The organism is Micromonospora sp. NPDC005220 (assembly GCF_040607895.1).
Taxonomy (GTDB): domain Bacteria; phylum Actinomycetota; class Actinomycetes; order Mycobacteriales; family Micromonosporaceae; genus Micromonospora.
Genome location: NZ_JBEXHP010000029.1, coordinates 1 through 54,920 on the forward strand (window position 1 = coordinate 1; position 54,920 = coordinate 54,920).

Sequence of the window (54,920 nt, forward strand, 5' to 3'; positions counted from 1 at the left end):
CCTGTTGATCAAGAGGTTTGCGTCACGACACGCCGTGCGACATGACGCAAACCTCTTGATCGACGCCAGGAAGCGGGAGCGCGAGGGGGCGCGGTGGGGTGGGGGTGGGTTTTTTGCGGTTCGGCGCATGTTCTGCGGGTGGCGGGATAGAAGGGCACATGACCACCAAAGCCTCCGACGCGCCGGTGCTGAACCGTCAGCAGATCCGGCTGCTCATGTTCGGCCTGATGACCGGCATGCTGCTGGCCGCACTCGACCAGACCATCGTCGGTACGGCGCTGCCGACCATCGTGGGCGAGCTGGGCGGAATCAACCACTACTCCTGGGTGGTCACCGCGTACCTGCTCGCCTCCACCGCGTCGACGCCGCTCTACGGCAAGATGGCCGACCTGTACGGACGTAGACCGGTCTTCCTCTTCTCGATCGGCACGTTCCTGGTCGGGTCGTTGCTGGCCGGGCTCTCGCAGAACATGACCCAGTTGATCGTCACCCGGGGTATCCAGGGTCTCGGCGCCGGTGGTCTGTTGACGCTCGCCTTCACCATCATCTCGGACGTGGTGTCACCCCGGGAGCGTGGTCGCTACCAGGGCCTGTTCGGTGCGGTCTTCGGGATCTCGTCGGTCGCCGGGCCGCTGGTGGGCGGTTACTTCGCGGAGACCGACTGGCGGTGGATCTTCTACATCAACGTGCCGCTGGCGATCCTTGCCATCGTCGTCTGCTACCACGTGATGCGGCTGATCCCGTTCGAACGCCGGGACCACGCGATCGACTGGCTCGGCGCCGGCCTGCTGGTCGCCGGGGTGAGCTCCCTGCTGCTCGCGCTGAGCTGGGGTGGCAACGAGTACGCCTGGAGCTCCGGCGTGATCATCACGCTCTTCGTGGTCGGTGCGGTGCTGGGGGTGCTCTTCGTCCTTCAGGAGGCCCGGGTGGCCGAGCCGATCCTGCCGCTGCGGTTGTTCCGGAGCGCCACCTTCGCGCTGGCCAACTCGGCCCTGCTCGTCATCGGTCTGGTGATGTTCGGTTCGATCATCTTCATCCCGCTGTACCTGCAGATCGTGAAGGGCGCCTCGCCGACCCGGAGCGGTCTGCTGATGTTGCCGATGATGGCCGGAATCATCATCACCTCGATCCTGACCGGCCGCGCGATGACCCGGATCGGTCGTTACAAGTGGTTCCCGGTGGCCGGTTCGGTGACTCTTCTGGTGGGCATGTTCCTGTTCACCCAGTTGAAGGTGAGCACCTCGCTCTGGGTCGCGTTCGGGTTCATGGTGGTGATCGGCGTCGGGTTGGGCCTGTGCATGCAGTCGCTGATCCTGGCGGTGCAGAACGCGGTCTCCGTACGCGACCTGGGTGCTGGCACCTCCTCGGCGACCTTCTTCCGGTCGCTGGGCGGTTCGTTCGGGGTGGCGATCCTCGGCACGGTGCTCTCGTCCCGGTTGACCAGCGGGCTCGCCGACCGGCTGCCCGGCGCGATCGCGCAGCTTCCGCCGCAGGAGCAGGCGGCCGTGGCGGCGAGCGGTGGCACCAGCATCTCGATCAACGATCCGGCCACCATCCTGGCCCTGCCGGGGCCGGTCCGCGCGGCCATCCAGGGCGCCTTCGTCGACGCGCTCGACATGGTCTTCCTGACCGCCGGCCTGATCGCGATCGTGGCGGTGGTGGTCACCCTGACACTGCCCAACACGCAGCTGCGCGGTGCCGGACCGCAGGGCGCCACCGGTGGCGCCGACCCGCTCGGCGGCGAGGCCCCGGCGCCGGGAGGCAAGCCGCTGACCCGCGAATCCAAGGAGGAGGCCGCCACCGACATGCAGGCCAAGTCCCAGACGATGATCTGACCGAGTCGACCGGCCGCCCCGCCCCTCGCGGGCGGCCGGGGTCATCCGGCCACGAGGCGAAGCGGCTGTGTGGGTTGGCTGTGGAGACGGTCGAGCGCGGCGGAGGTCGCCGCGTCGGCGGGCAGGTACACGATCAGACGCTGGTCGTCGTCCACCGGAAGTTCGAGGGTCTCGTACGCGAGCCGGAGCATCCCCGCCTCCGGATGGGCCAGCCGGAGGACGCCGCTGGCCTTCGGCAGGCTGGGAACCGTGTCGACGCGCCGGGTGAAGGCGTCGCCCGCCGTGACGGTCAGCTCGTCCGCCAGGGCGGCCATCGGCGGGTAGGCCCGAAACGGGCCCTGCTTGAGGGCGGCGACCTGCTCGTCGGCCAGGTGGTCCCAGTCCGGGTACGCGCTGCGGGCCCGGCTGTCGCCGAGGAGGAACCGGGCGAGTTGGGCAGCGTCGCGTCCAGCACACCGATCGGCCCGACCAGTCGAACGTAGCCGGCGGTGTGGGCGAGGACGTCGCTGAGCCGGTTGAGCAGCACCGCCGGCGTGGGTTCGAGACGGTCGAGCAGCGCCCGCACGGTGGGACGTACCTCGTTGGTCGGGGCGAGGAGGCCCCGGCAGTTGTAGCTGGGATCGGCCGACTTGGTGAGACGGTGCAGGTGGGCGCGTTCGTTCCAGTTCAGCCGGAGCGCGTTGGCGAGCGCGGCGAGCACCTGCGGGGACGGTCGGCGGTCGCGGCCCTGTTCGAGTCTCGTGACGTACTCGACGCTCACGTCGGCGAGGGCCGCCACCTCGGATCGGCGTAGCCCCGGGGCGCGGCGGCGCGGCCCGGCGGGCAGCCCCACCTCGGCCGGCGTCACCGCTTCCCGGTGGACGCGCAGGAACAACCCCAGTTCGTTGTCGCTCACCATCCGAACGTAACAACGCCGGCCGACCAGATGGTGTCCCTGCCACTACCAGCCTCAGTCCGGTCTCCCTGGTCTCCGGCCAGCTGACGAGCGTGGGGGAAGGCGCTCGACAGCGGTCGAGCGGCAATCCCTGGTCGTTTGGAGCTGAGTCATGAGTCGTACGGTTGCGGTCATCGGTGGCGGTTACGGGGGTACGGCGGTCGCCAAGGCGCTGGAGTCAGTGGCCGACGTCGTCCTCATCGATCCTCGGGACGCGTTCGTCAACGTCGCGGCGTCGCTGCGGGCACTGGTCCGGCCCGACTGGGCCGGCAACATGTTCTTCCCCTTCGACACGGTGCTCACGCGGGGCACGGTGATCCGAGACCGAGCTGTCTCGGTGGATCCCGACGGAGTCACGCTCGCCTCGGGTCAGCGCGTCGCGGCGGACTATCTGGTGCTGGCCACCGGCTCCAGTTACGCCTACCCGGCCAGGCTGAACGCCGACTCCGTGGCGGAGGCGATCGACGACCTGCGCCAGACCAACAAGGAGTTGGCCAGCGCCGAGCGGGTCCTGATCCTCGGCGCCGGGCCGGTCGGGTTGGAGCTGGCCGGTGAGATCAAGGACGTCTGGCCGGACAAGCACGTGACCGTCGTCGATCCGGCCGAGCAGTTGCTGCCGGGCTTTCGGCCGGAGCTGCGCCACGACCTGCATCGGCAGCTCGACGAGCTGGGCATCCAGGTGCGGCTGGGCACCGGCCTGACAGCGCCGTTGACGACCGGGGCCAATCGGGCCGCGACCTTCACGGCCGGCACCACCGACGGCGACGAGATCACCGCCGACATCTGGTTCCGTGCCTATGGTCTGCGGACCAACAGCGACTACCTCGCCGACGGGCGACTGACGACGCCAACCGCGCAGGGGCAGGTGTCCGTGACCGAGACGCTCAACGTGCGCGGGCCCGACGAGATCCTCAGCCATGTCTACGCGATCGGTGACCTCACCGATGTCGCCGAGGACAAGCTGGCGGCGTACGCGTTGCGGCACGCCGAGATCGTGGCGCAGAACATCACCGCGCAGCTGCGCGGCGAGCCGGCCACAGCCACCTACCAGCCCATGCCCGACCCCATCATCCTGCTTCCGCTCGGGCCGCGGCACGGTGTCGGCCAGATGCCCACGCCCGACGGCCCGGCCGTCGTCCCCGCCGCGACGGTCGCCGAGTACAAGGGCGCCGACCTGTTCACCGGCCGCTTCCTGGAACAGTTCGGCCCCACCGCTGCCTGAGCTGACCTGCCGGACGGCCGACCTACTTGAGGATGAGCCGGTTGGTCTGCTCGAAGACGTCCAGGTCGGCCAGGGTCTCGATGACCGAGGGGGAGAGCGGGGCGGGGAACCGGTCGCGGGCGAAGAAGCCGGCGTCGGTGGTCTCGTCGGTGACCCGGGTCAGTTGCCCGTCCCACTCCTCCACCTTGAACGCCGTCGTGAACACCTGGTACGTGTGGCCGTACATGTTGGTGCTCGTCCGGTCCGGACCGGTGTAGAGGGCGAACGCGCAGACCCGCAGCGCGCGCAGCCCGGTCTCCTCGCGGACCTCGCGTACGGCGCAGTCGGCGATCGACTCGCCCAGTTCCATCGCGCCGGCCGGCATGGCCCACTGGCCGTTGTCCGAGCGTTTGATCAGCAGGATGCGTCCGGCGTCGTCGTTGACCACGGCACGGGCGCCGACGAACATCAGCGTCCGGTCCCCGGCGAGCGCGCGCAACTGCCCTACATATGAGTCGGCCCAGGAGATGCTCACCTGCGACAACTTACGGGGGTTCCCAACGTGTGACAGCCGACACTAGCTTGTTACCCATGCGTAGCACGATGATGGACGCCCCCCTGCAGATCTCCCGGATCCTCGACCACGGCGCAGGGGTGCACGGTACGGCCGAGGTGGTCACCTGGACGGGCGCCGAACCCCGCCGGATGACGTACGCCGAGGTGGGCCGGGCCGCCGCCCGGCTGGCCCACGCGCTGCGCGACGAGTGTGGGGTGACCGGCGACGAGCGGGTCGCCACCTTCATGTGGAACAACAACGAGCACCTGGTCGCCTACTTCGCGGTGCCGAGCATGGGTGCGGTGCTGCACACCCTCAACATCCGGCTCTTCCCCGACCAGGTCGTCTACATCGCCAACCACGCCGAGGACCGGGTGGTGCTGGTCGACAGCACGCTGCTCCCGTTGCTGGCCCGGGTGATCGGTGAGCTGACCACGGTGCGGCACGTCGTGGTGGTCGGCGGCGGCGACCCGGCCCCGCTGGTGGCGGCCGCCGGCGACCGGATCACTGTGCACCACTGGGACGCGTTGCTCGCCGACCGGCCGGACACCTACGACTGGCCCGAGGTCGACGAGCGGGACGCCGCCGCGCTCTGCTACACCTCGGGCACCACCGGCAACCCGAAGGGCGTGGCCTACTCGCACCGGTCGATCTACCTGCACTCGCTGCAGGTCTGCATGCCGGAGGGTTTCGGTCTCGGGCCGACCGACCGCGAGTTGGCCATCGTGCCGATGTTCCACGCCATGTCCTGGGGTCTGCCGTACGCGGCCTTCCTCTCCGGCGCGTCGCTGATCATGCCGGACCGGTTCCTCCAGGCCGCGCCGATCGCCGAGATGATCGCCGCCGAGCGGCCCACCCTGGCCGGCGCGGTGCCGACCATCTGGACCGATCTGCTGGCCTACCTGGACACCCACGACGTGGACACGTCCTCGCTCAGTGAGGTGATCGTCGGCGGCTCGGCGTGTCCGCCGGCGCTGATGCACGCGTTCGACGAGCGGCACGGGATCGACGTCATCCACGCCTGGGGGATGACCGAGATGTCTCCGCTGGGGTCGGTCTCGCGTCCGCCCGCCGGGGCGACCGGTGAGCAGGCGTGGCGCTACCGCTACACCCAGGGGCGGGTGCCGGCGGGCGTGCAGGCGCGGATCGTCGGCCCGGCGGGCGAGCCGATGCCCGCCGATGGCACGGCCGTCGGCGAGTTGGAGGTCCGTGGGCCGTGGGTGACCGCCCGGTACGTCGGTGACGACGCCCCGGACGAGGAGAAGTTCCGCGACGGCTGGTTGCGTACCGGAGACGTGGGCACCCTCTCGCCGGACGGGTACATCACGCTGACCGACCGCGCCAAGGACGTGATCAAGTCCGGGGGTGAGTGGATTTCGTCGGTGGAGCTGGAGAACGCGCTGATGGCCCACCCGGCGGTGCTGGAGGCGTGCGTGGTGGGTGTCCCGGACGAGCGCTGGGACGAACGGCCGCTGGCCACCGTGGTGGTCCGGGAGGGCGCTTCGGTGACCGCCGAGGAGTTGCGGGACTTCCTGGCCGGGTCGGTGGCGCGTTGGCAGTTGCCGGAGCGCTGGGCGTTCATCGACACGGTGCCGAAGACGAGCGTGGGCAAGTTCGACAAGAAGGTCGTCCGTTCGCGGTACGCCGGGGGCGAGCTGACTGTCCGCGAGCTGACAGCACCGTAACGTTTTCCCGGGCACTGTCGCCTGTTAGGGCGGGAGTACTCCTGAAACAACCCTCCCCAGGGGCGGCCCCGGCGTTCGCACCGCGCCGGGGCCGCCCGCTCCACGCGGGGTGACCCGCACCGTCATTGTTGCGAAAGTTATTCGCTTCTGTCCTGCTGACGGGGAAATCGGGTGGTCCGCGACCTGATCAGGCGTCGCTGGTGGTGATGAGCACCTTGCCCACCGTCGAGTCCTCCACCGCCTGGTGTGCCGCCGCCGCCTCGGCCAGGGGGTAGTAGTGCAGCGGCAGGCCGGCGTCCGCGCCCACCCGGATGCCACCCTGACTGGCCGCCGCCGCCACGTCCTTCACCCCCTGCGCCTTGGCCGCCTTCGGCTCCGTGTAGACCAGCACGAACTGCCAGCGGGCGTTCGGCGCCATCATCGCCCGGATCGGGATGCTCACCTCGGCACCACCGTTGTCGGCGTACATGCAGACCGCGCCACCGTGCCGCAGCACCTGCACGTCGGTCGAGGCGTTACGGGCGGGGGAGACCTCGACGATCGTGTGCACCCCGTCGGGGGCGATCTTGCGGACCTCCTCGACCACGTCCTGCTCCCGGTAGTTGATCACAAAGGACGCACCGGCCGACGCCGCGAGCTGCGCCTTCTCCGCGCTGCTCACCGTGGCGATCACCGTGGCGTCGGCCCACCGGGCGAGCTGGATCGCGGCGTTGCCGACCGCGCCCGCGCCGCCCTGCACCAGCACCGTGTGATCCGCCAACGCGCCGGCCCGCAGCGTTTCCGGCATGAACTCGCCAGCGGTCAGACAGCGGTGCGCGGTGAGGAACGGGATGCCCAGGGCGGCGCCCAGCTCGAACGCGGCAGCGCCGAGGCGTACCGTCTGCCGGACCGGCACCAGCGTGTACTCCGCCGTCGTGCCCCACGGCCGCTGCCAGGCGGCCTCCCAGACCCACACCCGCTCACCGATCAGGTCGGGGTCGACCCCCGCGCCGACCGCCTCGATCACCCCCGCGCCGTCCTGCCCGGGAATCTGCCACCCGTCCGGCGGTGAGCTGCGACGGGACTTCCAGTCGGTCGGGTTCACCCCGGAGACCGCCATCCGCACCAGGACCTCGCCCGCACCCGGCTCCGGCACCGGCCGGTCGACCAGAGAAAGCACCGACGGGTCGCCGTTGCGCTCGTACACGATGGCCTTCATCCGTGGTCTCTACCCCGCTCGGCACGGGTCAACCCAGCTCGTCCACCAGCTCCGGGGTCAGCTCACCGATCGCGTTCAACGTCACCACCGCCAGCCCCGCGGCGTCCGGATCGAGCGGGTACGAGCCGTGCGGCACCGCCACCACCCGCATCCCCGCCGCCGCGGCGGAGCGCACCCCGTTGGACGAGTCCTCCACTGCCACACAGCGGGTCGGGTCGACGCCGAGGCGCTGCGCCACGCTCAGGTACACGTCCGGCGCGGGCTTGCCCCGCTCGGTCTGCTCGGTGGAGAGAGTCGCGCCGAACGCGTCGGTCAGGCCGGTCGCCGCCAGCGCCGCCTCGATCAGCCGGGTCGGCGACGAACTGGCCAACCCGAGCGGCCACCGCGCGGCCAGCCGGCGGACGACCTGGTCGGCGCTGTCGATGAGGGGTACGTGGTCCCGGTAGCGTCGGGTCATCTCCTCGACCACCTCGACGGCGACCTGTTCGGCGGTGCGGCCGACGCCCAGCTCCCCGCTGAGGTAGTGGGCCCACTCGCCGGTGCTCATCCCCATCAGGCGGCGCTGGGTGTCCGGCTGCCACGTCCCGCCGTGCGCCGCCACGTACGCCCGGCGGACCTCCTCCCACACCGGCTCGGAATCCACGATCACGCCGTCCAGGTCGAAGACCACCGCATCCGTCACGGGCCCATCCTGCCCGACCGTTGGGCGCCCGGTCAGCCGGGCAGGGCGGGCAGGCCGAGCGGGCTGCCCTCGGGGAGCAGGGTGTGCCCGGACCGGGCGATCGGCTCCAGCAGCTCCCGCAGCCGGTCCGTGTCCTTCGGGCCGAGCGCCTGCCACGGGTGCGCGGCGGCCCGGTCGGTGGCGTCCTCGATGGCCTGGAACTCGGCTCGGGCGTGCTCGGTGACCGCGCCGTCCCCGGTCAGCCAGCCCCGCCGGGCGAGCCGCTCGCGGGCGGCCTGCCACTGTTCCTCGGACCAGCCCCGGCCCAGCAGGTACTGCGGCGGCGAGCCGTCCAGCGCGACCCGCCCGGTCAGCGTCTCCACCGGGTCCAGCCCGGCGGCCACCAGCGCCGCCACGTGTCCGTCCCCCCGGTGCTCGCGCAGCGTGGTGGCGGCCTGCCAGAGCCGCGCCAGCGGGTACTCGCCGGCCGGCAGCGCCGCGTTGGCCGCGCCGAGCACCCGGCCGGCGGTCTGCACTGCCGAGGCGGCCCGCTCCAGCAGGTCGGCGGCCTCCACCAGGTGCGACTCCGGTAGCTCGTAGGTCAGCTCGGCGAGCGCCTGCACGGCGCCGGTCAGTCGGGCGCGCAGCGCCTCCTGCGGGGTGGCCAACCGCCACACCGCCGGCAGCGCGCGGGCCACCATCGGCGGCGCGAAGGTGAAGAAGGCGGCGATCACCGGGGCCGCCTCGGTGGCTCCCAGCGGCGCGGCCCGGCCGGCGAAGTAACCGCGCCAGTAGCCACGCAGCCCCACCGCCTCGAACGCGGCGCGGGCCCGGGGGTGGAGGTAGGTGACAGTGTGTACCGGCTCGTAGTACGCCCACATCGACCGGGCGGTCCGCCCGAGCTCGTCCAGCGCCGTCACATGCACCTCCGCGTCCCGGTTCCGGATGCTCACCCCGGACGGCGAACCGCCCGGGGTGACGCCGAACCTACTGCCGCAGGGTGACGGGCCGGAAGCCCCATGTGTACAACTCCATCGCGCCCCGGCGACAACCGGGACGACCCGGACAGGTCACTGGGCGGCGAGCACGTCCACCACGAAGCGCAGCGGGCCGGTGGGGCGTCCACCGGCGTTGGCCGCGTCGTTGCCGTACGCCAGCTCGCCCGGGATGTCGAGCTGCACCCGGCTGCCCACTGTCACGCCGACCAGGCCCTGGTCCCAGCCGGGGATGACCTGACCGACGCCGATCGGGAAGGTGGCCGGCTGCCCGCTGCTCCAGGACGAGTCGAACTCCTTGCCGTCCTTGTAGAACACCCCCACGTAGTTGGTGGTGATGTTCTGGCCCTTCTGCACGGCCGGGCCGGTGCCCTTGATCAGCGGGGTGACCGCGAGCTTCTTCAGCTCACCCGTGCCCGGCTTCACCGTCGGCTTGCTGCCCAGCGCCGGATCGGCGCCCTCGGGCAGCTGCGGAGCGGGGGGTGCGCCGGCCTCGTCGGGGGCCGGGGCGGAGGCGGACGGGGTCGCGTCGGCCGACGTCTTGGGCTTGTCGTCGCCACCGCCGATCGTCACGAAGACGGCGATCAGTACCCCGACCACGGCGACGGCGGCGAGGCCGCCGGCCCACGCGTTGCGCTTCCGCCTCGCGTCGGCGGCCTTCTTCTCCGCCAACTGGGCGGCCAGGCGGCGTCCCGACTTGGTCGCCGGGCTCTGATCCTGGCCTGCCGACCGGTTCTGCTGCGTCCGCTCGCTCACGTCGTCGACTCCCTGCTGCGAAGTGTGGCCGGCACCCGGTGCCGGGGGGAAAGCCGACGCACACGGTACCCGCACGAGGGCCGACCGTGCCCGCCGCGGACGCCCCGGATCGCCCAGCGCGACAGTTCCGGGGCTTTGCCGGGCGTTATTCCGGGACGACCATGAAGTCGGTCACGAACGAGGTGACCCGGCCGTCGGCGGCCCGACCGATCCAGGTGCCGTAGCAGCCGTCGCCCCAACCCGTGGACACGGTGACCACGTTGGCGCCGCTGACCTCGTCCAACACGGCGCTGATCAGCCCCGGAACCGGAGACGAGGGCAGCTCGGTCGGGATGAAGACCTCCTCGACCCGGTCGGAGTCCCAGCCCTCCAGCACGGCGAGCGCGGTCGGGTCGGCGAGGGTGCCGACGCCGGCGTCCACCCCGTACCCGAAGTAGTCGTCCGCGCCGAGCGTGGCGACGTTCTGGTCACCCGCGACGGCCGGCTCCCAGCGGATGGTCGGCTCGGCGGAGACGACCAGCTCCAGCGCGGCGACCCGGCGGTCCACCTCGGCGTCCTCCCGGAGCACCACCGCCACCCAGGCGCGGGCGGGATGCCGCCCCGGCGGCACGGTCACAGTGAACGGCTCGGCCTCCGGGCAGACCAACGGGTCACACCCGACCACCCGGCCGGTCGGCAACACGATGTCGCCCACCGGGTGAACCTCGATCAGGTACCCGCCGTGCTCGTCGGTGAAGTGCTCCCCGGGCGTCAACAACCGGTCCAGATCAGGGGTGTACGGCATGAGGGCTCCTCCGGTCGCCAACGGCCGGCGGAGCGTACCCGGCCCGGCGGACACCGCCGCCGCTGCCGTACGGTCAGGCGCTCTTGCGGGGTGCGGTCTTGCGTGCGGCGGTCTTCTTCGCCGGCTCGGCCTTCTTCGCGCCGGTCTTCTTGGCGGCGGTCTTCTTCGCCGGCTCGGCCGCCTCCTTCTCGGCCGTCTTCTTCGCCGCGGTCTTCTTCGCGGGAGCCTTGGCGGCCTTCTTCTCGGCCGCCTTCTGCGCGGACCGGGCCGACGAGATGGGCGTCGGCTCGCCACCACCACCGCCACGGGCGGGCTGCTCACCGCGAGCGGCCTTGGCGCGTTCCACCGACGCCTTCAACGCGGCCATCAGATCCACCGCCGCCGCCGGGGCCTCCTCGACCTCCTCCGGCTGGACGACCTCCCGACCCTCCACCTTGGCGTCGATGACCTCCTGCAACGCGGCCCGGTAGTCGTCGGTGAAGACGTCCGGCTCGAACTCGCCGGTCATCGAGTCGATCAGTGAGCTGGCCATGGCCAGCTCCGGCGGGCGCACCTTGAGGTCCTCGTCGAGGAAACCGAAGTCCGGGGTACGGATCTCGTCCGGCCAGAGCATGGTGTTGAGCAGCAGCACACCCTCGCGGACCCGCAGCGTGGCCAGCTGCTCCCGCTGGCGTAGCGCCACCTTGACGATGGCCACCCGCTCCGAGTCGATCAGCGCGTCGCGCAGCAGCACGTACGGCTTGGTCGCCGTGCCCTCGGGCTCGAGAAAGTACGCCTTGTTGTAGAGGATCGGGTCGACCTGCTCGGCCGGCACGAACTCCAGCACGTCGATGGCGCGGGAGCTGGTCAGCGGCAGGTCGGCGAAGTCCTCGTCGGTGAGGATCACCATCTCGCCGCCGCCGATGTCGTAGCCCTTGGCGATGTCGTCGTAGGTGACCTCCTCGCCGCAGACCGAGCAGGTGCGCTTGTAGCGGATCCGGCCGCCGTCCTCGCGGTGCACCTGGTGGAACCGAATGTCCTTCTCCTCGGTCGCGGAGTAGAGCTTCACCCCGATCGAGACGAGCCCGAACGACACGGCTCCCTTCCAGATGGCACGCATTCTGCGCTCCCTTCCCCGGTATCGACCATGCTCGCATCCGAAAGAACCGGACGCGAGGTGTTCGGCCTGCTACTACAGTCGGGTCGTGCCCGGCGCGCCGCTCAAGCCGATGCTCGCGATGACCGGGCCGCTCCCGGCGGGTGACGGCTGGGCGTACGAGTTCAAGTGGGACGGCGTCCGCGCCCTGGCCGACATCTCCGGCGGCGGTCAGCACCTGTACGCCCGCTCCGGCGTGGAGATCACCGCCGCGTACCCGGAGTTGGCCACCCTGCCCGAGCAGGTCGACGACGCGCTGCTCGACGGCGAGGTGGTGCTGCTCGGCCAGGGTGGGCAGCCGTCGTTCACCGCGCTGGCCGAGCGGATGCACGTACGGGACCGGAACAAGGCGGCCCGGTTGGCAGCGGTCATGCCGGTGACGTACATGATCTTCGACCTGCTGCGGCTGAACGGTGACGACCTGACCGGCTGGTCGTACGAGCGCCGCCGCGCGGAGCTGGACGCCCTCGCGCTCGGTGGCCCCCGGTGGGCGGTGCCGCCGATATTCGCCGACGGTCCGGCCACCTACGAGGCGGCCGGAGAGCACGGCCTGGAGGGGGTGATGGCCAAGCGCGTCGGGGCCGTCTACCGCCCGGGGGTGCGCTCGCCGGACTGGGTGAAGGTCAAGCTCGAGGTGACCGGCGACTTCGTCATCGGCGGTTGGCGACCGGGCGCGCGCCGGATCGGCGGGCTGCTGGTCGGGGTGCCCGGCCCGGACGGCCGGCTGATCTACCGGGGTCGGGTCGGTGGCGGGATCGGCGCGGCCATCGAGCGGCAACTCCTCGCCGAGCTGGAGCCGCTGCGCTCCGGCGTGTCACCGTTCGCGCCCGGGGTGCCGCGCGAGGATGCCCGGGGCGCCATCTGGGTAGAACCCCGGGTGGTGGTGGAGGTGAAGTACGGCCAGCGCACCCCCGACGGCCGGCTGCGCTTCCCCCGAGTGCTGCGGTTGCGCCCGGACAAGCCCCCGGAGGAGGTCGACGATGCCGGCTGATCGGCTACGGGTGGACGTCGAGGGCCGCTCGCTGGAGTTGTCCAACCTGGACAAGGTGCTCTACCCGGCGGCCGGGTTCACCAAGGGCGAGGTGATCGACTACTACACCCGGATCTCCCCGGTGCTGCTGCCGCACCTGCGGGACCGGCCGCTCACCCGGATCCGCTTCCCCAACGGGGTGGACGACAAGTCCTTCTTCGAGAAGAACGCACCGGCCGCGACCCCGGACTGGGTGCGGGTGGAGAACCTGCCGGCGCCCGGGTCGACGAAGGGTCGGGAGACCATCGACTACGTGGTCGCCGACGACCTGCCCACCCTGGTCTGGCTGGCCAACCTGGCCGCGTTGGAACTGCACACACCGCAGTGGAAGGTGGGCGAACACCCGGACATGATGGTCGTCGACCTGGATCCGGGGCCGCCGGCCGGGCTCGCCGAGTGCTGCCCGGTGGCGGTGCTGATGCGCGACCGCCTCGCCGACGACGGCATCGAGTCGTACCCGAAGACCTCCGGCAAGAAGGGCATGCAGCTCTGCTGCCCGATCGCCGGCACCCAGTCGTCCGACCTCGTCTCGGACTACGCCCGCCGGATCGCCCAGGAGTTGGAGCAGGCCCACCCGAAGCTGATCGTGTCGAAGATGGCGAAGAACCTCCGACCGGGCAAGGTCTTCATCGACTGGAGCCAGAACAACGCGGCGAAGACCACTGTGGCGCCGTACTCGCTGCGGGCCCAGTCGGTGCCGTCGGTGTCGACGCCGCTGACCTGGGACGAGGTGGAAGCCGGCGCGCGCGGCCGGAAGCCGGCCGTCCGCCAGTTCAGCGCCGACGAGGTCCTGGCCCGGGTCGAGGAGTACGACGACCTGCTCGCCCCCCTGCTCGACGGCGGCCCGGAACTGCCCTCCGAGCTGAGGTAGGGCGGAATCGGCTCACCGTGAGTTCCTATGGCGCGAGACGGGGTCTCCGTTACCAAGCGCGAGAGTGTCCGTGCCTTCGGCTGGACAAACTAACCCTTTGCTCTGCTTACCTATAGGCAACACCGACATTGAGCTGCGGCTTCATGTTGGCCGCTGAGGGCCCCGGCCGCAGCTGTGCTCGCGCAGCGTGAGTGTCGCGTATAGGTAAGCAGAGCAAAGGGTCTGGGGTGGGGATGGCGGACCGCTCTCGGCGTGACTTTGTGTGACGGGCCTGGCGTCCATCGCGCAATGGGCGCCAGGCCCGGAGGTGTGGCCGCGCACCCGGCCCGCTACGCCAGCCCGCCGGTGGCGGCTCAGCGGCGGGTCAGTTACCGCCGAAGACCTTGCGGCTGAAGCCGAGGCGCAGCAGCACCGTCTCGCCGCGTCGTTGGGTCGTACCCGGACGGAGGCTGACACCCGTTGGGGAGCATCAGCTTGCGGCGGCGTGGACAGCGCGCGAAGCGCGTAGCCGCCACCAGGCGCCGCCGGCCAGGGCGATGGTGATGACGGTGACCGCGATGTCGCCGGCCAGGGCCGCCGCCGGGCTCGCCGGGGAGTAAGGCGGCACCAGGTACGCGAACGCGGCGGCGGTGACCAGGCTCGCCGTACCGGCGACGAGCACGTGCCGCTGCCCCCAACCGTCCCGCGACGACCAGTACGCGATCAGCCCCCCGGCGGCGGCGGCGAGTCCCAGCGCGATGGCCACCCCCGCCCAGCCGGGCGTCAGGTCGGCGCCGATCCGGACGAGGACGACCAGCAGGCCCACCCAGAGCGGATGCGGTACCCGACGGGCCGGGCGCGGGTGGGGGCGGCGCCAGCGGGGCAACAGGGCGACCACCACGAGGGCGACAACCACCGTGGCGGCGAAGGCCAGCTGGAGCGGGCTGGCCAGGAAACCCTTCCGGCCGCTGCTGTCGGAGAAGATCAGCAGACTGCCGAGCAGGTAGAGCACGCCGACCACGACGAGACCGGGCCGGCCCAGCCACGGCCGGAGACGCCGCTCCGGCCCGAGGAACGACTCGATCAGCACGATCGGCGCGCAGATGGTCAGCACGATGTGGCCGCCCACGTAGTCGTAGGCCTGCCGGAGGCTGAAGTCGAGCCCCGGCACCAGCGTCGCCTCGGCGGCGGCACGGGTGTCGGCGTACTGCGTGTCGTTCAGGAAGTCGGGGTTGAACAGCGACTGGTCGACCAGCCCGGCCTGGAGTACGCCGAACGCGGCGGCGAGCAGCACGATCGTCGGCCAGCCCGCGCCGAGGTGCCGGGCGGTCTCCCGGATCAGGATCGCCGCGCCGCCGTACATCGGGCCCAGGAAGATCAGCACCGGGAGGAAGCCGTCGATGGCGAATCCACCCCACGAGCACTCGGCCGCCCACGGCGCGAGCAGCAGCAACGCGATCACCGGCACGAGCCGGCGGCGCAGAGGGAGACGGCCGTCGGTGGCGGCACGTTGGGTAGCGGCACGGTCGGTGGTGGCACGGTGGGTGGCGGAGTGCGGCGGGGCGGTGCTGTCGGCGGAGTCGGGCTCGGTCGGCATCTGCGCTCCTCGGCGGCGCGTCGGGGGTCGCCTGTCACCATGGGCGGGCCACCCGGCCAGCCGCTACGGCCATCGGGCGACGAGGATCGCAACCAAAGTCGTTGAGTAGGGTGGTGCCGACATCGACCCCCCGGGGAGCGTGGAGATGCAGCCGACCGTCACCACCGACCTGGCGGCCCGACCCGTCGGGGCCGAGTATCCGCTGCTCAGCTACCGCGACGAGGCGACCGGGGAGCGGGTCGACCTGACCGCACAGCAGGTCGGTGTCTGGGCGGCACGCAGCGCCAGCCTGCTGCGGGACGGCTGCCGGCTCGGCCCCGGCAGCCGCGTAGCGGTCCTGCTGCCGCCGCACTGGCGTACCGCCGCGGTGTTGTTGGGCGCCTGGGCCTCCGGCCTGGCGGTGTCGTTCCGACCGCGCGCCACCGCGGGCCTGGCGGTGCTCGAACCGGGTGGTGACCGGCCGTTCGACGCGGTCTTCGTGACGCCGGAGCGGCAGGACGACTGGCTGGAGGACGTGCCGGACGCGACGCACCGCTACCTGGTCGGCACCGGGCCGGGGCGACTGGACGACGTGCCGTTGGGCTGGTTGGACTGGTCCGCCGAGGTGCTTCGGCACGGCGACGTCACGCCCGACCACACCGCCATCCACCCGTCGGATCCGGCCACCGCGGACGGCACCACCTACGGCCAGTGGAGTGCCCTCGCCCGGGAGTTCGCCACGATTCTGGACCTGCGCGCCGGTGATCGACTGCTGGTCGACGCCGCCGAGACCGAGCAGCCGCTGAAGTGGTTGCTCGCGCCGCTCTCGGTAGGCGCGTCCGTGGTCATCAGCGCCAACCTCGACCCGGCCCGGCGGGACGCGGTCGTCGCCGCCGAACAGGTGACCCGGGTGCTCTGACCGCACGCCGGGCCGGCCAAACAGCGCTCCGCGATCCTGTTCCGCGCCTCAAGGGGGCGCCCCGCCATGACGCACGAGACACCCGCGTCACCCTTCCGATGGAGCCGATGCGATCCGCCATTCCGTCGCTTGGCCTGCTCATACGCTTCGCCGAAGGCAGGCGCGCGGTGGAGCGCCCGCCCCGGTTGACGCATGGGCGGAGGGGTCGATGGCTTCGAGGCGTACACATCGGATGCTGGTGTCGGCCGTCGCCGGAGGTCTGTTCGCGCTCGGCGTGGTCGCGCCCGGCCCGGCCGCCGCGCCGCTGCCCCGCGCAGCCCGGGCGGACGGCGACGTGGCCCCCGTGCCGCGGGAGCCGCGCCCGCCGTTGCTTCCCGCAGACTTCCGGGGCACTGGCCGTTACATCGTGCGGGACCTCGGCATCGACGTGCCGTTCATCTGGCAGGGCAGGGACGGCAACAGCCAGATGATCGCCGGCGGCCCGGAAGACCCGATCTGGTTCACGAACCTGATCTACGAGAACACGCTTTACACGCTCACCTACAAGTGGCCGAACATCCCGCTGTTCCCGCCGCGCGCGTGCAGCAAGATCCCGGGGTTCTTCAACCGGCAGATCTTCAACGACAAGCTGAAGACGTCGCGTTTCGTGGGGCCGGAGATCCTGCAGGGGGAGAAGGACCGGCACGTCGACCACTGGCGGGTCGGGGTCGTCGGCGGGTCCACAGTGCCGGGGGAGTTTTTCCGGTTCCCGATCGCGCTCGGTGACATCTACGTCGACCAGCACGACCCGAGCCGCTGGTGGCAGGTGTTGCAGTTCGGCCTGCAGAACCTCTTCGACCCGGAGTTGGACGAGTGGTTCACCATGGACACCTTCGACCACCGCCCAGGAGTGGTCACCCTCCCCGACCGCTGCCCACCCCCCACGTCCTGACCCGACGACCGTGTTGATCAAGAGGTTTGCGTCATCGACAGGCCGATCGATGACGCAAACCTCTTGATCACCACGTGCGGTGGAAGGCGTTACAGGGCGAACAGGAGGGCGGCGTTCAGGAGGGCCACCACTGCTGTGGCGAAGTGAATGCCGAAGGCTACGGCCTTCGTCCCGCCGTTGCGCAGCACGATGACGGTGTCGCCCAGTGGGACGAGCGCGACGATCAGCATGAACCACGCGACGGCGTCGGCGGTCGTGAAGGCGATCAGGGCGAGGCCGAGCAGGCCGTAGCTGAGATCGCGGACGCCCTTGATCGTCAGGTAGGCGGGGTCGCCGTCCGGTCGGGCCGGCACGCCGTATCCGGCGGCGGCGGCCTGCGGTACCAGCAGGAACCGCGCACCGATCAAGGCGACGAAGAGGCTGAGTACGACGGCGAGGCCGTAGGCGAGGGGTGCCAGCATGAGTCCGCTCCAATTCCTAGCGCTGCTAGATGCAAGAGCGACGCTAGCAGAGCATTGAACGGAACGCTAGCGCTGCTAGGATTGCTGTCATGTCGACTCAGGGGCGCCGAGAGCGCGAGCGGGCGGAACGGGAACGGGACATCGTCACGGCGGCACGCGACCTGGCCCTGGCCGAAGGCTGGGAGGCGGTGACCACCCGGCGGCTCGCCGCCGAGATCGAGTACAGCCAGCCCGTCCTCTACAGCCACTTCAAGGGCAAGGACGCCATCATGGCGGCCGTCGCCGTCGAGGGCTTCGCCGAATTGGCCAATGCCCTGGCCGCGGCTCGGGCCTCGGCCGCCAGTCCCCGGCAGGCGGTCGCCGACGTCGCGGCGGCATACGTCGCGTTCGCCGAGCAGCGTCCCGCAATCTATGACGCGATGTTCACCCTTGCCGTGGACCTGCCGTTCGCCACCCAGGAGGTCCCGCCGGACCTGGCCCGAGGCTTCGCCGAACTGGCCGAGACGGTGCGCCCGGTTGCCGGAAACGACGACCTGGAGACGTTCACCGAGACGTTCTGGAGCGGCCTGCACGGGCTGGTCACGCTGATGCGCAGCGGCCGGCTCCGCCGCCCCGGCCACGACCACCGGCTGGCGGTGCTGGTGGACCGCTTCTCCCGGTGAGCGTTGTCGTCACGGCCGCGCGCGCCGGGCGCAGGGCGCGAGGTGGTCGACTGGCAGGGCGCACCGCGCGCCACCGGGCAGTGGCCGGTCGCAGAAGACCCAATGTCGTACGCCCTGCTGGTCCTCCGCCGAAACGGTCACCCCGCCCGGCTCGACCCGCGCGCTGAGCCGGACCAGTACCCGAGCGGCGGTACGGGCGAAGATGCGGGCGCGCAGCAGGTCCGGCGCGGTGATCGGCAGGTGGATCACCCAACGCTCGGTCATCGGTAGCGGCGATTGGCCGACTGGGCGCTCTGCCAGGCGCGGAGCGCGTTCTTGATGCGTACGTTCTCCTCCTGCACCGCGACCAGGGCGGTCTGCGCGACGGTGCGCTCGTCGACAACGCGGTGCAGAAAGGTGCGGATCTCGACGGGGTCGAGGCCGCCGCCGGCGCACGTTGAAGCACCGCTCGCGGATCTGCCAGGGGCGGAGCGGCCTTTTCTGGCTGGCTGCTGCCATCGGTGGTCTTTCCTCGCGTCGGCTCACCAGCCGGCGGATCAGGTCGCGCACGGGGACCGCCCTTCGTCGGGTCGCGTCGAAGTGGAGGGGGCGGCCTCCGCCGGTTGCGGTCGGCGGAGACCGCCCCGCCCTGCGACCGCAGCCTCGATCGGCGGTACGGCAGCAGGGCCGCGCCGGGGGAGCGCGGAGGGTGGGGTCTCGGCGGCGATGCGAGACCGGTACGAGAGGCGCCAACCGACCGCAGCAGCACCGCATCACCGAGGGCGACGCTACCGATGCAGCATCACCTACGTCAAGTACTGCGCCAACCTCTTCTACCGCACCATCATCATTATCAGCTATGTCACCACCATCACCTCTTTCAGTACATGCATTGCCTACGTCGAGGGGGTGGATCAATACTGGGTGGGCCAACCGACTGCAAGGGGCCGCATCGTGCCTATTCCGCCCACCATGGACGAGCTGCTAGACGATCTGCGAAGCAAGATCAAGGACGGGACCTACCCGCCGGGCAGCCAGTTGCCCTCAGGTCGCGCGCTTGCCGACTCCTACGACGTCTCGCACTCGACGATTCAGCGGGCGATCGCGACGTTGCGGGAGCAGGGTGTGCTGGTCGGCCGTCCGGGCCGCGGCGTCTTCGTCGCGGAATCCACCCGACGCTGACTCTCGCCGGTGGGGCGAGCAGGCCAGTTTTAGAGTATCCCGCGGCGCGGCCGACACCAGGCCACACGCTCAGCGCCGACCTAGACATCGGCACATCGCTGCCTCAGCCACGAGCGATCCAGTTCCTGATTCTCTGGTCAAGGTGAGAACGCAAGCGCTGTGCGGCCGGCCCGTTGGGGACGAGTTCGTCGAAGCATTCGCTGGGGCGCGCAGCGAGGAGCGCAGCGACGCTTGATGAGCGGCGAGCAGGGAACGCAAGCGTGCATTTGGCCTGTCCCAATTCTGCGGACAGGCCAATAAAGGCGCGTCCGATTCCTATGCCGGGGGACGCGGCGTAATGTTTTGCCTCAATGGATGCGACCAGCTTGGGACGCCGCGGATGTACGAGGCCTTGGCGGCTGCGCTCAGCTTCCTCCTGGTCTATGACTGCGACGTCACACTCATGGGGCACCTTGGAGCCACCGACGACATAGACACCCAAATGAATCTCAAGGCGTCGCGGGGTGTCGGGAAAGTTCACCACGACGTGTGTGAAGTCGCCCAGCCACAGGTTGCCCGGTGATCGACGGAAGGTAAGCAGCGACGATTGGGTGCGCCCGTCGTTGGTGATGAGGCACGTGCCGCCAGCGGCTTCGGAGGCTTGGACCGCGATCGTCAGAAGGGCGGCCTCGTAGAGGTCAGACTCGGCGGCCGCACCGCGGTATACCGGCGCGAGTGCGCCGATTGCCCTCTCGACTGCATCGGTGAGCTCGCGTCGCGTCAGGGCCATCTGCCGACCTCTTCCTGAATTGGCTGCAAGAGGTTGCTGACTTGCCCCAACGCTTGCTCGGCCTTCGCTAGTTCGACGGCGAGGTCGAACTCTACGGCTTCTGTCTCGTCCGGCTCGGTGAACCGTATCTGCGTATGGGGCAATTCGTAGTCCGTCGCTAGTTCCAGCACTGCCCGCCGGGACTCTGTCATGGTTTGCGCCAGCGTCAGAAGCGTCTGGCAGAGCAGTGCTAGACGCTCGTCGCCGGTATAGGGGAGTACTGCCATTTCGTCTTTGCCGATGCGGCCAAGTTTGGCCTCCGTGAGCCGGAACTGCCGTTCCTGTCGTTCACCCTCGGGCAGCTTTGATCCCTGCACCAAACGGCCGCGGGCAACTTCCTCGCGGATCTGAGTCGCCACCGGGGCGGCGCGCTCCTCGACCTGCCTAATGAGCTCCTCGTAGATCTCAGCACTTTCCTGCATTTACCAGCCCCTACAGCTTGATTAGCCCGGCGGTTGCCACAAGCTTGCGTAGTCGAGCCTATCGATTAATCGTCCATGTCGCTGCCCGAGGGGTGTCCTGGGAGTCGCACGGGACGTCGGATGTCACGCAGCGCTTGGCATCGCTGCAGGTGGGGCCGGTATTTCATAACTGAACTCTTTGCCGCCGCGGTCGGCAACGCCTCGATGGCGGATGAGTGCTCGGGCTGCGACCAGCCGCTTGAGGCGGTTGTTGGCGTTGGGCGCTGATATCCCTAGCCGGTCTGCCAGGCGAGCCGCGGTGAACCTACCTAGATCGCCGGCGGCATGATAGGTCTCGTTCAGCACGGCTGGGGCGCCGACGAGGCTGACGCCCTCGGCGTTCGCCATGGCGGCGACCAGTTCGCGTCGCTGCAAGCAGACGGTCATGGATTCGAAGTTGTCGTCGTTGAGCCCGGTCAGTAGGACGACTGCGGGTGGTGCGTCGAGCGACGTGCTCAGCATCCCGTAGTACCGACCCAGGAATTCGTCGGCGAAGCTGATGCTCATCGCTACGACACCGGTGAAGTCGATGGCCACAGTGCCGTCGGCAGTGGCAGTAGGGAGGGTGTCTTCGAGTTCGTGCAGTGCAGTCTTTGCAAGCGCCCTGGTTGCGAGGAAGGTGCCGTGCCGGCGAACGGCGTAGATGGTCGGCAGCGCGGGATCCGGTTTCACCTGCGTCATTGAAACACGTTGCGGAACGTTACGGAACCCGAACGCGCAGCCACGCCCATGCGCCCCTGATCGGAGTGGCGACGTTGCGGCAGGTGATGATCCGCTTTTGACGCACGACGACGCTGGCGATCGCGCTGCCGCTACGAAGCACGAGTCTGCCGACGCCACCTCGCCTGGTGGCGTCGAGAAGGTCGCTCAAGCCGTAGCCCCGCATCTGCTGGGTCCCGGTCACGCCCGCGACCAACGCGCGACGGAGCGCGGTCTCGTCATCAGCAATGTTGGCGTTAGCGGTGTTCTGCCGAAGGTGCGGCAGCACGCCGATGCCGGTATCGCAGACGGCGAACTCCAGCCCTGGTCGCTTGCTGGTTAGGCCGCTGTACGCCTGCGCCGCGACAAAAGCGCCGCCGGATCCCGTCCGCCCGTGGGTGACGGCGTTGTCGATCAGTTCCGCGATGCCGTGGAACGCAGCCATGGCGGTTCGGTTGTTGAGCTGCGACTCGCCCATGCGTCCAAGGCTCTCGGCGATGCTGTCGGCGTTCGCGGGAGACAGCGGCGTCACCTCCAGCAGCTTTGTGGAGCAGTCGACGCGGCGCTGTGAGGTAAGAGTGCCGTCGATCGTCGCGATGGGCGCGAGCAGGTCGACCACGTTCATCCGCTGCAGGTATGACGCGACGTCCTCATCGTCAGGCATCCGGAGGACGACGTCACGACCATCGGTGGAGGCACTGGACGCGAGCGTGACTATCGCGGCGAGCTCCTGCGGGCCGGCGAATCGAAGGCGTCGGGCGTCGAGCACTAGTTGATCAATGTCGACCAAGCTTGCCGAGATCTCTGATCGCAGGAGGGGATGTCGGCCCGAGAGATCGATCAGCACGATGACAGCATCCCAGCCCACCGCTGAGCGGGCGATCAGGCTCGCCGTCCAGTCCCAGACCGCGTCGCGGGTGGCGCATCACCTCCTCATCTGTTTAAATGATCCCGATGAAACCGGCGGCCGTGTCCGCTACCACGTGAGGAGTGCCCGTATGACCACCGAACAGCTGGCCGTCCCGGCGCCTCGCGACAAGGACAAGGGCAAGGACTATGCGATTGTTGTGAACGCGCAGCCGTTCACCGTCCCCACCCGCGAGGTGACCTTCGCGCAGATCGTCAAGCTGGCGTTCGGCGTGGAGGGCAACGACCCGGACAAGACCTTCACCATCACGTACCGCAAGTCGGACAACGCCCGCCACGACGGCACCCTGGTCGAGGGCGGCACGGTCAAGGTCAAGAACGGTACCGTCTTCAATGTCACTTCGACGACTCGCTCGTAGCGCCGACCTGGTCCGCCTGCGTAACGAGGGGTACGAGGTGGCCGTCGACAACGGCCACCTCGTCATCTCCCACGTCCCGTACGTGACGCCGGACCGAACGGTCGCCTACGGCAAACTCATCTCCGTGCTCAACCTGGCCGGCGACGTGACGGTCAGACCCGAGGACCACGTCGTCTATTTCGACGGCGCGACGCCGTGTGACCAGCACGGGCAACCCCTGCGCAAGGTCATCAACAACAGTCAGATGTTCACCCTTGCACCCGGCATCACCGCGCAGCACCTATTCTCCAGCAAGCCCGCCGCCGGATACATCGACTACCACCACAAGATGACCAGCTATATCCGAATGCTCGCCGGGCACGCCCAGGCCGTCGAACCGCACGCCACGGCCACCACCTTTCCCGTCATCGACACCGCCGAAGACCAGTCGGTCTTCCACTACGAAGACACAGCCTCGAGCCGAGCCGGCATTAGCGCCATCTCCGCGACCCTGCAAGTCGGCAAGATTGCCATCGTTGGTCTGGGAGGCACCGGTGCCTACGTGCTTGACCTGCTAGCCAAGACTCCGGTCGGCGAGATCCACCTCTTCGACGGCGACGCTTTCCTGCAGCACAACGCCTTCCGCGCGCCGGGTGCGGCATCGATCGAGGAACTGCGCAGCAAGCCGAGCAAGGTCGCCTACCACCACGAACGGTACGCCCGGATGCGCGCCGGCATCGTGCCGCATGAATACCACGTCACTCTCGAAACGGTCGCGGAGTTGCAGGACATGGACTTCGTGTTCCTGACCATGGAGGGCGGAGCCACTAAGGGGCACATCCTCAACAAGCTCAAGGACTATGGGCTTCCTTTCATCGACGTTGGCCTAGGTGTCTATCAGGCCGCCGGCGGCACGCTGGGCGGCATCGTGCGAGTCACCACCAGCACCCCAAAAAATCCCGCCGACCAGCGACGCATCCCGTGCTCTGACGATGACGACAACGACTACAACCGCAACATCCAGATCGCCGACCTCAACATGCTCAACGCCGCGATGGCCGTCATCAAGTGGAAGAAGCTTGTGGGCTTCTATGCAGATCTGGAAGAGGAATTTTTCAGTACCTACACCATCGACGGCAACCACATCACCAACGAGGACAACCGGTGACGCGGCGTGACAGCGTACGGCACGAGTTCGTCGGCTACGTCCCGTCTGAACTAGCCGACGGAACGATATACATCAGCGTCGAGTACGCGACGGCGGTGCATGCCTGCTGCTGCGGGTGCGGCCACAAAGTCGTTACGCCTCTCCACCCGGCACAGTGGAAGTTGACGTTCGACGGCGAATCGGTCTCACTTGACCCATCAGTGGGCAACTGGAGCTTGCCGTGCTCATCCCACTACTGGATCAAGCGCAATCGCGTCCGCTGGGCCGACGCATGGAGTGAGGACAAGATTGCGGTTGGCCGGCGCAGGGACCGGCTCGCCCTACAAGGCGCTGTAAACGACATGCTTCCGCCGGTTATCGAGGACCGCGTAGAGTCGGTACGCCAGCCGCTTGGACGGCTGAAGCGCCTACTGCGTCGGATCCGCCGGGCGTAATGGCGAAGCCAGCTCCCAGGTTTAGTGACCTGCCAGGCAGGCTCGACGTTGGCGGGCAACGGGGTGCCGGATGGGGGCCTTGGCGGGGTCGCGCGGACGTCTCGGCAAGAGGTCAACGATGCCCCCGTTTACCTCTTGGAAACTCCTGTCAAGTGTTGACTGTCACGGTTAAGCACCGACAATTCGGCGATCGGATCTAAGCAGGTAAGCGACGGGTTAACGATCAACGACAAGCTCGTGACGTGACGTTCGGTGCGCGTAGGTCGACGCTTCGATTGGCTTTACGTGCCATTTCTTCGACCTGGTCGAGACGAAGGGCCTGAGAGAACACGCCCTTGATCTCCGGCACGGTAATCGCCCACCAGGCACCCGGGCGTGCGCATCTGACGGTGTACTTCATCGGCGAGCGCCCCCTTTTAGCTCAAGCCCAAGCCGCGCAGGATACCCAGCGTGCTGAGTTAGTTGATCTCCTTGTGTCGTGGTATGGCGACGTTCTGCGGGCCGTATCGATAGAAGAAGCGTGCGCGATGCTGCAGAAGACGTGGTTGCGTACGCTCGGCCGCCGCTGAGTCGGGAGCGGGCGCGCGGCCGGCTGATTCGTCTACGACATCAGCTCCAAAGCGCGTCAGACAGACACCTGCACCCGGGCCACGCGTCAGTCGACCGAAGGGAGCTTCGGGCCGAGGACGTCGTCAGCGTCCACGATGGTGTACGCGTACCCCTCCTCGGCGAGGAAGCGCTGTCGGTGTGCCGCGTACTCGGTGTCGATGGTGTCCCGGGAGACCACGGTGTAGAAGTGTGCCTGCCGTCCGTCGGCCTTCGGCCGCAGCACCCGCCTGAGCCGCTGCGCCTCCTCCTGCCGCGACCCGAACGTCCCCGACACCTGGATCGCCACCGCCGCCTCGGGCAGATCAACGCAGAAGTTCCCGACCTTCGAAATCACCAACGTCCGCAGCGAGCCCGAGCGGAACGCGTCGAAGAGTCGTTCCCGCTCCTTGTTCGTGGTCGAGCCCTGGATGATCGGCGCGTCGAGGTACTCGCCGAGCTGGTGCAGTTGGCCGATGTACGCGCCGATCACCAGCACCTGGTCGTCCGGGTGCCCTCGACCAGTGCCCTCACCACCGGCAGCTTCGTCCGCGCGGTGGCCGCAATCCCGTAGCGCTCCTCGACCTCCGCCGTCGCGTAGGACATCCGCTCGGCGTCGGTGAGCGTCACCCGGACCTCGATGCATTCGGCCGGGACGATCCAGCCCTGCGACTCGATGTCCTGCCACGGGGTCGTCAGCGGGCTGTCCTATGCTCGTCGGATGAGTACGGTGGCGAAGCAGACGCGGCAGCTCACGCTGGGCGAGATGCAGTCGCCGCTCGCGGCGATTCCGGAAAAATCGGTCGAGCATGGCGAGGTCTTCACCCGTCGATGGGTCGTCGATCTGATTCTGGACCTGGCCGGCTATACCCCTGACCGTGACCTCGCCGAGCTACTAGCGGTCGAGCCGGCCTGCGGCACCGGCGCCTTCCTGGCCTCGATGGCGGCCCGGCTCAGCGCCTCATGCCGCAAGCACGACCGCCCGCTCCTGGACGCCAAGCGTGCGGTGCGCGCCTTCGACCTGCTCACACCCAATGCGTTAGCCAGCAGGCGGTTGGCCCAGGACGTGTTCGTCGACGACGGCTGGCCACCTGCTGAAGCCCGCGAGGTGGCGACGTCGTGGGTGCGACAAGGTGACTACCTACTCGATGCCCACGTTGACGACGGCGTTGACCTTGTCGTTGGTAATCCTCCCTACGTGCGGTTGGAGGACGTACCAGCGGACCGGATGGCGGCGTACCGCGCGGCGTGTCCCACTATGACCGGCCGGTCCGACCTGTATGTCGGCTTCTTCGAGCGCGGGTTGCGTTCGCTGAGACAGGGCGGGGTGCTGGCGTTCATCTGCGCCGACCGGTGGATGCGTAACCAGTACGGCCGGCAGTTGCGGGAGCTCATCTCCGCCAGGTACAGCCTCGACGTGACGGTCACGATGCACGACGTCGACGCGTTCGAGGAGCAGGTTTCCGCCTACCCCGCGATCACGGTGATTCGCCGCGCTCCCCAGAGCGCTGCGGTAGTGGCAGACACCCGGAGGGCCTTCGGCTCCCAGGACGCTCCGGAACTACTGGAGTGGATCGCCAACCCGGAGTCGGTGCCGTGGGCCGATGACCGGTACGAGATCGCACGACTCCCGCACTGGTTCAGCGGGGGACACTCCTGGCCGACGGGCTCGCCCTCGCGGCTCGCCCTGATCGAGGACCTGAACGAATGCTTTCCCCCGTTGGAAGACGCGGAGACCGGCACTCGGGTCGGTATTGGCGTCGCCACCGGCGCCGACAGCGTCTTCATCACCACCGGCGCAGATGTCGAGCCGAGACGGCTGCTGCCGCTGTCGATGGTGCGGGACACGACCTCGGGCACCCTGGAATGGTCCGGTCATTACCTGGTCAACCCCTGGGGCGCGGACGGGCAACTCGTTGACCTGGATGCCCTTCCGCGTCTGCGGGCCTACTACGAACGGCACGCTGCGGCCCTCAAGCGCCGACACGTCGCCGGCAAGCGACCCGCTCACTGGTATCGAACCATCGACAAGGTTGACCATTCCCTGGTCGCGCGACCGAAGCTGTTGTTCCCCGACATGAAGAGCGAGATCCATCCCGTCCTGGACGAGGGGAACTTCTACCCGCATCACAACCTGTACTACATCGTTTCCGACGCCTGGGACCTGCGTGTCCTAGGTGGACTGCTGCTGTCCCGTGTCGCGCAGGCGTTCGTCGAGGCATACGCCGTTAGGATGCGGGGCGGCACCCTTCGATTCCAAGCCCAGTACCTACGTCGAATCCGCGTTCCCCGGCCCGAGACGATCTCACCCGCGGCTCAAGCCGCGCTCGCCGCCGCGTTCGACCAGCGGGACACCCGGGCGGCAACGGAGGTTGCGCTGCGGGTGTACGGGATCGAGGAGTCGGGAGACCTGATCGATGGACGAGCGGGCGTTCGAGGAGGCAGTTCGTAGCTCCTGGATGGTTCGAGAGTCGCAAGCCGCTAAGAAGTTGCTGTCGGGCCGGGCAGACACCGGAGGGCGCGGCGCGGTGACCGGCGGGGCGCATCTCGACGCCCTGACCGAACTGCTGGCGAACGTCTTTCGAGATGCCGGTTTTCCGGCCGACGCCGTGCGTTGCAGGTCCGGAGTCGAGCTGCCTGGCTACTTCCGACCGACAAAGAAGTGGGACCTCGTCGTCCTTCATGAGGATGAACTGGTCGCGGCCATCGAACTCAAGTCACACGTCGGCCCGTCCTTTGGCAACAACTTCAACAACCGCACCGAGGAGGCGATCGGTAGCGCAGTCGACCTGTGGCACGCATACGAGCACGGGCTGCTCGGCCAGCTGCGGCCATGGCTCGGTTACGTTCTGTTGGTCGAAGAGGCGGCGACGTCCACCCGGAAGGGAATGCCACGAAGCGGCACCTTGCCAATCGATCCTGCCTTCGCCGACACCTCCTACCTGGATCGCTACTGGGTTTTTTGCCAGCGCCTCATGACCGCAGGATTGTATGACGCCACCTGCCTTGTCACCTCTTCCCGGGAAGCGGATGCACCTATCCGCCAGCCCGATCCAGAGATTGGCTTCGCTGCCTTCGTCGGCGATATCATGGCTCGAATCGAGCAGGTTGGCGTCCTACGTCCTGGTAGGCGCAATTAACCAGACGTCTCCTCAATCCACGCTCGGCAGCGCGCGTCGCCTCTTCCGGTCGGGCTGTACGTCAACATCGAAGCTGTTCGGGTCGACGTCGCGGATGAGGGCGATGGCCTCACGTGCCATCCGTTCGACCTAGTCGAGACGACGAGCCTGGGAAAACACGCCCTTGATCTCCGGCACGCTGATCGCCCACCAAGCGCCCGAGCGTACGCATCTGGCGGTGTACTTCATCAGTCGACCGTAGGGAGCTTCGGGCCGAGGACGTCGTCGGCGTCGACGATGGTGTACGCGTAGCCCTGCTCGGCGAGGAAGCGCTGCCGGTGCGCCGCGTACTCCGTGTCGATCGTGTCCCGGGACACCACCGTGTAGAAGTGCGCCTGCCGCCCGTCGGCCTTTGGCCGCAACACCCGACCCAGCCGCTGCGCCTCCTCCTGGCGTGACCCGAACGTCCCGGACACCTGGATCGCCACCGCGGCCTCGGGCAGGTCGATGGAGAAGTTCCCGACCTTCGAGATGACCAAGGTGCGCAGCGAGCCGGAGCGGAACGCGTCGAACAGCCGCTCCCGTTCCTTGTTGGTGGTCGAGCCCTGGATGATCGGCGCGTCCAGGTATTCGCCAAGCTGGTGCAGCTGGTCGATGTACGCGCCGATCACCAGCACCTGGTCGTCGGGGTGCCGGTCGACCAGCGCCTTGACCACCGGCAGCTTGGTGCGGGCGGTCGCCGCCATCCGGTAGCGCTCCTCGGCCTCCGCTGTCGCGTACGACATCCGCTCCGCGTCGGTCAGGGTCACCCGGACCTCGGTGCACTCGGCCGGGGCGATCCAGCCCTGCGACTCGATGTCCTTCCACGGCGCGTCGTACCGCTTCGGGCCGATCAGGCTGAACACGTCACCCTCGCGGCCGTCCTCGCGTACCAGAGTCGCGGTGAGGCCCAGCCGACGGCGGGCCTGGAGGTCCGCGGTGAACCGGAAGATCGGCGCGGGCAGCAGGTGCACCTCGTCGTAGACGACCAGGCCCCAGTCGCGGGCCCCGAACAGGTCCAGGTGGGTGAACGCGCCGCCGCGCCGCGAGGTGAGCACCTGGTACGTGGCGATGGTGACCGGGCGGATCTCCTTGCGCTCGCCCGAGTACTCGCCGATCTCCTCCTCGGTCAGCGACGTGCGGGCGATCAGCTCCCGCTTCCACTGCCGGCCGGCGACCGTGTTGGTGACCAGGATCAGCGTGGTTGCCTTCGCCTCGGCCATCGCCGCCGCGCCGACCAGGGTCTTTCCGGCGCCGCAGGGCAGCACCACCACGCCCGACCCGCCGGCCCAGAACGCCTCGACGGCCTCCCGCTGGTACGACCGCAGCGTCCACGGCTTGCGCCCGTTCTTGCCGGCCTCGGCCAGCTCGATCGGGTGCGCCTCACCGTCGACGTAGCCGGCCAGGTCCTCCGCCGGCCAGCCCAGCTTGAGCAGCGCCTGCTTGAGCCGGCCACGCTCGGACGGGTGCACCCGGATGGTGTCGTCGTCGATCTTGTCGCCGAGCATCCCGGCGAGCTTCTTGCTCTTGGCCACCTCGATCAGCACCAACCGGTCCAGTGCGCGCAGCACCAGCCCGTACGCCGGGTCGTTGGCGAGCTGAAGCCGGCCGTACCGGTCCATCGTCTCGGCCACGTCCACCAGCAGCGCGTGCGGCACCGGATAGCGGGAGTACTTGATCAGCGAGTCGACGACACCCTCGGCGTCGTGCCCCGCGGCGCGGGCGTTCCACAGACCCAGCGGGGTCAGACGGTAGGTGTGCACGTGCTCCGGCGAGCGTTCCAGCTCCGCGAACGGCGCGATCGCCATTCGACAGGCCTGCGCGTCGGGGTGGTCGATCTCCAGCAGCAGGGTCTTGTCCGACTGCACGATCAGTGGTCCACCACTCACGCCAGCGTCCTCTCCTCGGTTGGCCGTCCGGCCGGAACGGGTCGCGTACCCGCCGCTGGCCGACCATCCAGTGTTGCACGGTGCGGGACGGCGGAAGAAAGTTGCTCACCGGCCGCAACCGTGACGGCACCCACGAACGTCTAGTAAAGGGACGACTGTCTGGGGAGGGCCCGTGAAGCACGTTCGGATCACTTCCCGGCTGGTCGCCCTTGTGGTGGTCGTGCTGGTCGGCGCGGGTGCGTGTGCGTTCGATCCGCAGTCCGGCGGGAGTGGTGGCGGGGGAGCCGCCCCAGCCGGTGCGGCGGAACAGGCAACGGGGGTGAGCGACACGCCCGGGCCGGACCAGCACGGCCGGCCCGCGCCGGCCGCGCCCACAGCGACCCGGAAACCCACGCCGAAGCCGACCCGCACGACGACGACCAAACCGACCCCCAGCACCGGTACGCCGGCCGTCGCCGGCTGCCCCCAGGGCCAGCACCAGCGTGCGGTGGAGGCCTACCTGGCCCGGTTGGGCGGGTTCGGGGCGGTGACCGTGGACGGGCGGCAGTCCGCCGCCGACTGCGCCGCGATCAAGAAGTTCCAGAAGAGGTACGGCATTCGCCCCGTCGAGGGTCGCGCCGGACCGACCACCTTCGACGTGGCCCAGCGCCTCGCCACCACCGACCCGGCCCGCTGCAAGGCCGGCACGGGCACCACGTTCTGCGTTGACCTGACCCGGCAGACCGTCTGGGCACTCCGCGGCGGCAAGGTGATCATGGCGCCGACGGTGACCCGCACCGGCATGTCCGGCTACCGCACCCCGGCCGGCACGTACGCCGTCAACTACCGCAACCCCAAGGAGTGGTCCGACCCGTACGAGGTGTGGCTGCCGTACTGGCAGCACTTCACCCAGGGGATGGGCTTCCACGAGACCACCACCTACCTGCACGACAAGTCGATCGGCTCGCACGGCTGCGTCAACCTCCTGCACGCCGACGCCGTCCGAATGTGGGAGCTGGGCACTGTCGGCACCCGGGTGGTGCTGATCGGTCGCCGCCCCGGCACCTGAGCGACACGGAGCGAATCGGGGGGATAACCCCCTGTCCGACCGGACTTTCGAGTGTCACCCTGGGAGTCCAGGGTCCGGACCGGGCGGGGAGGCTGGGTATGACGGTCGACCGTGACGTGATCGCGAAGCACGAGCAAGCGCCACCCGACGAGGTGTCCCGAGCGACCGTGATCGCGTACGCCGTCGCGGCGACGCTCCTCCTGGGGTGGTTCCTCTTCGGCTGGCTGGTGCTCCAGCAGGGCTTCGTCGACTCGGTCGGGGAGTCCGCCGGCGCCGGGTTCGCGCTGCTGCTGATCATCTCGGTGGTCGGCACCGTACGCCGCAGCCGCCGCTGACCGACAGCGCCCGCGCGGTGGCGCCGTCGGTCAGTCCGCCACCACCGCCGCGGTGATCCGGTGCAGCGCGAACGTGTGCAGCATCTCCGTCCGTTCGTCCTCGGCCCGCAGGTAGCCGGCACCGATCGAAACCGGCTTGAGCAGGCGCGACGCCGTCGCCCCGTGCGCGTCGACGTAACCGACCCAGACCAGCGCCTTGTCCCGGACCGCCTGCTGAAGCACCGCCAGGGCCTCGCTGTGGGTGTGCGCTGGCACCGGGCCGCCGCCCAGCCCTGCCGCGCCGCCGCGCACCACCGCCGGTGCCCGTCGGGCCGCCCGCGCCGCCGCGTCACCCCGCCGGATGTGCTCCACCACACCGAGCAGCCGGGGCATGGGCAGCTTCGGGGCGGCCAGCGGGTCGATCGTCCGGGTGGTCACCGACACCCGGGCCGGGGCACGCCGAATTCGCGGCCGGGCCAGCACCGTGCTGCCGGTGCCGTCCTCCTGCACCGGGGCGTACCCGGCGTCGCGAAGCGCGCCCAGCAGCCGACCAACCTGGTACTGCGTACAGAGCACCGTCGGGGCGAGCCGCCGCAGCGCCAATGACTCCAGCCGCCGGTCGGCGAGCACCTCGCTGATCAGCGTCTCGTCGTCGCTGCGCAGGTACGCCCCGGCCAGGCCGACCCGCAGCCCGCCGTGCTTACGGGCCACGTCGTCGATCAGGTAGGTGAGCCCCTGCGGCACCGGGGTCCGCGACCGGCGCCGGAACACGTCGTGCAGGTCGTCCGCGGTGTAGCCGGAATCCAGGGCTCGCCGCACGCTCGCCGTGGTGACCCGGTGCACGCTGGCCCCACCGGCCGACTCGAGTTCGGTCATCGCCTCCAGCTCGACGGCGAGCGCCGGCTCGGGTGGGCCGGGCACCACCACGGTCAGGTCTGCCTGCACCAGGAAATGGTCGACCGGGGCGGGCAGCAGCGCGTCCAGCGCCCGCGCGGCACTGGACGGGTCGCCGCTCTCGACGTCCGCGTGCACGCCCAGCGGGTCGTCGCCCCGCTCGTCGGTCGACGTCAGGTCGCCCAGCAGCAGCCGACCGTACGAGGTGAGCGCCCCCAGCCCCGTCACGCCCAGCTGTGCGGCCTCGGCCAGCACCTCCCGGTGGGCGGCGTCCCGGCCTCGGCTGCGGCGCGGGGCCCGCCAGTCCAGCAGGTCCTGCACCTCCTCCGGGGTGGGCGCGGTGGCCGGCTCCAGGTCGGCGAGGACGCCGAGCACCGCCCGCCGGGTGGCCGGCACGCTGGCCCGCTCGGCCTCGGCGGAGAGCGCGGTGATCGGCCGGTCCCGGTCGTCCCGGCGGCCGACCAGCCCCACCTGCCGGGTCATGGTCAACCAGGCTCGGGCGAGCTGCTCCCACCGTTGGGCCAGCGAGGCGGCCCGCCACACCTCGTACCCGCCGGTCGGCAGCACCTGCTGATCCGCCCCGTACCGGCCGGTGGCCGAGCCGGGCATCTCCAGCTCACCGAGGAGCCCCGCCGCGTACGCGACCTCCAGCAGCAGCGCTGTGGTCGGTTCGTCCAGCCCGCCGGTACGCGCCAACCGGCGTAGGTCCCGCACACCGATGCCCCCCGAACGCAGCACCGGCGCGGGCTCGTCGGCGAGCTGCTCCAGCAGCCCTTCGGTGTTCCGGACCACCTCCATGGTCTGTCCGGCTCCGGCCGAGTCGACCGCCTTCGGCTCGCGCGGCGCGGCGGCCACCGGCGGTGGGCTGGTGCGCAGCGGCCCGAGCGGGCCGCTGTCGCGGCGCAGCAGCAGGCCGACCTCGCGGGGCAGCTCCACCGTTCCGCTGGCCGTGGACGAGCCGGTCGTCACCGGAACCAGCAGCCGGTTGTCGACGAGCCACCGCACCGGGGAGCCGGTCGGCGCGCCACCGTTTGTCGGGTCGGAGAGGACCGGGTCCTCCGCGCCGAGCGGCGGCGCCTGCAACGCTCCCGGCGGCACGCTGCCCACCGGCGGGCCGGCCGCCAACCGGTCCAGGATCGCCCGCGCCGAGGGCGGGGCGGCGAGCACCGTCCGTCGCAGCTTCGCCGGGTCCGCGCAGAGCGCGGCCGTGCGCGGGTCCAGCTCCGCGGCCGGCCGGCCGAGCCCGGCGGGGTACGGGGCGACTTCGTCGACGGCGGGCGCCACCTGGAGCGCGTGCTCCGGGCCGTACAGCAGGAAGAGCGCACGCAGCCGGTCCACGGCGGCCCGGACGGCCGTCGGAGCCGGCGGTTGCGGCCCGGCCGTCGCCATCGCGAGCACGGTGTCGGTGGCCGTGGTCGCGTCGTCCGGATTCCGGGTGAGGCGGGCGGCGTCGAGGATCTGGAGGGTGAACTGGTCCAGCCCGTCCAGCGCACGGGCCACGGAGACCCGGGACTGGGCCCGGATGGCCAGGGCGGAGACGTCGGCCGGCACGGGCACGACGAGGTCGGGCCGCAGCTGGAGGAGCGCGGCCAGTGACTCGTCGGGCAGCGACCGCAGGTGGTCGGCGAGTGAGGTGGTCATCGTCTTTCCACGCTAGCCCGGCACCGGGCTTCCGCGCCCCTCGGACGTCCGGCCGACTGGGAGTAGCCGGTACGTTTCTCGACATGCCCGCACTGACCGTCGGATTCGACCTCGACATGACCCTGGTGGACTCCCGCCCCGGCATCGCCGCGACGTACCGGGCGCTGACCGCGAGGACAGGTGTGCCGATCGACGCCGAGCTGGCGGTGTCCCGGCTCGGGCCGCCGCTGCGTACCGAGATCGCGCACTGGTTCCCGCCAGAGCAGGTCGAGTCGGCGGTACGGGTGTACCGCGAGCTGTACCCGGCGTACGCGATCACTCCGACGCTGCCGCTGCCCGGCGCGCGGGAGGCCATCGACGAGATCCACGCGCGCGGCGGCCGGGTGCTTGTCGTCACGTCCAAGATCGGCCGGCTGGCCCGGTTGCACCTGGACCACCTCGGCCTCGTGGTCGACGAGTTGGCCGGCGACCTGTTCGCCGAGCAGAAGGCGACCGCGCTGCGGGAGCACGGTGCGACCCACTACGTCGGTGATCATGTGGCGGACATGGTGGCGGCGGCAGCGGCCGGGGTGCCCGGCATCGCTGTGGCGACCGGCCCGTGTTCCTCCGATGAGCTGCTTGCGGCCGGGGCGGAAGTGGTGCTGGACGAGCTCACCGAATTCCCAGCGGCGCTCGACGGGATGATCCAGCTAGCCTTGGAGCAGTAGCGGCTCAAGTGAAGCAGGGGTTTTCAGGTGCCTACGGGTCGAGTGAAGTGGTACGACACGGCCAAGGGATACGGCTTCGTCACGAGTGACGAGGGCGGCGACGTGTTCCTGCCCAAGGGGGCGCTGCCGGCGGGTGTCACCGACCTCAAGGGTGGCCAGCGGGTCGACTTCAGTGTGGTGGACAGCCGCCGGGGCGCGCAGGCCATGGGCGTCAAGCTGCTGGACGCGCCGCCGTCGATGGCGGAGCTGCGCCGTCGACCGGCCGAGGAGCTGCACGGCCTGGTCGAGGACATGATCAAGGTGCTGGAGGCGAAGGTCCAGCCGGACCTGCGTCGGGGTCGGTACCCGGACAAGAAGACCGCGCAGAAGATCGCTCAGCTGGTCCACGCGGTGGCCCGCGAGCTGGAGGTCTGAGGCACCAGGCCAGCGGTGGCGGCCCGGTCGAGCAGTGCCGCCACCGCGGCGAAACCGGCCTCGCCCAGGTCCGCGGTGAACTCGTTGACGTAGAGGCCGATGTGCCGGTCCACCACGTCGAGCTCCATCTCCTGGGCGTGCGCCAGCACGTACTCCCGGCTGGCCGCCGGGTCGGCCCAGGCCTGCCGGACCGACTCGCGGACCCAGCCGGCCGCGGCCTCCGGGTCCACCGCGCCCCGCTTGGCCAGGATCGCGCCGAGCGGGATGGGCAGGCCGGTGTCGGTCTCCCACCACTCGCCGAGGTCGACCAGGGCGCTCAGGCCGTGTCGGTGGTAGGTGAACCGGGCCTCGTGGATGACCAGCCCAGCGTCGTAGCGCCCGGCCGCCACGCCCGGCATGATCTCGTGGAACGGGACCACCTCGATCCGGGCCGGCGGCCGCCCGGCCGACCAGAGCCGGAACAGCAGGTACGCGGTGGTCCGGTCGCCCGGCACCGCCACCGTCGCGCCGGTCAGGTCGGTGCGGTCGCCCCTGGTGAGCACCAGCGGGCCGCAGCCGCGACCGAGCGCGCCGCCGCAGGGCAGCAGATCGTAGTCGTCGAGCAGCCAGGGTAGCGCCGCGAAGCTCACCTTCACCAGGTCGAACGCGCCCCGCTCGGCCGCCGTGTTGGTGACGTCCACGTCGGCGTACGTCACCTCGACCGGCGGCGCGCCGGGCACCCGCCCGTGCACGAGCGCGTGGAAGACGAACGTGTCGTTGGGGCAGGGCGAGATCGCCAGAGAGAGCGCCACACCCTCACGTTAGCCCCGCCCGCGACCCGTCCAGTAGCCGCGGTCCCGCGCCTGTGACCTGCCAGGCACGCGGTACCCGTATGGCCGTCGAACGCCGGTCTCAGGGGTAGGACTAGTCACTGCCGCGTCCTGTAGAGCTGCCCCCCTGGTGGGGCGGCGTGTGTCAGTGCGGCGACGCCAAGCCGGCGTCCATCGTTCCGCCCCACGCACCGGGCAGCTCTACAGGACCGAACGAAGAGGTATGCACAACGGCGGCACCCCTATCCACAGATTTATCCACAGGCGGCTGGCGTCCTGTTGACGACGAATGGTGGACGGAAAACCATGGACGGGTGGTTGCTGACAAGGGTGCGATCGACGTGGGGGAGATCCTGCGGGATCTTCGTCGACGTGCCGATCTGAGTCAGCGGGAGTTGGCCGAGCAGTCCGGGGTCCCGAAGAGCACGGTGGCGCGGATCGAGTCGGGGCAGGGTGGCGGGCCGGCGTTTCAGACGGTGGAGCGGCTGATCCGCGCGGCCGGCGGTGAAATCGTCCTCAGCCTGCCCGGCGCTCCTCTCGGCAACGAGCCACGACCCGACAGCGAGCCACGACCCGACAACGAGCTACGACCCGACAACGAGGTACGGGATGAGGCCGGTCGTCGATACCCGGCCCACCTTGACGTCCGTCGAGTTCTGACCCTCAACGACTGGCCGGGCGCCTGGTGGGTGCACTCCTACACCTTGCCGCAGCGGTTGTGGCCGGTACGCGTCCCGGAGCTGACCTACGACCTGGATCGAGCGCGACGCGACGAGCGGCGCTTGCGGGACCTCTCCCGTGCCCGGGTGCGGTTTCGGCGGGCTGTCGAAGGGCTGCCGGCCACCTCGTGGCGTTTCGTCGCCGAGGTGCCCGGTGCCGGGCCGGTCGGTGAGCTGAGGGCCCATGAGCGGAGCTTTGACCTCCTCGTCGGTGAGGATTGGGGCGATCGGCGTGAGCTGGTGTTGGAGGGCGTTCTCGTTGTTCCCGGCCTGCGGACCTTAGGCATCGGGCGTCAGCTGATCGGGTTGCTGGCCAAGGAGATGGCGGTGGCCGGCATTCGGACCACCCACGCGATAGCCGAAGCGGGAAACGTCGAGTTCCTGCTCGCCTGTGGGTTCGAGCTACAGGCGGGCCGGCCGTCTGCGCTCGCGCTCGAGGTCCGTCCGCCGCAGCCGTAGTCAGCGCAGTGCCGGGGCTGCCACGGTCAGCGCGGCGAGGGCTTCGCGCAGCCGCCAGGCGTCCCGGTCGCGGGGGCCGATCGGGTTGGAGATGGTGCGCAGTTCGGCGAAGGGCACCCCGGCCTGCGCCGCGGCGACCGCCACGCCGTACCCCTCCATGGCTTCGGCGACCGCTTCCGGATGCCGCCGACGCAGCTCGTCGGTGCTGGCGGTGGTGCCGGTGACGGTGCTGACCGTGAGCACCGGGCCGGCCGTGGCCGTCGGGAGGGCGGCCCGCAGTGTCGCCAGCAGGCCCGGGTCCGTCGGCACCCGGCTGCCGGCACCGAGCAGCGCGGGCGGCATGCCCAGCTCGTCGACGGGGATGAAACCGTCCGGCGACTCAGCGCCGAGGTCGGCGGCGATGCTGGCGGTGCCCAGGACGGTGTCGCCGACCTCGGCCCGCCCGGTGAAGCCGCCGGCCACACCGGCGCTGATCACCGCACGGTACGGGCGGCCAGCGGCCTCGGCCAGCGCCAGCAGCCGGGCGGTGGCGGCACCGGCGACGGCCGGACCCACGCCGACCGGGGTGACGGTCACGGTGTGGTCGGTCAGCCCGGCGCGGACCGCGTCCGCCTCGGCGGGAACCGCCGTCACCACCAGCAGACCGGTCACGAGAGTGAGCCGGGGGATTCGCGGCGGGTCTCGTCGTCGGCCCCGCCGCCGGGGCCGCCAACCGACGACGACGGGCGGTAGATGTGGTAGCCCGGCGGGGCCAGGCTCGGGTCGTCGTACTGCGGTGAGCTGGTCTGGGCCGGTGCCGGTGAGGTGGGTGTGGGGTCGCCGGGCTCGTCCGCCGGCTCGTCCTCGGTCAGCTCGTCGTCGCCGAGCGGTCGGCCGGCCAGCTTCTCGCCGCGCAGCCGGGCGGCGGCCAGCACACCCCGGATCGCGGCCAGTACGCCGACCCCGGCGGCGACGGCGATGCCCACCCGACCGTCGAACGGCACCAGCCCGAGCCCGCCGCCGGCGACGAAGGCGAGCATCAGCACCGTCTCGGAGTGGGCGAAGGAACTGGCCCGCAACCGTTCCGGGATGCGCTCCTGGATCGAGGCGTCCACCGCCAGCTTCGCTATTCCGCTGACCAGCGCGGCGACCAGGCAGAGCAGGGCGACCATCAGCAGCGAGAACTGGATCACGGCGAGCACCGCCACCCCGGCCACGATGATCATGCTGCTGGACTGGATGGCGGTCGGCCGGTGGATGCGCAGTCGGGTGCCGATGGCGGTGGCCAGGAAGGTGCCGACCGCGAGCGCGCCGCCGACCACGCCCAACGCCCACTCGACGCCCAGATCCCGGCCGAACACCACTGTGGTCAGGTCGCCCTTCTTGATCGCGAAGGCGAGGAAGAGCAGCAGGAAGCCGTAGAGCGCGCGTAGCGTCGCGGCGCCGATCAGGGTGGCGATCACCAGCCGGCCGGCCGGTCGGCCCCGGCCCAGCGGACGGTCACCCCGGCGGCGGCCCAGCGCGCGCAGGGGCCGGGGGACCCGCTCCGGTGGCTCCGAGTCGGCCTTCGGTGGCAGCCGCAGGGAGATCACCATGCCGACCAGGAAGATCACCGACGCGACCCGTAGCGGCCACTGCGGCCCGAACCAGAACGCGGCCAACCCGATCGGTGCCACCAGCGCACCCGCGACCGTGCCGTAGACGCTGGCCCGGGCACCCACCTGGGACAAGCCGAGGCCCTCCGGCAACAACCGGGGCACCGCCGCGGAGCGGGCCACGCCGTACGCCCGGGAGAGCGCGAGCACCCCGAACGCGGCCGGATAGAGCCCGAAGCCGTGGATGTAATCGGAGATCAACCAGGCCAGGAAGGCGCGGCCGAGCATCGTCGCGGCCAGGGCGTACCGCCGGCCGTGCCGGAAGTGGTCCAGAAGCGGGCCCACCACCGGGGCGAGCATCGCGAACGGCACCATGGTCACCAGCAGGTAGAGCGCGACCTTGCTGCGGGCCTCGCCGAGCGGCACGTTGAAGAAGATCGTGCCGGCCAGGCCGATGGCGATCAGAGTGTCACCGGCACAGGAGAGCGCGTGCAGGTCGAACAGGCGAACCATGCCGACCTCGCCGCCGGCACCCCGGGCGCGGGCCCGGCCGGCCCGGCGGGTCACCCAGCGGCCGCTGCCCAGCGAACCGCGCAGCAGCAGCCGGACGGCGCGAATGCCGGTGCCGACGGTCCGACCGAGGACGGAACGCCCGGAGCGGGAGTACGACGGCATGTGCACCATCCTCGCCCATCTGATCCGGGTACGCCGCACCACCGCTGGGAAAGGTTCCCCGGGAGTCCCTGTCACCCCTGCGAGGCGCATGGGGAACAATGGTGAGGTGACCAGGCCCGCCTCCACCCGTGCCGCCCGTCTCGACCAGGTCTGCGCCGCCGCCGTCGAGGTGGCCCGCGCCGGCATCACCGAGGTGGACGCCGACGATGTCGGCGACCACCTGCAGGTCGTGGCCGAGGGTGATCGGCTGGTCACCCACTACTTCGAATGCCGCCTCGCCGGCTACCGCGGCTGGCGCTGGGCGGTCACCGTCACCCGGGTGCCGCGCAGCAAGACGGTGACCATCTGCGAGACGGTCCTGCTGCCCGGGCCGGACGCGCTGCTCGCGCCCGGCTGGCTGCCCTGGCAGGAGCGGCTCAAGCCGGGTGATCTGGGTCCCGGTGACCTGCTGCCGACCTCGCCCGACGACGATCGACTGGTCCCCGGTTACCTGCTCTCCGACGACCCGGCGGTCGAGGAGACGGCGTGGGAGTTGGGCCTCGGGCGGGCCCGGGTGCTCTCCCGGGAGGGCCGCATCGACGCGGCGCAGCGCTGGTACGAGGGTGACCACGGCCCCGCCGCGGCCATCTCGACCGCCGCTCCGGCCGCCGCCCGCTGCGGCACCTGCGGCTTCTACCTGCCGCTGGCCGGTGCGATGCGGCAGGCATTCGGGGCGTGCGGCAACTTTTACGCCCCCGACGACGGCCGGGTGGTGAGCGCCGATCACGGTTGCGGCGCGCACTCCGAGACGTTGATCGAGGCGGCCGAGACCGCTGTCGAGGAGCTACCCACGGTGTACGACGACAGCGCGGTGGAGGCCATGTCGGTGAGCCGTCCCCCGGGCTCGGTGGAGGCGGCTGAGCCGGCGGAGCCGTACGGGCACTCCTGATCGTCCGCGCCGGAGTGCTCCGGCGCGGTGGTCAGCTCACCTCGCTCGGCGGCGGCGTCGGTTGGCGTCGTGGCGCATCATCACGGCGAGGCCGGGAAAGCCCCACAGGAAACCAGCGAGGCAGGTCCAGAGCCAGTTCTGGTGATCGTGGTCGGTCAACCAACCCCGAAAGAAGATCAGCAGGACCAACCCGGCCACCGCCCACGCGATCAACCCGGCGAGGGCGAACGGCACCATCGGCGGGTCCAGTGGTGCGGGCCGCGGTGGCTGCTCGGTCGGCATTCGGCAAGCGTACGGGATCTGCTTCCGCTGCCCACCGACGATCTGGGACGATGCGCGCGACAACCGGAAGATCACCTGCGAGGACCTGATGGCCGTAGCGCCGCCCGAGAACGGCACCCCTCCCAACCCTGCTCATCCGCGTAACGGTTTCGACCGGTTCTTCGAGATTTCGGCCCGCGGCTCGACGTTGAGCCGTGAGGTACGCGGTGGCCTGGCGACTTTCTTCACGATGGCGTACATCGTGGTGCTCAACCCGCTGATCCTGGGCGGCGCCGTCGACGGTGACGGCAAGACCCTCCCGATTCCCGCGCTGGCTGCGGCGACCGCGCTGGTCGCCGGCCTGATGACCATCCTGATGGGTGTGGTCGGCCGGTTCCCGCTGGCGCTCGCCGCCGGTCTGGGCGTCAACGCGCTGGTGGCGTACGAGATCGCCCCCGAGATGACCTGGGCCGACGCGATGGGCCTGGTGGTGATCGAGGGTGTGATCATCGCGGTGCTGGTGCTGACCGGTCTGCGGACCGCGGTGTTCCGCTCGGTGCCGACCCAGATGAAGACCGCGATCGGGGTCGGCATCGGCCTCTTCCTGACCATCATCGGCCTGGTGGACGCCGGCTTCGTCCGGCGCATTCCGGACGCGGCCAACACCACAGTGCCGGTCGGCCTGGGTATCGGCGGCAAGCTGGTGAGCTGGCCGTTGCTGGTCTTCGTGGTGGGCCTGCTGCTCACGTTGGTGCTCGTGGTGCGCCGGGTGAAGGGCGCGATCCTGATCGGGATCCTGACCTCCACCGTGCTGGCGGTCATCGTCGAGGCGGTCGCCAACATCGGCCCGTCGTTCGTCAACGGTCAGCCCAACCCGAAGGGCTGGGCACTGAACGTGCCGGAGCTGCCCAAGACGGTGGTGGACGTGCCGGACCTGTCGCTGCTGGGCAAGTTCAACGTGCTCGACTCGTGGGGACGGGCCGGCTGGGTGGTCGTGCTGATGTTCGTCTTCACCCTGTTGATCACGGACTTCTTCGACACCATGGGCACGATGGTGGCGGTCGGTCAGGAGGGTGGCCTGCTCGACGAGCGGGGCACCCCGCCGAAGGCCAAGGAGATCCTGCTCGTCGACTCGATCGCGGCGGCGGCCGGTGGTGCGGCCAGCACGTCGAGCAACACGTCGTACATCGAGAGTGCCGCAGGTGTCGGGGAGGGCGCCCGGACCGGCGTGGCCAGCCTGGTCACCGGCGTTCTCTTCCTGCTGGCGATGTTCCTGGCGCCGCTGGTGGTGATCGTGCCGTTCGAGGCGGCGTCGACGGCGCTGGTGGTGGTCGGCTTCCTGATGATGACCGCGGTACGGACGATCGACTGGTCCGACTACGAGATCGCCATTCCGGCGTTCCTCACCATCGTGCTGATGCCGTTCACCTACTCGATCTCCAACGGGATCGGCGCCGGTCTGATCACCTTCGTGGTGGTCAAGCTGGCGAAGGGCAAGGCCCGGGAGGTCCACCCGTTGCTGTACGGGGTGGCCGCGCTCTTCGTGCTGTACTTCCTGCGCGGGCCCATCGAGTCGCTGGTGCTCTAGGAGCGTCGTCCGGGCGGGGAGTCGAGGGTGATTCCCCGCCCGGAACAGCACAAACATCCCCGTGAGCCTGGTCATAACGGATGTCGTTAGCCATGCTCATTAGTTAAGCTAACTAACGTGACGGAGCGGACGGTGACGGCGGAACGCGTGCCACCGGCGCAGCTGGCTCCCCAGCTGCGAGATGCGATCACCCGACTCAACCGGCGGGTCCGACAGGCCCGGCCGGTCGGCGACCTCACGGTCACCCAGGTCTCCGCGCTCACCAGCCTGCGGCTGGCGGGCACGATGACACCCCGGGAACTGGCCGAGATCGAACGGGTGCAGCCGCCGACGATGACCAAGATCGTCGCGAAGTTGGAGGACCGTGGCCTCGTGCGGCGGACCCCCCACCCGACCGACGGCCGGCAGGTCATCCTCGCGGCGACCGAAGGAGGGCAGGCCGTGCTCGACCAGTTCGAGCGGGCCCGCGACGAATGGCTGGCCCACCGGCTGGCCGCGCTCGACGAGGACGAACGGGAGACCCTGCACAGGGCCGCCGAGATTCTCCAGCAGCTCGCTCGCGCCTGAGCCGCACCCGCGCCACCGGGTCCGTGCCGTCACGTGTCGATGACGCGTACGTCCGGAGGAGGCGCACCAAGAGTGCAGGCGAAGCTGAGCACGATGTTCCAGTCCCTACAGGTCCGCAACTACCGACTTTTCGCATCCGGGCAGCTGATCAAGCTGATCGGCGTCTGGATGATGTTCATCGCCCAGGACTGGCTCGTCCTCGAGCTCTCCAACAACTCGGCCACCGCGCTCGGCGTGGTCACCGCCTGTCAGTTCACCCCGGTGCTCCTGCTCACCCTGCTCTCCGGCCGCCTCGCCGACCGGTACGACAAGCGGGTGCTGCTCTTCGTCGCCAACGCCTTCTGGAGCCTGCTGGCGCTCGGGATGTCCCTGCTGGTCATCACCGACCTGGTGCAGCTCTGGCACGTCTTCGCCTTCGCCGCGCTGCTCGGTACGGCCAACGCGGTGGAGACCCCGGTCCGGCAGGCATTCGTCTCCGAACTCGTCGGCACGCCCCTGCTGCCCAACGCGCTGTCGCTGAACGCCGCCGTGTTCAACTCCGCCCGGATCGTCGGCCCGGCCGTGGCCGGCCTGGCCATCGCCGCGTTCAACGTGGGCCCGGTCTTCCTCTTCACCGCCCTCAGTTCGATCGCGCCCCTGGTCAACGTGGTCCGGATGCGGACGGCCGAGCTGCATCGCGACGCCCTGCTGCCGCGCGACGAGCGGGCGTCCGCCCGGGTCGTCGACGGTCTGCGGTACGTGTGGCGTCGGCCCGATCTGCTGTTGCCGATGGCGATCATGTCGGTGATCGGCATGTCGTTGTTCAACTTCCAGCTCACCCTGGCCGCGTTGGCGAAGACGGTCTTCCACACCGGTGCCGCCTCGTTCGGCCTGTTCAGCACGGCGCTGGCCGTCGGCGCGCTCGGCGGTGCGCTCAGTGGCACCGGTCGGCGTAGCCGTCCGTCCGTGTGGCTGGTGCTCGGCGCGGCGATCGCCTGCGCCAGCTTCGGCACCCTGGTCGGCCTCTCCTCGGCGTACTGGCTGGTGGTGGCGCTGCTGGTGCCGACCGGCTTCTGCATGGTGTTCTTCGCTCAGGCCGCCAACCAGCGGATCCAGATGGGCGTGGACGCGGCCTTCCGGGGACGGGTGATGGCCCTGTGGGTGCTGGTGTTCCTGGGCACCAACCCGGTCGGCGCGCCGCTGATCGGCTGGGTCGCGGAGCACTACGGTGCCGGTGCCAGCATCTGGATGGGCGGGCTCATCTCGCTGGCCGCCGCGCTGATCGCGCTCACCTGGCAGCTGCGCCACTCCGGTGCCCGGCTGCGCTTCCGGGTGCTGCCGATGCCCCGTTTCTACGTCACCTCGACCGACTGCTGAGGTTTAAGGGGCGCCCCGGCCGCGTCCGGTTGGGCCGATCGCGCGGATGCGGCCAAATCGCTGGCGGGGTGGCACGGTGGGGCTTAGCGTCGATACGTGGGAGTCGGACGCGCGCTGATGCTGGCCCTGGCGTTCCTCGCCGTGGCCACTCTGCCGGCGGCGTTCGCCCTGCTCTTCTGCTACGACGAGATCCTCGACCGGGTGGTCTGCGGCTGGTCCGAGTGGCGCGACCGTCGACGGGAGAAGCGCACCATCGCCCGTCTCGACCGGGCCATCGAGGCCGACGCGCTGACCCGGGACATCGACCTCACTGAGTTCGACCGCGCTGACCGCCGCCCGCTCGAGCAACTCGCTGCCGACCTGCGCCGCCTCGGCGGTCAGCGGATCGGCGGCACCGGTCGGTCGATGGTCTGGCACAGCGCGCTGCTCCAGGCGTACGACGACCGGCTTCGTCTCGCCTGCCGCGCCCTCGGCGTCCCCGAGCACCTCGCCGAACTGGAGGGCGTCGATCAGGAGATCGAGCGGGTCCGGGTGGAGGGCGTGCTGCACGCTGCCGGGCTGGCCCTTCCGGCGGCCCGCGCCGGGCACCGGCAGCGGCACCGCTGACCGGGATACCAAGGGCCATCGCAGCCACCTCGGCGGCCGGCCGCACTACGACCGGATTGCCGCCTGGTCGCTGTGACCCGGCGGAACCCTGCTGGTCGCGGTGGAGGGTGTGCTGCGGAGGACCTCGCGGGCCTGTTCGGCAGCGCGGGTGATGCTCTCGCTGATGAAGTCGAGGAAGCGAGCGATGTTCTCCAGGCGGGCGGCGGCCGGGGTGTGCGCGCCGAGCAGGGCGACGCCCTGGCGTGCGGTTGCGACGAGATGGTCGTTGGCCCGGGCGCTGGCGATCGTCGCCTGGTAGAAGAGTTCGTCGTCGACGACGTAGCGGTCGCGGCGACGTTCGTCACGTTCGCGGCGGACGAGGCTCTGGTTCTCCAGGAAGGTGATCGCCTTGGAGATCGACGCCGGGCTGACCTGGAGGCGCTGAGCGAGTTCAGATGCGGTGAGGCTGCCCGAGTCGGTGAGAAAGAGGCGGGCCAGCACCCGGGCGGCCATCTTGTTCAGACCGGAGGCCATGAGGACGGTGGTGAACGTCTCCTCGTACTCGGCCACGGCCTGGGCGTCGCTTCCGTCTGGTTGGCGGGTCGACTCGGCCCCTCGGGGAGGGGCGGACCTGCGCCGGTGGGCGCGGTGTTCGGTTGCGCGGTGGGCCAGGTCCGCGCGGTAGCCGTTGGGGCCGCCGTTGCGCATCACCTCACGCGTCACCGTCGAGGTGGGACGGTCGAGACGTCGCGCGATCTCGGCGTACGGGAGGCTGTCGGCCAGCCCCAGCGCGATCTGCTGGCGGTCCTGGTGGCTGAGCCTGCCTCCCGGCATTCCGATCTCCCTGCTGGTTCTGTGCGGTGCTCCCGAACTCCGTCACTATAGCGTTCACCTACTCTCCAATGCAACGCTGCCGTGGCCGTCGTTGCATTAGATTCAGGACGGTTGCAACAAACTCAAGATGTTTAGCAGGCAAAACGCTGTAGGAGTGCAACTAGCTCGTTGCCTGCTATTGGAAAGCAACGTAGCTTTTCCCATATCGAAAACGCAGCGCGAACATGGGAGAGCCCGATGCAGAGGTTCGACACCCCCGCCCCGATCTCCGTCGTCCTGGACATCCCCGCCGGACGCGTCCAGTTCATCGCCGCTGACCGCGCCGACACCACCGTCGAGGTCCGCCCGGCGGACCCCGCCAAGAGCCGCGACACCACGACCGCCGAGCAGACCACAGTGGCCTACGCCGACGGCGTCCTGCGGATCACCACCGCGGGCCCCATCAACAAGCTCTTCGGCCCGTCCGGATCCTTGGAGGTCACCGTCCGGCTGCCCACCGACTCCCGCGTCGAGGCCAGGGCGGCCAGCGCCGAGGTTCGGGGCGTCGGACGCCTCGGTGACGTCGCCTTCGACGGGGCGTACCGGAAGACCAAGATCGACGAGGCGGCAAGCGTCCGGCTCACCGCGATCGACGGCGACGTCGAGGTCGGCCGACTCAACGGCCCCGCCGAGATCAGCACCGCACGGGGCGACATCAGGATCGCCGAGGCCCTGCGCGGCACTGTCGTCCTCCGTACCGGGTCCGGCGACATCTCGGTTGCCGCCGCCGCAGGCGTCTCGGCCGCCCTGGACGCCGGCACCGGTCACGGCCGCGTCAGCAACGCCCTCAAGAACGACGGCACCGCCGAACTCGACATCCACGCCAGCACCCAGAACGGCGACATCAACGCCCGCAGCCTCTGAAAAGGACTGATCAACATGACGAACAACAGCATGTCCCCGACCAGTTCGACGTGGACCGGCATGGTGTCGGTCGACGACACCGCCCTCGCCGTCACCGACACCGGCGGTCCCGGCATCCCCGTGGTCTACCTCAACGGTCAGTTCGCCACCCAGGGCTACTGGCGGCGGGTCATCGCCGACCTGGGCAGCGGGTTCCGGCACATCAGCTACGACGAGCGGGCTCGCGGCAGGAAGTCGAAGGTCTCAGCCGACTACTCGTTCGAGGCGGCCGTCCGGGACGTCGACGCCGTTCTCGCCGCCCGGGGGGTACACCGGGCGGTACTGGTGGGCTGGTCCTACGGAGCGGTGGTCGGGGCGCACTGGGCCAACCGGAACCCGGAGCGCGTCCTGGGCGCGGTCCTGGTCGACGGCGCGTTCCCGCACGACTGGCTCGACGAGGCCATGGCGCAACGAATCCGCACGATGTTCCGACGAATGAACCTGTTCATGCCGCTGCTGCGCCCGACCGGCCTGACCCCACGAATGAACGCCGACCAGATGGCGGACAGCAACATCGAACTCGGTGAACTCTCCCGCGAACGCGAACTGGGCCCGGTGCTGGACGCCATCACCGTCCCGGTGCGGTACGTGGTCGCCTCCGGAACGTCCCTCGGGAGCCGGGGTGACGAGCAGGAGAAGATCCGCGCCAGCCTCGACGCGGTGACCGCCCGCAACCCGAACATAACGATCGGCGCGAAGGTCGCCAGCAACCACGGCGCGATCCTCAAGAAGGACTTCCGGGCCGTCGCCGACGCCGTGCGCGGGGTCGCCACCCCTCATCGCGAAGGCGCCGGAGACATTCGGTGAGGTCAGAACGCTCGCGTTGACGGGTGCCGCAAGGTCACCCGTCAACGCGAAGCGTCAGGACGATTCGCGGGCGGCCGGGCCGCTGCCGAAGAGCACGTCGTCCCAGCTCGGCAGCCGCTTGCGCGGCTTGCCGCTGGCGTCGGTGGACTCGCCGCCGGCGGCGGCCGCCGCGGCGCCCGTCCGGCGGGGCCGCAGCACCGCCAGCGACGGCACGGCCGGCACCTCCTTGGGCGCGTCCGAATCGTCGTCGAAGGCCGAGCCCTGGCCACCGCCGAGCAGCGCGGCGGCACCCCCACCGACCGGCCGCTGCCGGGGTGCGTCCGACCCGGCGAGAGCAGCCGGGGTACGCGGCTCCAGCCCACGACCCGACGAGGCGCCGAGCGGGCGGTCCAGGGAGGCGAGTAGGGCGTCACGGCCGGCCCGGATCGGATCGCGGCCGGGGCGCGGGTGCTCGGACGCCGCCGGCAACCCGTGCCCGCCACGACTCGGCTCGCCGCGCGACGGGCCAGGCAGGCCGTGCCCGCCCCGCTCCGGTGCCGGCTCCTGGCCGAGGATCGGCGTGGGCCGCTCGGCGCACAGGTACTGCGCCATGTCGTCGTGCGGCGTGACCACCTGCCGGGCCTTGTCCATGTCCCAGATGGCCTGCGCCGTGGCCTTGCCGGACGGCCAGGTGGCGATGATCCGCCAGGTGCCGTCGTCACGCCGGTACGCGTCCCAGGAGATCTTCTCGGTGTCGATGCCGTGCTGGCTCAGGCGGCCGTTGACCACCTCGGCGAGCGGGGTGGGCTTCTCCGCGCCCTTGAGCCGGGTGCGCCGGGCGTGCTGGGCGAGCATGGCCCGCTCCTGCAACACCGGGCCGGCGTAGCGCAGCACGCGGTCGACCGGCACCCCGGCGATCCGGGCGACGTCCTCGGCGGACTCACCGGAGCGGATGCGGGCCTGGATGTCCCGGGGGGACAGTGAGGGAGTCGGGTCGACGGTGCTCGGTGCCACCGCCAGCGGCGGGGCACCCGGCTCGGGGTGCATCACGCCGGCGATGCGTTCGTCGATCGGCAGGGCGAGGAGTCGCCCGACCTCGTCGGCGAGCACCAGCGCCTGGCCGTCCTCGGAAAGGGCGACGAAGCGTACTGGGCGCATTACGTTGCCTCCGTCCCGCTTCGCTGGCCGTACGCCACGAGTCGGCCACCCAGGCGTCTCGGACCACCGTACGCGCATCTGCCTCAGGGTGGGGGAAGCGACACCCCGCATGTCGTGACTGAGCTGCGGCGATGACTACGGTCGGTGTCCGTGGAGGCCCCAGCGGACACCGACCGTGACGAACGTCAGAGTCGCTCGACCACGTAGTCGATGGACGCGGTGAGCGCCTCGACATCGGCCGGCTCGACCGCCGGGAACAGCGCCACCCGCAGCTGGTTGCGACCGAGCTTGCGGTAGGGCTCAGTGTCCACGATGCCGTTGGCGCGCAGCGCCTTGGCGATCGCCGTGGCGTCCACCCCGTCGGCGAAGTCGATGGTGGCGACCACGTTGGAGCGCAGCGCCGGGTCGGTCACGAACGGGGTGGCCACGCTGGACCGCTCGGCCCAGCCGTAGACCGTGGCGGCGCTCTCCGCGGTGCGCTTCGCCGCCCAGGCCAGACCGCCCTGCGCGTTCATCCAGTCGGTCTGCTCGGCGGCCAGGAAGATGGTGGCCAGCGCCGGGGTGTTGTAGGTCTGCTCCAGCCGCGAGTTGTCGATCGCGGTGACCAGGTCGAGGAAGGCGGGGATGTAGCGCCCGGACGCCTTGATCTCGGCGGCCCGGTCCAGAGCGGCCGGGGACATCAGGGCCAGCCAGAGGCCGCCGTCGGAGCCGAAGCACTTCTGCGGGGCGAAGTAGTAGACGTCGGTCTCGCCGACGTTGACCTCCAGGCCACCCGCGCCGGACGTCGCGTCGACCAGCAGCAGCGCGCCCTCGTCGGCCCCGGCCACCCGGCTGATCGGGACGGCCACACCGGTCGAGGTCTCGTTCTGCGGCGTCGCGTACGCGTCCACGCCGGACTCGGCGACCAGGGCCGGCGCGCTGCCGGCGTCAGCCTTGCGGACGGTCGGCTCACCCAGGAACGGGGCGTCAGTGACCGACTTGGCGAACTTGGCGCCGAACTCGCCGAAGCTGGCGAACTGGGCCCGGTCGCGGATCAGGCCGAAGGTGGCGACCTCCCAGAACGCGGTGGTGCCACCGTTGCCGATCACCACCTCGTAGCCCTCGGGCAGGGAGAAGAACTCGGCGATGCCGGAGCGCAGCCGGGCCACCTGGTCACGGACCGTCTTCTGCCGGTGCGAGGTGCCGAGGTAGCTGGTCGCGACCTCGGCGAGGGCGGACACCGCCGCCGGGCGGACCTTGGACGGGCCGCAGCCGAAACGTCCGTCGGCGGGCTTGATCTCATCGGGAATCCGGATGATCGGTGCGTCAGCCACGGTCTTGAAGATCCTTCCGCAAGGGCGAGGGCGGGCCCGGCGACACTGCCGGCCCCCATCCTCGCACCCGGGCCGGGCGGCGATGGGCGGGGTCCCGGCGGTCGGTCTGAGTCGTTCGCCACAGTCGGCCCGAGGCAGCCGTCGACAATGACCGCTTTTCGACGCGAGGCGTCGACAAGGGCCCCTCCCCGACGCTCGGCGTCGAAGAGGGGCCCTTCACCACCGCTCAGACGCCGTGCGGGATGGCCGCCCAGCCCTCGACCTCGGACGGCTTGCGGGCCGCCGGGCCCAGGTAGCGGGCGGACGGGCGGACCAGCCGCTGGAGGCGCTTCTGCTCCAGGATGTGTGCACTCCAACCGCCCATCCGGGCGCAGGTGAACATCGAGGTGAACATGTGCGCCGGTACCTCGGCGAAGTCCAGCACGACGGCCGACCAGAACTCGACGTTGGTGGCCAGCACCCGGTCCGGGCGGCGGGCCTGAAGCTCGGCGAGAGCGGCCTTCTCCAGCGCCTCGGCGATCTCGAAGCGCGGCGCGCCCAGCTCCTTGGCGGTGCGCCGGAGCACTCGGGCGCGCGGGTCCTCGGCCCGGTAGACGCGGTGGCCGAAGCCCATCAACCGCTCACCGCGGTCGAGGACACCCTTGACGTAGCCCTCCGCGTCGCCGCTGCGCTCCACCGCCTCCAGCATGCTGAGCACCCGCGACGGGGCGCCGCCGTGCAGCGGGCCGGAGAGGGCGCCGATGCCGGAGGAGATGCAGGCAGCCGCGTCCGCCCCGGTGGAGGCGACGATGCGAGCGGTGAAGGTGGACGCGTTCAGGCCGTGCTCGGCGGCCGAGATGAAGTACGCGTCGACGGCCTTGACGTGCCGTGGGTCGGGCTCGCCACGCCAGCGCTTCATGAACCGCTCGACGATGGTCTGCGCCTTGTCGATCTCCTTCTGCGGCACCGCCGGCAGGCCGAGGCCGCGCGCGGACTGGGCGACGAAGGAGAGCGCTGTCACCGAGACCCGGGCGAGATCCTCACGGGCCTGCTCGTCGGAGATGTCCAGCAGTTGGTTGAGACCCCAGTACGGGGCCAGCATGGCGACCGCGGACTGCACGTCGACGCGGATGTCACCGGAGTGCACCGGCACCGGGAACGGCTCCGCCGGCGGCAGACCCGGCCCGAACCGGCCGTCGACCAGCAGGGCCCACACGTTGCCGAACGACACCTGGCCGATCAGATCCTCGATGTCGACTCCGCGATAACGCAGCGCGCCGCCCTCACGGTCAGGTTCGGCGATCTCGGTCTCGAAGGCGACGACGCCCTCCAGCCCGGGTTTGAAATCGGCCATGTCGCTCTCCTGGATCTGGTCGGTGCGCCCGATCGCTCATCCGGCCCGATCGGCCGAGCGCCTTAGGCGACCCTCAGGGATGTGTTCGGAACATACTGCCTGCTGAGTAAGGGATACGCGACCCGCTGCGACTGTGCTGCACGCGACATCCCCGGGCGCGCATTCTCTGCCCGGCTCAGTGAGACTGGGGCAGGGCGGGCTGGTCAGCGCGGGAGGGTGCTGGCGGGGCCCCCGAGAAGGAGTGGGGACGTGACGGGTGACACACCCGCCCCGGCCGCGATGCGTAACGAGTACGCCGCGGACCTGGGCCTGACCGAGGCTGACCTGGCCGCTGACTGGCACACCCAGTTCGACAGCTGGTTCGCCGACGCGGTGGCCTTCGGGCTACCCGAACCGAACGCCATGGTGGTGGGCACCGCCGACCCGGCCGGCCGGCCGAGCGGGCGGACGGTGCTGCTGAAGGGGTACGACCCGGAGGGCTTCGTCTTCTTCACCAACCACCTGTCGCGCAAGGGTGTCGAGGCGACCGCCAACCCCTACGCCAGCCTGGTCTTTCCGTGGTTTCCCATGCAGCGTCAGGTGGTGGTCGCCGGGCGGGTCGTGCCCGTCGACCGGGCCACCAGCGAGGCGTACTTCGCCAGCCGGCCGCGAGGCTCCCAACTGGGTGCCTGGGCCAGCCCGCAGTCCCAGGTCGTGTCGGACCGGGCGGTGCTGGAGGACCGGTACCGGGAGGCCGTCGAACGGTTCGCCGACCAGGCCGAGATTCCGACCCCGTCGCACTGGGGCGGGCTGCGGGTCCAACCCGATTCGGTGGAGTTCTGGCAGGGTCGGGCCGGCCGGCTGCACGACCGGCTCCGCTTCCGTCGCCTCGACGAGGGTGGCTGGATCGTCGAGCGGTTGGCGCCGTGACGGGTGTGCAGCAGACCCGACCGCGCGTGGCGCGCCGCTGGGCGATCGACGTACGCCCGCTGCGGGTTCCGGCGTACCGCCGGCTCTGGCTCGGCAACACCGTGGCGATGTTCGGCTTCCAGTTCACCGCCGTCGCGGTGCCGGTGGAGATGTACGCCCTGACGCGGGACTCGTTCTGGGTGGGCCTGCTCGGTGTCGCTGCCTTCGTACCGTTGCTGGTCTTCGGGATCTGGGGCGGCGCGGTCGCCGACGCCCGCGACCGGCGTGCGGTGCTGCTCGGCGGCTCATTGTTGCTCTGGGCATCCACCCTCGGTCTGCTGGTCCAAGCGCTGTTGAACGTGGGCAGCCCGGTGCTGCTGCTGGCGTTGATGGCGGTGCAGTCGGTGGCCTTCGCGATCAGCTCGCCGGCCCGCAGTGCCATGCTGCCCCGGCTGGTGCCGGAGGACCTGGTGGCGTCCGCCACCACCCTGAACTACACGACCTTCACCGCCGCCTCGGTCGCCGGCCCGCTCGCCGCCGGCCTGATCCTCGCCGCCTCGCCGGACACCACTGTGGTCCTGCCGATCGCGTACGGCCTGGACGCGGTGCTGTTCACCGCGCTGCTCTGGGCCGCGCTGCGGCTGCCCTCGCTACCGCCCGAGCCCACCGCCGACGGCCAGGCCCGGCGGGCCGGCCTGGCCAGCGTCATCGACGGGTTCCGCTACCTGGCCACCACCCCGGTCCTGCTGCTCTCCTTCGGGGTGGACCTGATCGCGATGATCCTCGCCATGCCACGGGCTCTCTTCCCGGAGATCGCGCACGAGCGGTTCGGCGGCGGTGGCTCGGTCGGCCTGCTCTACAGCGCCATCGCGATCGGGTCGATGATCGGCGGGCTGACCTCCGGCTGGATCGGCCGGCTCCGCCGACAGGGGCTCGGCCTGGTGCTCGCGGTGGTCGGTTGGGGCCTGGCGATCGCCGCGGCGGGGTTGGCCCACCAGCTCTGGCTGATGGTCGTGCTGCTCGCCGTGGCCGGCGCCGCCGACCTGATCAGCGCGGTGCTGCGTCAGTCGATGCTGCTGGTCTACGCACCGGACCGGATGCGCGGCCGACTCCAGGGCGTCAACACGGTGGTGGTGGCCGGTGGTCCGCGCCTGGGCGACCTGCGCGCCGGCACCATGGCTGCCGGGTTCGGCGGCGGGGTGGCCTGGGTGGCCGGTGGGCTCGCCTCCGCGGTGCTGGTGGTGGTGCTCGCTGTCGCGTTCCCGGCGCTGCTGCGCTACCGGGCTGCGACGGCGTCGAGCGACGAGCGGACCTGACCGGTTAGGGTCGCCGACATGGACAGCCCCGATCCGCGCCCGTTCTCCGGCGCCCAGTGGACCATCTCCGCCGCCGGCCACGAGGCCGTCATCGTGGAGGTCGGCGGTGGGCTCCGGACGTACCGGCACGACGGTGTCGACCTGGTCGACGGGTACCAGACCGACGAGGTCTGCCCCGGTTGCACCGGGCAGGTGCTGGCACCCTGGCCGAACCGGATCCGCGATGGTCGCTACCCGTTCGGCGGGCGGACGCACCAGCTCGCACTGACCGAGCCCGAGCGGCACGTGGCCATTCACGGGCTGGTCAACTGGGTGCCGTGGCAGTTGCTGGAGCAGTCGGCGGACGCCGTGACGGTCGGCTACGACCTGCCGCCGCAGCCCGGCTACCCGTGGCCGCTGCGGCTGCGCAGCCGGTGGAGCATCGACGCGGACGGGCTGCGCGCCGAGCACGAGGTGACCAACATCGGCGCGGAGCTGGCACCGTTCGGCTTCTCCGTGCACCCGTACCTGCAACTGCCGGGCGTCGCGGTGGACGACCTGGTGCTGCGGCTGCCCACCCGGAGCCGGGTGCTGGTGGACGGTCGGCTGCTGCCGGTGGGGGTGACCCCGGTGGCCGGCACCGAGTACGACTGGACCAGCCCCCGCCGGATCGGCGCGGCCGTACTGGACTCCTGCTTTGGCGAGGTGATCCGGGACGCCGACGGCGGTTCGTCGGTGAGCCTCTCCGCGCCGGACGGTTCGTCCGGGGTGAGTATCTGGGCAGATGCCGAGTTCGGCTGGTGGCAGGTGTTCACCGGGGACGCCCTCACCGGCGAGCGGCACCGCCGCTCGGTGGCGATCGAGCCGATGACCTGCCCACCGGACGCCTTCCGGTCGGGCAAGGATCTGCTCACGCTCAAGCCCGGCACGAGCTGGCGAGGTGCCTGGGGCATCCGCCCCGGAGCCTGATGGAGTTCGGCGAGGTCGTCCGCCGTCGGCGGATGGTGCGCAACTACGACCCGGACCGTCCGGTCCCGCCCGACGTGGTGGACCGGCTGCTCGACCACGCGGTCCGCGCGCCATCGGCCGGCTTCGCCCAGGGCTGGGGTTTCCTGGTGTTGGAGGAGCCGGCCGATCGGGACCGGTTCTGGGCCGCCACCACCCCCGACGGCGGTGGGCGGGAGCGTTGGCTCGGGGGCATGCGCCGGGCACCCCTGATCGTGGTGCCGCACGCCAACGAGTCGGCCTACCTGCGGCGGTACGCGGAGCCGGACAAGGGCTGGACGGACCAGTCCGCGGACCGGTGGCCGGTGCCGTACTGGCACGTGGACACCGGCTTCGCCGCGTTGCTGATGCTGCTCACCGCCGTGGACGAGGGGCTGGGGGCGTGCTTCTTCGGCATTCCGCCGCAGCGGCTCGCCGCCTACCGGGACGCGTTCGGCGTGCCGCCGGAGTACCAACCCATCGGTGCCGTCACAATCGGTTACCGAGCGGCCGACCATCGGTCACCGTCGTTGCGCCGTGGGCGTCGCCCGATGGACGAAGTGGTGCGGCGCGGTCGGTGGAACTGAGTCGGACGTCCCGTTCGTCCGGTTGAGGATCGGACGAGCGGTAGTGAAACTGACATCAGGGAGCAGAACGCAACGTGCGCTGGCCCGCTAGGCTGGCACGGTCATCGGTGCCGCGCCGCGCGGTGCCCGCCGCGGCCCGGCTCGGCGCCGTCGGTCGGCCCGGCCACGGGGAGGGGAGCGTGCCGTCGTGATCTTCAGAGCGGTCCGGGACGGGCGTCCCTATCCGGAGCACAATCTGACGCTCAAGCAGTGGGCGGAGATCCCGCCGCGGCCACTGCGCCTGGATCAGATGATCACCACCAAGCGCGAGTTGGCGCTGGACAAGCTCCTCGCCGAGGATTCCACCTTCTACGGTGACCTCTTCCCGCACGTGGTGCAGTGGAACGGCGGTCTCTACCTGGAGGACGGGCTGCACCGGGCGTTGCGCGCCGCCCTCCAGCAGCGCAACCAGATCCACGCGCGGG

56 protein-coding genes and 3 pseudogenes (1 of these 59 running past the window's edge) are annotated in these 54,920 nt (G+C 70.3%); 32 read left to right on the forward strand and 27 right to left on the reverse strand.

Features of this window, described 5'->3' with window-relative positions:
- The first annotated feature begins 158 nt into the window (after positions 1-158).
- Positions 159-1,835 carry an MDR family MFS transporter gene (locus ABZU52_RS14360; RefSeq protein WP_354971494.1) on the forward strand — a complete coding sequence of 559 codons (1,677 nt, stop codon included), beginning with the start codon at positions 159-161 and terminating at the stop codon, positions 1,833-1,835.
- A 41-nt stretch (positions 1,836-1,876) separates the two neighbouring features.
- Here ABZU52_RS14360 and ABZU52_RS14365 read toward each other — a convergent pair.
- Positions 1,877-2,733: pseudogene (locus tag ABZU52_RS14365) on the reverse strand (helix-turn-helix transcriptional regulator).
- A gap of 148 nt (positions 2,734-2,881) precedes the next feature.
- Here ABZU52_RS14365 and ABZU52_RS14370 point away from each other — a divergent pair.
- On the forward strand, positions 2,882-3,991 hold the full coding sequence (locus ABZU52_RS14370; RefSeq protein ID WP_354971495.1) for an FAD-dependent oxidoreductase: 1,110 nt from the start codon (positions 2,882-2,884) through the stop codon (positions 3,989-3,991).
- Positions 3,992-4,013: 22 nt separating this feature from the next.
- Here ABZU52_RS14370 and ABZU52_RS14375 read toward each other — a convergent pair whose 3' ends face one another.
- Complete coding sequence (locus ABZU52_RS14375; RefSeq protein ID WP_354971496.1) at positions 4,014-4,505, reverse strand: NUDIX domain-containing protein; 492 nt, start codon at positions 4,503-4,505, stop codon at positions 4,014-4,016.
- A gap of 71 nt (positions 4,506-4,576) precedes the next feature.
- Between ABZU52_RS14375 and ABZU52_RS14380 the strand changes: the two genes are divergently transcribed.
- On the forward strand, positions 4,577-6,211 hold the full coding sequence (locus ABZU52_RS14380; RefSeq protein ID WP_354971545.1) for a fatty acid--CoA ligase: 1,635 nt from the start codon (positions 4,577-4,579) through the stop codon (positions 6,209-6,211).
- Between the two features lie 187 nt (positions 6,212-6,398).
- Here ABZU52_RS14380 and ABZU52_RS14385 read toward each other — a convergent pair whose 3' ends face one another.
- The 6 genes from ABZU52_RS14385 to ABZU52_RS14410 form a co-directional block, all read right to left on the reverse strand.
- A complete protein-coding gene (locus tag ABZU52_RS14385) occupies positions 6,399-7,409 on the reverse strand; it encodes an NADPH:quinone reductase (protein WP_354971497.1) in 1,011 nt (336 codons plus the stop codon).
- 28 nt (positions 7,410-7,437) lie between these two features.
- Positions 7,438-8,091: an HAD family phosphatase gene (locus ABZU52_RS14390; RefSeq protein ID WP_354971498.1), complete on the reverse strand. Its 654-nt coding sequence runs from the start codon at positions 8,089-8,091 to the stop codon at positions 7,438-7,440.
- A 32-nt stretch (positions 8,092-8,123) separates the two neighbouring features.
- Positions 8,124-8,951, reverse strand: a complete 828-nt coding sequence (locus tag ABZU52_RS14395) for a hypothetical protein (protein ID WP_354971546.1) — start codon at positions 8,949-8,951, stop codon at positions 8,124-8,126.
- A gap of 189 nt (positions 8,952-9,140) precedes the next feature.
- Positions 9,141-9,821: an FKBP-type peptidyl-prolyl cis-trans isomerase gene (locus ABZU52_RS14400; RefSeq protein WP_354971499.1), complete on the reverse strand. Its 681-nt coding sequence runs from the start codon at positions 9,819-9,821 to the stop codon at positions 9,141-9,143.
- A gap of 145 nt (positions 9,822-9,966) precedes the next feature.
- Positions 9,967-10,605, reverse strand: a complete 639-nt coding sequence (locus ABZU52_RS14405) for a DUF4241 domain-containing protein (protein ID WP_354971500.1) — start codon at positions 10,603-10,605, stop codon at positions 9,967-9,969.
- Positions 10,606-10,678: 73 nt separating this feature from the next.
- Positions 10,679-11,704 carry a Ku protein gene (locus ABZU52_RS14410; RefSeq protein ID WP_354971501.1) on the reverse strand — a complete coding sequence of 342 codons (1,026 nt, stop codon included), beginning with the start codon at positions 11,702-11,704 and terminating at the stop codon, positions 10,679-10,681.
- Positions 11,705-11,789: 85 nt separating this feature from the next.
- On the opposite strand from ABZU52_RS14410, the gene ligD (ABZU52_RS14415) reads away from it, so the two are divergent.
- Entirely contained in the window at positions 11,790-12,731 is a 942-nt protein-coding gene (ligD, locus tag ABZU52_RS14415) for a non-homologous end-joining DNA ligase (RefSeq protein WP_354971502.1), read from the forward strand.
- Positions 12,721-13,641 carry a non-homologous end-joining DNA ligase gene (gene ligD, locus ABZU52_RS14420; protein WP_354971503.1) on the forward strand — a complete coding sequence of 307 codons (921 nt, stop codon included), beginning with the start codon at positions 12,721-12,723 and terminating at the stop codon, positions 13,639-13,641. The genes ligD (ABZU52_RS14415) and ligD (ABZU52_RS14420) overlap by 11 nt, the downstream gene beginning before the upstream one ends.
- 469 nt (positions 13,642-14,110) lie before the next feature.
- Here the strand turns inward: ligD (ABZU52_RS14420) and ABZU52_RS14425 are convergent, their stop codons facing one another.
- On the reverse strand, positions 14,111-15,217 hold the full coding sequence (locus ABZU52_RS14425) for a hypothetical protein (protein ID WP_354971504.1): 1,107 nt from the start codon (positions 15,215-15,217) through the stop codon (positions 14,111-14,113).
- Between the two features lie 145 nt (positions 15,218-15,362).
- Between ABZU52_RS14425 and ABZU52_RS14430 the strand changes: the two genes are divergently transcribed.
- Positions 15,363-16,115, forward strand: a complete 753-nt coding sequence (locus ABZU52_RS14430) for a TIGR03089 family protein (RefSeq protein WP_354971505.1) — start codon at positions 15,363-15,365, stop codon at positions 16,113-16,115.
- Positions 16,116-16,323: 208 nt separating this feature from the next.
- Positions 16,324-17,046, forward strand: a complete 723-nt coding sequence (locus ABZU52_RS14435) for a hypothetical protein (protein WP_354971506.1) — start codon at positions 16,324-16,326, stop codon at positions 17,044-17,046.
- Positions 17,047-17,135: 89 nt separating this feature from the next.
- On the opposite strand, the gene ABZU52_RS14440 is transcribed toward ABZU52_RS14435, so the two are convergent.
- Positions 17,136-17,507 (reverse strand): DUF4267 domain-containing protein, encoded by a 372-nt coding sequence (locus tag ABZU52_RS14440; protein WP_354971507.1) that lies wholly within the window; start codon positions 17,505-17,507, stop codon positions 17,136-17,138.
- A gap of 89 nt (positions 17,508-17,596) precedes the next feature.
- Between ABZU52_RS14440 and ABZU52_RS14445 the strand changes: the two genes are divergently transcribed.
- Positions 17,597-18,169: a TetR/AcrR family transcriptional regulator gene (locus ABZU52_RS14445; protein WP_354971508.1), complete on the forward strand. Its 573-nt coding sequence runs from the start codon at positions 17,597-17,599 to the stop codon at positions 18,167-18,169.
- A 9-nt stretch (positions 18,170-18,178) separates the two neighbouring features.
- On the opposite strand, the gene ABZU52_RS14450 is transcribed toward ABZU52_RS14445, so the two are convergent.
- Positions 18,179-18,433 carry a hypothetical protein gene (locus tag ABZU52_RS14450; protein WP_354971509.1) on the reverse strand — a complete coding sequence of 85 codons (255 nt, stop codon included), beginning with the start codon at positions 18,431-18,433 and terminating at the stop codon, positions 18,179-18,181.
- Positions 18,430-18,649, reverse strand: a pseudogene (locus tag ABZU52_RS14455) (hypothetical protein); the annotation flags it as partial. The gene ABZU52_RS14450 and the pseudogene ABZU52_RS14455, both read right to left, overlap by 4 nt.
- A 471-nt stretch (positions 18,650-19,120) precedes the next feature.
- On the opposite strand from ABZU52_RS14455, the gene ABZU52_RS14460 reads away from it, so the two are divergent.
- The gene (locus ABZU52_RS14460; protein WP_210776427.1) at positions 19,121-19,330 is read left to right on the forward strand and encodes a winged helix-turn-helix domain-containing protein; all 210 of its coding nucleotides are present in this window, start codon (positions 19,121-19,123) and stop codon (positions 19,328-19,330) included.
- A gap of 103 nt (positions 19,331-19,433) precedes the next feature.
- Here the strand turns inward: ABZU52_RS14460 and ABZU52_RS14465 are convergent, their stop codons facing one another.
- From ABZU52_RS14465 to ABZU52_RS14480, 4 genes are all read right to left on the reverse strand, one after another.
- Entirely contained in the window at positions 19,434-20,099 is a 666-nt protein-coding gene (locus ABZU52_RS14465; protein ID WP_354971510.1) for a hypothetical protein, read from the reverse strand.
- Positions 20,090-20,560: a hypothetical protein gene (locus tag ABZU52_RS14470; RefSeq protein WP_354971511.1), complete on the reverse strand. Its 471-nt coding sequence runs from the start codon at positions 20,558-20,560 to the stop codon at positions 20,090-20,092. Before ABZU52_RS14470 ends, ABZU52_RS14465 begins: the two co-directional genes overlap by 10 nt.
- 123 nt (positions 20,561-20,683) lie before the next feature.
- Positions 20,684-21,280, reverse strand: a complete 597-nt coding sequence (locus ABZU52_RS14475) for a helix-turn-helix domain-containing protein (RefSeq protein WP_354971512.1) — start codon at positions 21,278-21,280, stop codon at positions 20,684-20,686.
- 19 nt (positions 21,281-21,299) lie between these two features.
- A complete protein-coding gene (locus ABZU52_RS14480; RefSeq protein WP_354971513.1) occupies positions 21,300-22,145 on the reverse strand; it encodes a hypothetical protein in 846 nt (281 codons plus the stop codon).
- Between the two features lie 151 nt (positions 22,146-22,296).
- Between ABZU52_RS14480 and ABZU52_RS14485 the strand changes: the two genes are divergently transcribed.
- The 4 genes from ABZU52_RS14485 to ABZU52_RS14500 all read left to right on the forward strand — a co-directional run bounded on the left by ABZU52_RS14485 (position 22,297) and on the right by ABZU52_RS14500 (position 24,734).
- Complete coding sequence (locus ABZU52_RS14485; RefSeq protein ID WP_354971514.1) at positions 22,297-22,584, forward strand: multiubiquitin domain-containing protein; 288 nt, start codon at positions 22,297-22,299, stop codon at positions 22,582-22,584.
- Complete coding sequence (locus tag ABZU52_RS14490) at positions 22,559-23,731, forward strand: ThiF family adenylyltransferase (protein ID WP_354971515.1); 1,173 nt, start codon at positions 22,559-22,561, stop codon at positions 23,729-23,731. Before ABZU52_RS14485 ends, ABZU52_RS14490 begins: the two co-directional genes overlap by 26 nt.
- 95 nt (positions 23,732-23,826) lie before the next feature.
- Positions 23,827-24,165 (forward strand): DUF6527 family protein, encoded by a 339-nt coding sequence (locus ABZU52_RS14495; protein WP_354971547.1) that lies wholly within the window; start codon positions 23,827-23,829, stop codon positions 24,163-24,165.
- Positions 24,166-24,500: 335 nt separating this feature from the next.
- Positions 24,501-24,734: a hypothetical protein gene (locus ABZU52_RS14500; protein WP_354971516.1), complete on the forward strand. Its 234-nt coding sequence runs from the start codon at positions 24,501-24,503 to the stop codon at positions 24,732-24,734.
- Positions 24,735-24,820: 86 nt separating this feature from the next.
- Here the strand turns inward: ABZU52_RS14500 and ABZU52_RS14505 are convergent.
- A pseudogene (locus ABZU52_RS14505) lies at positions 24,821-25,440 on the reverse strand (helicase-related protein); the annotation flags it as partial.
- Between the two features lie 31 nt (positions 25,441-25,471).
- On the opposite strand from ABZU52_RS14505, the gene ABZU52_RS14510 reads away from it, so the two are divergent.
- Entirely contained in the window at positions 25,472-27,202 is a 1,731-nt protein-coding gene (locus tag ABZU52_RS14510) for an Eco57I restriction-modification methylase domain-containing protein (RefSeq protein ID WP_354971517.1), read from the forward strand.
- A complete protein-coding gene (locus tag ABZU52_RS14515) occupies positions 27,168-27,890 on the forward strand; it encodes a PaeR7I family type II restriction endonuclease (RefSeq protein WP_354971518.1) in 723 nt (240 codons plus the stop codon). Before ABZU52_RS14510 ends, ABZU52_RS14515 begins: the two co-directional genes overlap by 35 nt.
- A 227-nt stretch (positions 27,891-28,117) precedes the next feature.
- Here the strand turns inward: ABZU52_RS14515 and ABZU52_RS14520 are convergent, their stop codons facing one another.
- Positions 28,118-29,797, reverse strand: coding sequence for a DNA repair helicase XPB (locus ABZU52_RS14520; RefSeq protein WP_354971519.1), 1,680 nt, complete (start codon positions 29,795-29,797; stop codon positions 28,118-28,120).
- Between the two features lie 172 nt (positions 29,798-29,969).
- Here ABZU52_RS14520 and ABZU52_RS14525 point away from each other — a divergent pair, with 172 nt between their 5' ends.
- Both ABZU52_RS14525 and ABZU52_RS14530 read left to right on the forward strand, forming a co-directional pair.
- The gene (locus ABZU52_RS14525; RefSeq protein WP_354971520.1) at positions 29,970-30,845 is read left to right on the forward strand and encodes a L,D-transpeptidase family protein; all 876 of its coding nucleotides are present in this window, start codon (positions 29,970-29,972) and stop codon (positions 30,843-30,845) included.
- Between the two features lie 98 nt (positions 30,846-30,943).
- Complete coding sequence (locus ABZU52_RS14530; RefSeq protein ID WP_354971521.1) at positions 30,944-31,180, forward strand: hypothetical protein; 237 nt, start codon at positions 30,944-30,946, stop codon at positions 31,178-31,180.
- A gap of 30 nt (positions 31,181-31,210) precedes the next feature.
- Here the strand turns inward: ABZU52_RS14530 and ABZU52_RS14535 are convergent, their stop codons facing one another.
- Positions 31,211-33,694, reverse strand: coding sequence for a helicase-associated domain-containing protein (locus ABZU52_RS14535; RefSeq protein WP_354971522.1), 2,484 nt, complete (start codon positions 33,692-33,694; stop codon positions 31,211-31,213).
- 83 nt (positions 33,695-33,777) lie between these two features.
- Between ABZU52_RS14535 and ABZU52_RS14540 the strand changes: the two genes are divergently transcribed.
- Both ABZU52_RS14540 and ABZU52_RS14545 read left to right on the forward strand, forming a co-directional pair.
- Positions 33,778-34,401, forward strand: a complete 624-nt coding sequence (locus ABZU52_RS14540) for an HAD family hydrolase (protein ID WP_354971523.1) — start codon at positions 33,778-33,780, stop codon at positions 34,399-34,401.
- Positions 34,402-34,428: 27 nt separating this feature from the next.
- Complete coding sequence (locus tag ABZU52_RS14545) at positions 34,429-34,815, forward strand: cold shock domain-containing protein (protein ID WP_088986676.1); 387 nt, start codon at positions 34,429-34,431, stop codon at positions 34,813-34,815.
- On the opposite strand, the gene ABZU52_RS14550 is transcribed toward ABZU52_RS14545, so the two are convergent.
- Positions 34,776-35,606 carry a 1,4-dihydroxy-6-naphthoate synthase gene (locus tag ABZU52_RS14550; protein WP_354971524.1) on the reverse strand — a complete coding sequence of 277 codons (831 nt, stop codon included), beginning with the start codon at positions 35,604-35,606 and terminating at the stop codon, positions 34,776-34,778. The genes ABZU52_RS14545 and ABZU52_RS14550 overlap by 40 nt on opposite strands.
- A gap of 332 nt (positions 35,607-35,938) precedes the next feature.
- On the opposite strand from ABZU52_RS14550, the gene ABZU52_RS14555 reads away from it, so the two are divergent.
- Complete coding sequence (locus ABZU52_RS14555) at positions 35,939-36,802, forward strand: helix-turn-helix domain-containing protein (protein WP_354971525.1); 864 nt, start codon at positions 35,939-35,941, stop codon at positions 36,800-36,802.
- On the opposite strand, the gene ABZU52_RS14560 is transcribed toward ABZU52_RS14555, so the two are convergent.
- Together ABZU52_RS14560 and ABZU52_RS14565 are read right to left on the reverse strand one after the other, a co-directional pair.
- Entirely contained in the window at positions 36,803-37,453 is a 651-nt protein-coding gene (locus ABZU52_RS14560) for a futalosine hydrolase (protein ID WP_354971526.1), read from the reverse strand.
- Positions 37,450-39,051 (reverse strand): MFS transporter, encoded by a 1,602-nt coding sequence (locus ABZU52_RS14565; protein ID WP_354971527.1) that lies wholly within the window; start codon positions 39,049-39,051, stop codon positions 37,450-37,452. Before ABZU52_RS14565 ends, ABZU52_RS14560 begins: the two co-directional genes overlap by 4 nt.
- Here ABZU52_RS14565 and ABZU52_RS14570 point away from each other — a divergent pair.
- Positions 39,050-39,979, forward strand: coding sequence for a DUF3027 domain-containing protein (locus tag ABZU52_RS14570; RefSeq protein ID WP_354971528.1), 930 nt, complete (start codon positions 39,050-39,052; stop codon positions 39,977-39,979). The two genes, ABZU52_RS14565 and ABZU52_RS14570, sit on opposite strands and share 2 nt — an antisense overlap.
- A gap of 36 nt (positions 39,980-40,015) precedes the next feature.
- Here the strand turns inward: ABZU52_RS14570 and ABZU52_RS14575 are convergent, their stop codons facing one another.
- Positions 40,016-40,261, reverse strand: a complete 246-nt coding sequence (locus ABZU52_RS14575) for a DUF2530 domain-containing protein (RefSeq protein ID WP_354971529.1) — start codon at positions 40,259-40,261, stop codon at positions 40,016-40,018.
- An 88-nt stretch (positions 40,262-40,349) separates the two neighbouring features.
- On the opposite strand from ABZU52_RS14575, the gene ABZU52_RS14580 reads away from it, so the two are divergent.
- From ABZU52_RS14580 to ABZU52_RS14595, 4 genes are all read left to right on the forward strand, one after another.
- The gene (locus tag ABZU52_RS14580; protein WP_354971530.1) at positions 40,350-41,828 is read left to right on the forward strand and encodes an NCS2 family permease; all 1,479 of its coding nucleotides are present in this window, start codon (positions 40,350-40,352) and stop codon (positions 41,826-41,828) included.
- Between the two features lie 117 nt (positions 41,829-41,945).
- Positions 41,946-42,395 (forward strand): MarR family transcriptional regulator, encoded by a 450-nt coding sequence (locus tag ABZU52_RS14585; RefSeq protein ID WP_354971531.1) that lies wholly within the window; start codon positions 41,946-41,948, stop codon positions 42,393-42,395.
- 72 nt (positions 42,396-42,467) lie between these two features.
- The gene (locus ABZU52_RS14590) at positions 42,468-43,751 is read left to right on the forward strand and encodes an MFS transporter (protein WP_354971532.1); all 1,284 of its coding nucleotides are present in this window, start codon (positions 42,468-42,470) and stop codon (positions 43,749-43,751) included.
- A gap of 96 nt (positions 43,752-43,847) precedes the next feature.
- On the forward strand, positions 43,848-44,357 hold the full coding sequence (locus ABZU52_RS14595; protein WP_354971533.1) for a hypothetical protein: 510 nt from the start codon (positions 43,848-43,850) through the stop codon (positions 44,355-44,357).
- Between the two features lie 45 nt (positions 44,358-44,402).
- On the opposite strand, the gene ABZU52_RS14600 is transcribed toward ABZU52_RS14595, so the two are convergent.
- Complete coding sequence (locus tag ABZU52_RS14600) at positions 44,403-45,170, reverse strand: helix-turn-helix domain-containing protein (RefSeq protein WP_354971534.1); 768 nt, start codon at positions 45,168-45,170, stop codon at positions 44,403-44,405.
- A 237-nt stretch (positions 45,171-45,407) separates the two neighbouring features.
- Between ABZU52_RS14600 and ABZU52_RS14605 the strand changes: the two genes are divergently transcribed.
- Together ABZU52_RS14605 and ABZU52_RS14610 are read left to right on the forward strand one after the other, a co-directional pair.
- A complete protein-coding gene (locus ABZU52_RS14605) occupies positions 45,408-46,073 on the forward strand; it encodes a DUF4097 family beta strand repeat-containing protein (protein ID WP_354971535.1) in 666 nt (221 codons plus the stop codon).
- A gap of 15 nt (positions 46,074-46,088) precedes the next feature.
- Positions 46,089-46,919, forward strand: a complete 831-nt coding sequence (locus ABZU52_RS14610; protein ID WP_354971536.1) for an alpha/beta fold hydrolase — start codon at positions 46,089-46,091, stop codon at positions 46,917-46,919.
- 54 nt (positions 46,920-46,973) lie between these two features.
- Here the strand turns inward: ABZU52_RS14610 and sepH are convergent, their stop codons facing one another.
- The 3 genes from sepH to ABZU52_RS14625 form a co-directional block, all read right to left on the reverse strand.
- Positions 46,974-48,056 (reverse strand): septation protein SepH, encoded by a 1,083-nt coding sequence (sepH, locus tag ABZU52_RS14615; protein ID WP_354971537.1) that lies wholly within the window; start codon positions 48,054-48,056, stop codon positions 46,974-46,976.
- Positions 48,057-48,241: 185 nt separating this feature from the next.
- Positions 48,242-49,369 carry a phosphoserine transaminase gene (gene serC, locus ABZU52_RS14620; RefSeq protein WP_354971538.1) on the reverse strand — a complete coding sequence of 376 codons (1,128 nt, stop codon included), beginning with the start codon at positions 49,367-49,369 and terminating at the stop codon, positions 48,242-48,244.
- A gap of 226 nt (positions 49,370-49,595) precedes the next feature.
- Positions 49,596-50,702, reverse strand: a complete 1,107-nt coding sequence (locus ABZU52_RS14625) for a citrate synthase 2 (RefSeq protein ID WP_354971539.1) — start codon at positions 50,700-50,702, stop codon at positions 49,596-49,598.
- Between the two features lie 279 nt (positions 50,703-50,981).
- On the opposite strand from ABZU52_RS14625, the gene pdxH reads away from it, so the two are divergent.
- The 5 genes from pdxH to ABZU52_RS14650 all read left to right on the forward strand — a co-directional run.
- Positions 50,982-51,611 (forward strand): pyridoxamine 5'-phosphate oxidase, encoded by a 630-nt coding sequence (gene pdxH, locus ABZU52_RS14630; RefSeq protein WP_354971548.1) that lies wholly within the window; start codon positions 50,982-50,984, stop codon positions 51,609-51,611.
- Entirely contained in the window at positions 51,608-52,906 is a 1,299-nt protein-coding gene (locus ABZU52_RS14635) for an MFS transporter (RefSeq protein WP_354971540.1), read from the forward strand. Before pdxH ends, ABZU52_RS14635 begins: the two co-directional genes overlap by 4 nt.
- Before the next feature lie 18 nt (positions 52,907-52,924).
- Positions 52,925-53,854 (forward strand): aldose 1-epimerase family protein, encoded by a 930-nt coding sequence (locus ABZU52_RS14640; protein WP_354971541.1) that lies wholly within the window; start codon positions 52,925-52,927, stop codon positions 53,852-53,854.
- Complete coding sequence (locus ABZU52_RS14645) at positions 53,854-54,456, forward strand: nitroreductase family protein (RefSeq protein ID WP_354971542.1); 603 nt, start codon at positions 53,854-53,856, stop codon at positions 54,454-54,456. Before ABZU52_RS14640 ends, ABZU52_RS14645 begins: the two co-directional genes overlap by 1 nt.
- A 187-nt stretch (positions 54,457-54,643) precedes the next feature.
- Positions 54,644-54,920: the 5' portion of a type II toxin-antitoxin system VapB family antitoxin gene (locus tag ABZU52_RS14650; RefSeq protein WP_030329612.1), read on the forward strand. 29 nt of this gene lie beyond the right edge of the window; the window shows 277 of its 306 coding nt (coding positions 1-277); it begins with the start codon at positions 54,644-54,646; its stop codon lies off the right edge, out of view.

What these genes read in the sequence shown, in the direction of transcription:
- ABZU52_RS14435 (WP_354971506.1), top strand. Translation starts at nt 16,324, where the DNA reads ATGGCTTCGAGGCGTACACATCGGATGCTGGTGTCGGCCGTCGCCGGA.
- ABZU52_RS14425 (WP_354971504.1), bottom strand. Translation starts at nt 15,217, where the DNA reads ATGCCGACCGAGCCCGACTCCGCCGACAGCACCGCCCCGCCGCACTCC.
- ABZU52_RS14640 (WP_354971541.1), top strand. Translation starts at nt 52,925, where the DNA reads ATGGACAGCCCCGATCCGCGCCCGTTCTCCGGCGCCCAGTGGACCATC.
- ABZU52_RS14445 (WP_354971508.1), top strand. Translation starts at nt 17,597, where the DNA reads ATGTCGACTCAGGGGCGCCGAGAGCGCGAGCGGGCGGAACGGGAACGG.
- ABZU52_RS14360 (WP_354971494.1), top strand. Translation starts at nt 159, where the DNA reads ATGACCACCAAAGCCTCCGACGCGCCGGTGCTGAACCGTCAGCAGATC.
- ABZU52_RS14475 (WP_354971512.1), bottom strand. Translation starts at nt 21,280, where the DNA reads ATGACGCAGGTGAAACCGGATCCCGCGCTGCCGACCATCTACGCCGTT.
- ABZU52_RS14440 (WP_354971507.1), bottom strand. Translation starts at nt 17,507, where the DNA reads ATGCTGGCACCCCTCGCCTACGGCCTCGCCGTCGTACTCAGCCTCTTC.
- ABZU52_RS14380 (WP_354971545.1), top strand. Translation starts at nt 4,577, where the DNA reads ATGGACGCCCCCCTGCAGATCTCCCGGATCCTCGACCACGGCGCAGGG.
- ABZU52_RS14395 (WP_354971546.1), bottom strand. Translation starts at nt 8,951, where the DNA reads ATGTGGGCGTACTACGAGCCGGTACACACTGTCACCTACCTCCACCCC.
- ABZU52_RS14485 (WP_354971514.1), top strand. Translation starts at nt 22,297, where the DNA reads ATGACCACCGAACAGCTGGCCGTCCCGGCGCCTCGCGACAAGGACAAG.
- ABZU52_RS14625 (WP_354971539.1), bottom strand. Translation starts at nt 50,702, where the DNA reads ATGGCCGATTTCAAACCCGGGCTGGAGGGCGTCGTCGCCTTCGAGACC.
- ABZU52_RS14600 (WP_354971534.1), bottom strand. Translation starts at nt 45,170, where the DNA reads ATGCCGGGAGGCAGGCTCAGCCACCAGGACCGCCAGCAGATCGCGCTG.
- ABZU52_RS14450 (WP_354971509.1), bottom strand. Translation starts at nt 18,433, where the DNA reads ATGACCGAGCGTTGGGTGATCCACCTGCCGATCACCGCGCCGGACCTG.
- ABZU52_RS14385 (WP_354971497.1), bottom strand. Translation starts at nt 7,409, where the DNA reads ATGAAGGCCATCGTGTACGAGCGCAACGGCGACCCGTCGGTGCTTTCT.
- ABZU52_RS14460 (WP_210776427.1), top strand. Translation starts at nt 19,121, where the DNA reads ATGGACGAGCTGCTAGACGATCTGCGAAGCAAGATCAAGGACGGGACC.
- ABZU52_RS14565 (WP_354971527.1), bottom strand. Translation starts at nt 39,051, where the DNA reads ATGCCGTCGTACTCCCGCTCCGGGCGTTCCGTCCTCGGTCGGACCGTC.
- ABZU52_RS14535 (WP_354971522.1), bottom strand. Translation starts at nt 33,694, where the DNA reads ATGACCACCTCACTCGCCGACCACCTGCGGTCGCTGCCCGACGAGTCA.
- pdxH (WP_354971548.1), top strand. Translation starts at nt 50,982, where the DNA reads ATGCGTAACGAGTACGCCGCGGACCTGGGCCTGACCGAGGCTGACCTG.
- ABZU52_RS14515 (WP_354971518.1), top strand. Translation starts at nt 27,168, where the DNA reads ATGGACGAGCGGGCGTTCGAGGAGGCAGTTCGTAGCTCCTGGATGGTT.
- ABZU52_RS14605 (WP_354971535.1), top strand. Translation starts at nt 45,408, where the DNA reads ATGCAGAGGTTCGACACCCCCGCCCCGATCTCCGTCGTCCTGGACATC.
- ligD (WP_354971503.1), top strand. Translation starts at nt 12,721, where the DNA reads ATGCCGGCTGATCGGCTACGGGTGGACGTCGAGGGCCGCTCGCTGGAG.
- ABZU52_RS14490 (WP_354971515.1), top strand. Translation starts at nt 22,559, where the DNA reads ATGTCACTTCGACGACTCGCTCGTAGCGCCGACCTGGTCCGCCTGCGT.
- ABZU52_RS14410 (WP_354971501.1), bottom strand. Translation starts at nt 11,704, where the DNA reads ATGCGTGCCATCTGGAAGGGAGCCGTGTCGTTCGGGCTCGTCTCGATC.
- ABZU52_RS14540 (WP_354971523.1), top strand. Translation starts at nt 33,778, where the DNA reads ATGCCCGCACTGACCGTCGGATTCGACCTCGACATGACCCTGGTGGAC.
- ABZU52_RS14530 (WP_354971521.1), top strand. Translation starts at nt 30,944, where the DNA reads ATGACGGTCGACCGTGACGTGATCGCGAAGCACGAGCAAGCGCCACCC.
- ABZU52_RS14405 (WP_354971500.1), bottom strand. Translation starts at nt 10,605, where the DNA reads ATGCCGTACACCCCTGATCTGGACCGGTTGTTGACGCCCGGGGAGCAC.
- ABZU52_RS14610 (WP_354971536.1), top strand. Translation starts at nt 46,089, where the DNA reads ATGACGAACAACAGCATGTCCCCGACCAGTTCGACGTGGACCGGCATG.
- ABZU52_RS14645 (WP_354971542.1), top strand. Translation starts at nt 53,854, where the DNA reads ATGGAGTTCGGCGAGGTCGTCCGCCGTCGGCGGATGGTGCGCAACTAC.
- ABZU52_RS14470 (WP_354971511.1), bottom strand. Translation starts at nt 20,560, where the DNA reads ATGCAGGAAAGTGCTGAGATCTACGAGGAGCTCATTAGGCAGGTCGAG.
- ABZU52_RS14430 (WP_354971505.1), top strand. Translation starts at nt 15,363, where the DNA reads ATGCAGCCGACCGTCACCACCGACCTGGCGGCCCGACCCGTCGGGGCC.
- ABZU52_RS14575 (WP_354971529.1), bottom strand. Translation starts at nt 40,261, where the DNA reads ATGCCGACCGAGCAGCCACCGCGGCCCGCACCACTGGACCCGCCGATG.
- ABZU52_RS14580 (WP_354971530.1), top strand. Translation starts at nt 40,350, where the DNA reads ATGGCCGTAGCGCCGCCCGAGAACGGCACCCCTCCCAACCCTGCTCAT.
- ABZU52_RS14570 (WP_354971528.1), top strand. Translation starts at nt 39,050, where the DNA reads ATGTGCACCATCCTCGCCCATCTGATCCGGGTACGCCGCACCACCGCT.
- ABZU52_RS14510 (WP_354971517.1), top strand. Translation starts at nt 25,472, where the DNA reads ATGAGTACGGTGGCGAAGCAGACGCGGCAGCTCACGCTGGGCGAGATG.
- ABZU52_RS14465 (WP_354971510.1), bottom strand. Translation starts at nt 20,099, where the DNA reads ATGGCCCTGACGCGACGCGAGCTCACCGATGCAGTCGAGAGGGCAATC.
- ABZU52_RS14370 (WP_354971495.1), top strand. Translation starts at nt 2,882, where the DNA reads ATGAGTCGTACGGTTGCGGTCATCGGTGGCGGTTACGGGGGTACGGCG.
- sepH (WP_354971537.1), bottom strand. Translation starts at nt 48,056, where the DNA reads ATGCGCCCAGTACGCTTCGTCGCCCTTTCCGAGGACGGCCAGGCGCTG.